The organism is Streptomyces sp. NPDC005648 (assembly GCF_040605395.1).
Taxonomy (GTDB): Bacteria; Actinomycetota; Actinomycetes; order Streptomycetales; family Streptomycetaceae; genus Streptomyces.
Genome location: NZ_JBEXCS010000029.1, coordinates 1 through 55,907, shown reverse-complemented (window position 1 = coordinate 55,907; position 55,907 = coordinate 1). Strand labels below are relative to the sequence as shown.

Below are 55,907 nucleotides of genomic sequence, written 5' to 3'. Positions count from 1 at the left end.
GAACTTGTCCTCGACGGTGTCGGGGTCGTAGCCCGCGATCTCGAAGGCCTTCAGCATGATCTCGGGCTCGTGGTTGCGGATCGCGCCCGAGGACAGCTCGACACCGTTGCAGACGATGTCGTACTGCCAGCCCAGGATGTCCAGCGGGTCCTGGGTCTCCAGAGCCTCCAGGCCGCCCTGCGGCATGGAGAACGGGTTGTGCGAGAAGTCGATCGCGCCGGTCTCCTCGTCCTTCTCGTACATCGGGAAGTCGACGATCCAGCAGAAGCGGAAGACGCCCTCCTCGAAGTGCCCGGCACGCTTGGCGGCCTCGACCCGCACCGCGCCCATGACCTTCGAGACCTCGTCGAACTCGCCCGCGCCGAAGAACACGGCGTGACCGGCGGCCAGCTGGAGCCGCTTGGTCAGCTCGGCGACGTTCTCCTCGGTGAGGAACTTGGCGATCGGGCCGGTGAGGGAGCCGTCCTCGGCCACCCGCACCCAGGCCAGGCCCTTGGCGCCCAGCGAGACGGCGAAGTCACCGAGCTGGTCGAAGAACTTGCGGGGCTGGTCCTGGACCGCCGGCACCGGCAGCGCGCGCACGTGCTTGCCCGCGAACGCCTTGAACTCCGAGCCCTCGAAGACGTCGGTGATGTCGACGAGCTCCAGCTGGGCGCGCAGGTCCGGCTTGTCGGAGCCGTACTTGAGCATCGCCTCGCGGAAGGGGATGCGGGGGAACGGCGAGGTGACGTGGCGGCCGCCGCCGAACTCCTCGAACAGCTCGGTCATCAGCTGCTCGATCGGCCGGAAGACGTCCTCCTGCTCGACGAAGCTCATCTCGACGTCGAGCTGGTAGAACTCGCCCGGCGAGCGGTCCGCGCGGGCGTCCTCGTCACGGAAGCAGGGCGCGATCTGGAAGTAACGGTCGAAGCCGGAGATCATCAGCAGCTGCTTGAACTGCTGCGGCGCCTGGGGCAGTGCGTAGAACTTGCCCGGGTTGAGGCGCGAGGGGACCACGAAGTCGCGGGCACCCTCGGGGGAGGTCGCCGACAGGATCGGGGTCGCCATCTCGTTGAAGCCGAGCGCCGTCATCTTGTGACGGATCGCCGAGATGACCGCCGTACGCAGCATGATGTTCCTGTGCATGCGCTCGCGGCGCAGGTCCAGGAAGCGGTACTCCAGGCGCCGCTCCTCGTTGACCCCGTCCTCGGTGTTGATCGTGAAGGGGAGCTGGGCGGCGGCGCCGAGCAGCTCGACCTCGCCGACCTCGACCTCGATCTCGCCGGTCGGCAGGTCGGGGTTCACGTTCTCGGTTCCACGTGAAACAACCTTGCCGTCCACCCGGACCGTCGACTCCTTGGAGACCTTGTCGAGGGCCTCGTAGGCGGGGGTGCCCGGGCGGGCGACCAGCTGGGTGATGCCGTAGTGGTCGCGCAGATCGATGAAGAGGATGCCGCCCAGGTCGCGCCGATTGTGCAGCCAGCCGCTCAGCCGGACGTCGGTGCCGACGTCAGAGGCGCGGAGCTCGCCGCAGGTGTGGGACCTGTACCGATGCATCGTCGTTCATCGTCCTTCGTGGTGGGGTCTTGTCTGCCGGGGTGCCGCCCCGGCACGAACGGGCACACGGCCCGGACCCCCCAAGGGTACCGGCCGACCCGAGATCGCCTCTCCACCATTGAGGCGGCCGGCGGAGGTGGCCACTGAACCAATGACGGTGGCCATTGAACGCAAGTTTGCGCGGTGAGCGTGACCGAGGGCACTCTTCGACCGTTCGGTGGCATTCCTCGATCACCTCTCCATAAAGTGGGGCAATGCGCACTGGCGAGCCCCTCCCGCCCGTGGGGGACGTACTGGCCGCCCTCGCGACCGGTCTGTGGCACTGGGACACCGCCACCGAGCTGGTCACGGTCGACGCCGAGGCGGCCCGGCTGCTCGGCCTGCCCGAGGCGCGGCAGACCACCCTCACCGAGGCACAGGCCCGTTCCCGGCTGCATCCCGTCGACTGGAACGAGATCATCAGCGTGGTCGGTCTCGCCGTCGCCGAGAAGACGCTCGCCGAGGTGCGGATCCGCATCATGGACGAGCACGGCCGGGTGATCCGGGTCGTCCGCTCCCGTTCCAAGCCGACCTTCGACCGCGAGAACCGCTCCTTCCAGCTGATCGGCACCCTCCAGGAGGTCACCGAGCCGACCCCGGGGACCCCCGCCGGGCGCAGCGCCGTCACCGGCGACTGGCGGCGCTCCCGGGAGGCCTTCCTGCTGGACGCGGGCCGCGCGCTGGCCGAGGCCCGGTCGACCGAGGAAGTGCTGCGGGTCGCCTCCGGCCTGTCGATGCCGGGCTTCACCCCGGACGGCCTCGCGGTCTTCGGCGTGGAGGGCGACCGGGTGACGATCACCGGTCTGCACGGCTACCAGCCCGGCGACGGCGACCCCTTCTCCGCCATGCCCCTGGACACGGACTACCCGGCCGCCGAGGTCATCCGCACCGGCCGCGCGGTCTACCTCTCCACCCCGCACGACTACAAGACCCGCTACCCCGTCATGTGGCAGCTGGTCGAGAGCTTCGGCCGCGAGTCCTGGGCGTTCCTCCCGCTCATCGTCGCGGGCCGCACCATGGGCGCCTGGATGGCGTCCTTCGCCTACCCGGTCGCCTTCACCCCGGACGAGCGCTCGGTCCTGACCACCGTCGCCCGTATGCTCGCCCAGGCCCTCACCCGGGCCGGCGCCGCCGAGACCGAGCGCGCCCTCACCGACGGCCTCCAGCGCTCCATGCTGCCGACGCTCGGCCCCGAGATACCGGGTATGAAGGTCGCCGCACGCTATGTCCCGACCGGCGGCGGCCTCCAGGTCGGCGGTGACTGGTACGACATGATCCCGCTGCCCACCGGCCGCATAGCCCTCGTCATCGGCGACGTCCAGGGCCATGACGTGCGCGCCGCCGGTCTCATGGGCCAGCTGCGGATCGCCCTGCGCGCCTACGCCTCCGAGGGCCACCGCCCCGACGCGGTCCTCTCCCGCGCCTCCCGCTTCCTGCACGGCATGACGGAGGCCGACCCCGAATCCCCCGACCTGCGCTTCGCGACCTGTCTGTACGTCGAGGCCGACCCCACCACCGGGGTGCTGGACATCGCCCGCGCCGGTCATCCGGACCCGGCGATCCGCATGGCCGACGGGACCGTGCTGTCCCGCCCCACGGCCGGCGGCCTCCCGCTCGGCATCGACCCGGACGCCGACTACCCGACCACCCGTATCACCCTCGAACCGGGCGAGACGATGCTGATCTGCACCGACGGCCTCATCGAGACCGGCGGGCACGACCTGGACAGCGGCTGGCAGCGGCTGCGTTCGATCCTGGAGGACCACAAGGGCGATCTCGAGGAGCTGGCCGACGCCCTGGTCCAGGGCGTCCACGGCCCGTCCTCCCACCACACCACGGGACCGCTCGCCGACCGCCGCGAGGACGACATAGCGGTCCTCCTCCTGTGCCGCCCGGGAGAGGGCTGCGGCTGCGGCGACATCCTGACCGAGCCGCCCGCGGTCCGCCGCACCATGCTCTCGGTGGCCCAGGCCGAACCGGAACGGGTCGCGGTCGCCCGCCAGCAGCTGCGGGAACTCCTCCACGACTGGCCCTCCCAGGACCAGATCGACTCGGCGGTCCTCCTGCTCTCCGAGACGCTCACGAACGTCCTGGTGCACACGGACGCGGACGCGGTGCTCCTCGCCGAGGTCCGCGGCGAGCCCGGCAGCCGCCGTATGCGCGTCGAGGTCACCGACACCAGCGACGACCTGCCCCACAAACGCCGGCCCGGCGAGCTGGCCTCCTCCGGCCGGGGACTGGTCCTCATCGAACTCCTCGCCCAGGCATGGGGCGTCGACCCACGGGGCGAGGGCAAGAGCATCTGGTTCGAGCTCTACGAGGCCGAGGGCGCCGACGTCTCGTAGCGCACCCGCGGCTCGTGCAGCACACCGAAGGCGCGGTGAGCGGAGAGATGGCCGCGACGACCCCGGCGACCAGGAGGACGACGGGGCACCCAGGCGTCAACACCCGGCGCCCATCGACACCTTCGAGTGACGGCCGGGTGAGTGACGACTTCGCCGACCGCGGCGCCTGCACCATGTGTGCTCTGGCCGGTCCGCACCGCAGGCGAGGAGCACCATGGGCAAGTCCGCACCCCGGGAGAACGGGGCCGAGCAGGCCGCGTTCACCCCGCGCATGATGCGCGAGTACAGCGCGGGACTGGCGGAGTCGGCGCGGCTGCAGGCGCAGGGCGAGGCCGACGCCATGGCCATCCGGGCCGAGGGCGAGGCCAGGGCCCGCCGGACGCGGGCCGACGCCGACGCGGACGCCACCCGCGCGATGCAGGGGGTGCACCGGGCCGCCGCTCCCACGTCGAGTCTCTCCGTCCGCAGCGGCCCCCTCGCGGTCCTGTTCAAGGGGCCCACCGTCGCCCTCGTGGCCGCGGCCGTGCTGGGCGTGACGGGTCTGGTGGCCTACGAGGCCCTGGGGTCGGGGGCGGGGACGCGGGACACGGGCGGCGGCAATCCGTCCTCCGGCCGGGCCGGGTCGGCCGCCTCCGCCGATGTGTCCACCGGGTCCTCCGGGGCGTCCTCCCCGTCGGTCGCGGCGGTCCCGCCGGACCAGGGCGCCACGACGCCGGCCGCCGCCCAGGTGCGGGAGCAGCGCAAGGTCGTGATGTCGATCGGGAGCAACACGGACCTGGACTTCCGGGACAGCCTTCCGGACATCAGCCTCAACGCCCCGGACTCCGGTGACAAGTTCGCCCTGAGGGGATACAGCGGCAGCGAGATCGCCGATGTCACCGGAGAGGCGACCGCCGCGAGCTGCGCGGCGGCCACCGACTACGGATTCGTCATCACGGACCGGAACATCCGCCGAGGGCTGACCGCGTGCGTGCTGACCAACGAGAACCGGGTGGCGGCGATCCGCGTCCTCGGCTGGCAGAAGAACACCTCCGGCCTGTCCTCGGTCACCCTGTCCGTGACGACCTGGGAGAAGACCGAGGACACGGCCTGAGGGCCCGCCGCTTCCACGATCGCGCCGCTCGCGCGGCCCGCTCGGGTCCTACAGCCCGCCCTCGGACATCCCGTGCACCGCGGGGATGGTCCCCAGACGGCCCTTCTGGAAGTCCTCGAACGCCTGCTGCAGTTCCTCGCGGGTGTTCATGACGAAGGGGCCGTAGTGGGCCATGGGCTCACGGATCGGCTGCCCGCCCAGCAGGACGACCTCCAGGTCCGGTGTGCGGGAGTCCTGCTGTTCGTCCGCGCGGACCGTCAGGGAGCCACCGGCGCCGAAGACGGCCGTCTGGCCGACGTGGATCGGGCGGCGGTCCGTGCCGACCGAACCCCGACCTGCCAGGACGTACGCCAGACCGTTGAAGTCCTCCCGCCAGGGGAGGGTGATCTCGGCGCCCGGCGCGAGCGTCGCGTGGATCATCGTGATCGGGGTGTGGGTGATGCCGGGCCCCTGGTGGCCGTCCAGCTCACCGGCGATGACGCGGAGCAGCGCGCCGCCGTCCGGGGTGGTCAGCAGCTGGACGTTGCCGCCGCGGATGTCCTGGTAGCGCGGCGCCATCATCTTGTCCCTGGCCGGGAGGTTCACCCACAGCTGCAGACCGTGGAAGAGACCGCCGGACATGACCAGCGACTCCGGCGGCGCCTCGATGTGCAGCAGGCCCGAGCCGGCGGTCATCCACTGGGTGTCGCCGTTGGTGATCGTGCCGCCGCCACCCTGGCTGTCCTGGTGGTCGAAGATGCCGTCGATGATGTAGGTGACGGTCTCGAAGCCGCGGTGCGGATGCCAGGGAGTGCCCTTCGGCTCGCCCGGCGCGTACTCCACCTCGCCCATCTGATCCATCATGATGAACGGGTCGAGGTGCTTGTAGTTGATCCCGGCGAACGCACGGCGCACCGGGAAGCCCTCGCCCTCGAAACCGCTGGGCGCGGTCGTGACGGCGAGCACGGGACGTGCCACGGCCTCGGCCGACGCGGTCACACGCGGCAGGGTCAGCGGGTTCTCGACTGTCACAGCGGGCATGTCGGTACCTCCTTGTGCGGCCAGTTTAGTTGAGCGTTGAACTTTCTGCTACCCCACAACAGAAGAAGCCCGGAGGGCATTCCCTCCGGGCTCCCGGCGACGACCACGCGTCAGCCGTACATTCTGCGCATGGCGAACTCGACCATCTGTTCGACCGCCTTCGCGTCGAAGACCATCCGGTGCTCGCCCTCCATGTCCAGCACGAATCCGTATCCGGTCGGAAGGAGGTCGATGACCTCCGCGCCCGTGATCACGAAGTACTTGGACTCCTTGCCCGCGTACCGGCGCAGCTCCTTGAGGGAGGTGAACATCGGGATCACGGGCTGCTGGGTGTTGTGGAGGGCGAGGAAGCCCGGGTTGTCGCCGCGCGGGCAGTAGACCTTCGACGTGGCGAAGACCTGCTGGAAGTCCTCCGCCGACATCTGCCCGGTGGTGAAGGCGCGCACCGCGTCCGCGAGGGACGGCGGGGACGGCTCGGGGTACAGCGGCGGCTGCTGGCCGTAGCCGCCGGGCATCTGCTGCTGCGGCGGGACGTTGCCGTACTGCTGCTGGGCGGCGCCCCCGTCCATGGGCTGGCCGTATCCGTACATGCCCCACAGACTACTGACCCCCGGGCGAGGGTTCGGTCACAGATGGGCGGATCGGGGTTGCTTCTTATTACCCACGGGTAGCATCATCGTAGCTACTTGTTGGTATGTGAACTGAAAGCAGCGCGAGGATCCACACCCAGTGCCTCGCCGATCTCTCTCAACGGAGCCGTCGCCATGGGGCACTACAAGTCGAATCTCCGCGACATCGAGTTCAACCTGTTCGAAGTCCTCGGGCGGGACAAGGTGTACGGCGCCGGTCCGTTCGAGGAGATGGACACCGAGACCGCGAAGAGCATCCTCGAGGAGCTGACGCGCCTCGCGGAGAACGAGCTGGCGGAGTCCTTCGCGGACGCCGACCGCAACCCGCCGGTCTTCGACCCGGAGACCAACACCGCCCCGGTGCCCGCGTCCTTCAAGAAGAGCTACAAGGCCTTCATGGACTCCGAGTACTGGCGCCTCGGCCTGCCCGAGGAGATCGGTGGCACCACCTCTCCGCGCTCGCTGATCTGGGCCTACGCGGAACTGCTGCTGGGCGCCAACCCGGCCGTGTGGATGTACGCCTCCGGCCCGGCGTTCGCCGGCATCCTCTACGACGAGGGCAATGACGTACAGAAGCACATCGCGAAGCTCGCCGTGGAGAAGACCTGGGGGTCGACCATGGTGCTCACCGAGCCCGACGCGGGCTCGGACGTCGGCGCCGGCCGGACCAAGGCCGTGCGGCAGGAGGACGGCTCCTGGCACATCGAGGGCGTGAAGCGGTTCATCACGTCCGGTGAGCACGACATGGAGGAGAACATCCTCCACTACGTCCTCGCCCGCCCCGAGGGCGCCGGTCCCGGCACCAAGGGCCTGTCCCTCTTCCTCGTCCCGAAGTACCTCTTCGACTTCGAGACCGGCGAGCTGGGCGAGCGCAACGGCGTGTACGCGACGAACGTCGAGCACAAGATGGGCCTCAAGGCCTCCAACACCTGCGAGATGACCTTCGGCGACCAGCACCCCGCCAAGGGCTGGCTGATCGGCGACAAGCACGACGGCATCCGGCAGATGTTCCGGATCATCGAGTTCGCGCGGATGATGGTCGGCACGAAGGCGATCTCGACGCTCTCGACCGGCTACCTGAACGCGCTGGAGTACGCCAAGGAGCGCGTCCAGGGCACCGACCTGGCGAACTTCATGGACAAGACCGCGCCCAAGGTCACCATCACCCACCACCCGGACGTGCGCCGCTCGCTGATGACGCAGAAGGCGTACGCGGAGGGCATGCGGGCGCTGGTCATGTACACCGCCTCCATCCAGGACGAGATCCAGGTCAAGGAGGCGGCCGGCGAGGACGCCAAGGCCGAGCACGCGCTCAACGACCTGCTCCTGCCGATCGTCAAGGGCTACGGCTCCGAGAAGGGCTACGAGCAGCTCGCCCAGTCGCTGCAGACCTTCGGCGGCTCCGGGTTCCTCCAGGAGTACCCGATCGAGCAGTACATCCGCGACGCCAAGATCGACACCCTCTACGAGGGCACCACCGCGATCCAGGGCCAGGACTTCTTCTTCCGGAAGATCGTCCGCAACCAGGGCGCCGCGCTGAACTCCCTGGCCGAGGACATCAAGAAGTTCCTGGCGCTGGGCACGGGCGGCGAGGAGCTGGCGGGTGCGCGTGAGCACCTCGCGAAGGCGGCCGTCGAGCTGGAGGCGATCGTCGGCCTGATGCTGACCGACCTCGCGGCCACCGAGCAGGACACCAAGAACATCTACAAGGTCGGCCTGAACACCACCCGTCTGCTGCTGGCCTCCGGTGACGTGGTCGTCGGATACCTGCTGCTCAAGGGTGCCGCGATCGCCGCGGAGAAGCTGGAGACCGCGTCCGCCAAGGCTGTGCCCTCCAAAGACGTGGCGTTCTACACCGGCAAGATCGCGGCGGCGAAGTTCTTCGCGGCCAACGTCCTGCCGGGCGTCACGGGCGCCCGCAAGCTGGCCGAGAACGTCGAGCTGGACCTGATGGAGCTGGACGAGGCCGCGTTCTAGTCCGCCCGGATCTGGGTAGCCAAAACTCCACATCGCCCTCACGAGGGCCTGCTCCCTGTACGCGGAGCGGGCCCTCGTACGTCGTTAAGGTGAACCCCATGAGCGAACCCCCCCGCTTCGACCGCGGCCACACCGACGACCTCATGTCCTTCCTGACGGCGAGCCCGTCGCCGTACCACGCGGTGGCGAGTGCCGCCGAGCGGCTGGAGAAGGCAGGGTTCAGGCAGGTCGCGGAGACGGACGCCTGGGACGGGACGGCCGGCGGCAAGTACGTGCTGCGCGGCGGCGCGATCGTGGCCTGGTACGTCCCCGAGGGCGCGGCGCCCCACACGCCGTTCCGTATCGTCGGCGCGCACACCGACTCCCCGAACCTGCGGGTCAAGCCCCTGCCGGACACCGGGGCGCACGGCTGGCGCCAGGTCGCCGTGGAGATCTACGGCGGCCCGCTGCTGAACTCCTGGCTGGACCGGGACCTGGGGCTGGCCGGGCGGCTGACCCTGCGGGACGGCTCGACACGGCTGGTGAACGTGGACCGGCCGCTGCTGCGCGTCCCCCAGCTCGCCATCCACCTGGACCGTTCGGTGTCGGCGGAGGGGCTCAAGCTGGACAAGCAGCGGCATCTGACGCCGGTGTGGGGCCTGGGCAACGACGTGCGGGACGGTGACCTCATCGCCTTCCTGGAGGAGACGGCGGGGCTGGGCGCCGGCGAGGTGACCGGCTGGGACCTGATGACGCACTCGGTGGAGCCGCCGGCCTATCTGGGCCGTGACAAGGAGCTGCTCGCCGGGCCGCGCATGGACAACCTGCTCTCCGTGCACTCCGGAGTGGCCGCGCTGGCCGCGGTCTCCGGTGGCGGCGACCTGCCCTGCATCCCCGTGCTCGCCGCCTTCGACCACGAGGAGAACGGCTCCCAGTCGGACACGGGTGCGGACGGGCCGCTGCTCGGGAGTGTGCTGGAGCGGTCGGTGTTCGCGCGCGGCGGCTCCTTCGAGGACCGGGCGAGAGCCTTCGCGGGCACGGTGTGCCTGTCGTCGGACACGGGTCACGCCGTGCACCCCAACTACGCGGAGCGGCACGACCCCACGCACCACCCGCGGGCCAACGGCGGCCCCATCCTCAAGGTCAACGTCAACAACCGCTACGCCACGGACGGTTCGGGCCGGGCGGTGTTCGCCGCCGCCTGCGAGAAGGCGGACATCCCGTTCCAGAACTTCGTCTCCAACAACTCCATGCCCTGCGGGACCACGATCGGCCCGATCACCGCGGCACGGCACGGCATCAGGACCGTCGACATCGGCGTCGCGATCCTCTCGATGCACAGCGCGCGTGAACTGTGCGGCGCCGACGACCCGCACATGCTGGCGAACGCGCTGGTGGCGTTCCTGGAGGGGTAGGTTCCGCCGAGGGGCAGGTTCCGTCAGCCGCCCTGCGGGTACCCGGAGTTGACCGGCCGGCCGGAGTGGCCGGACGACCGGACCCGACAGGGAGGCGACACGCATGGGCCTCGGCGGATGCATCATCCTCATCGCCGTGGGAGCCATTCTCACGTTCGCGACCGACTGGCACATGAACGGGGTCAACCTCGACCTCGTCGGAATCATCCTCATGATCGTCGGACTGATCGGCGTCAGCACGTTCAGCGGTATCGCCCGCCGGCGGCGCGTGGTGGTGCCGCCGACGACGCCGATCATCGACGAGGAGTCCCGTCACCACCGGCGTGACGGCTACGGCGACGGCTACGGCATCTGATCGTCCAGGCCGACCAGGAGGCCGCGATGCGTCCCCGCAGGTCGGCGAGGGTGTACTGCCGGTCGCCGGTGTGCGGCCGGCCACCCTCGCCGACCAGTCATGGATCAAGAGTGCCAGCCGCCACTGACAACCGCCGCGGCGCCCGCGGCCGGCCTCAGCCCTGGCGGATCACGTCCGTGCCGGGGCCGCCGGAGAGGGTGTCGCGGCCCGGGCCGCCGTACAGCTTGTCGTTCCCGCTGTTGCCGTAGAGCTTGTCGTTGCCGCTGTTGCCGTACAGGATGTCGTTGCCCTTGCCGCCGTACAGGGTGTCGTCGTAGGTCCCGCCGGTGATGGTGTCGTTGCCGTCGTCGCCGGAGAGGTACTGGGCGCCGGAGCCGCCGTGCAGCGTGTCGTTGCCGGTGCCGCCCTGGACGATGTTGTCGCCGCCGCTCGCGGTGATGGTGTCGCTGCCGGCCTCGCCCCAGGCCAGGCCCTCCGCGCCCACAGTGATGGTGTCGTTGCCGGTGCCGCCGGAGACGTAGGCGCCGTCGAGGCGGCCCGAGTCGGTGGACCGGTCGTTGCCGGCGCCCAGGGAGATCTCGGCGTAGGTGTAGATCTGGTCGGTGGCGTTGGTGTAGGCGAGGGTGTCGTTGCCGTCGCCGAGGTCGGTGATCAGACCGGGGTAGGGGTCCTGGGTGTCCACGAAGGTGATCGTGCAGGAGACCTTGGTGTGGTCCGAAGCACTGGGGTAGGCGCAGTCGCGGCCCGCGGTGATCGGGACGACGTCGTCGACCAGGTAGGTGATGCCGGTCTTGTCCGCGGTGAGCGAGGCGGTGACGGTGGCCTTGTTGGTCTGTCCCGCGGCGGCCTTGTAGGTGAGCTGCCAGTCACCGGCGTTGACCGCGGCACTGGCCGAGGGCGTCGCCGCGCCGGCGGCGCCGGCCAGGCCGAACGGGACGGCGAGGGCCGCACCGAGGACGAGCGTCGCCGCCGAGACGGTACGTATGACCCGGCGGCGGACGGGACGAGAGAGCATGGTGGGACCTCCGAGAGGAAAGTGCGGCGCTGTACGCCCTGTGCCTGATCCGACTCGGGGGTCGTCTGTTTGGTTGGTCAACTTCCCCGTACGCGCGGGAAGTTCACTCGCGGGACACCTGTCCGCCGGGCGCAGTGCGGGGTCCGGTCAGGTGAGGGCGCGGCGAGGGGCGGCTGGACGGGGTGGCGGTGAGCAGCGGCCTGGGGAGCGCCGCCGACCCACGCGCGCGCGTGCGGGAGCGCACCGGACTCAGCCCGTCGGCCTACCGGCGGCGTTTCGGACCGGTCGCCGGGGAAGCGGTGTCGGTATGAGATTCCTCGTATGCGACCGGCTCCTCGGCATCGGTGACGACTACTGGATCGAGGACGAGCACGGCTCCAAGGTGTTCCTCGTCGACGGCAAGGCGATGCGCCTGCGGGACACCTTCGAGCTCAAGGACACGCAGGGGCGGGTCCTGATCGACATCCACCAGAAGATGTTCGCCCTGCGCGACACCATGGTGATCGAGCGGGACGGGAACAGCCTGGCCACCATCAGACGCAAACGCCTGTCGCTGCTCCGCAACCACTACCGGGTGTCCCTGGTCGACGGCACCGAACTCGACGTCAGCGGCAAGATCCTCGACCGTGAGTTCGCCGTCGAGTACGACGGTGAGCTGCTGGCCGTCATCTCGCGCCGCTGGCTGCACGTCCGGGAGACGTACGGCGTCGACGTGGTCCGCGAAGACGCGGACCCGGCGCTGCTGATCGCGGTGGCCGTGTGCGTGATCCACCTGGCGGAGAAGGAGCGCGAGGACGACTAGGGCGTGGGGCTCAGGGGTGGCCGCAGTCCCAGGACGCGATCCTTGAGGGCCGGGAACTGCTCGCGTGTCGTCGCCACCTTGGCCGGGTCGAGGTCCACCGTGAGGATCTCCTCGTCCGGCCCGGCCTCCGCCAGCACCTCACCCCACGGATCCACCACGATCGAGTGACCCGCCTGTGGAACTCCCGCATGGGTCCCGGCCGTTCCACAGGCGAGCACATACGCCTGGTTCTCGACCGCCCGCGCCTGGGCCAGCAGCGTCCAGTGCGCCCGGCGGCGCTCCGGCCAGCCCGCCGGGACGACGAGGGTCTCGGCGCCGGCGTCGACGAGACCGCGGAAGAGTTCGGGGAAGCGGAGGTCGTAACAGGTCGCCAGGCCGAGGGTCGTCCGCGGCAGTCGGACCGTCACCAGCTCCTGGCCCGCGGCCATCAGCACGGCCTCGCCCTTGTCGAAGCCGAAGCGGTGGATCTTGCGGTAGGCGGCGGCCAGGTCGCCGGCGGGGGAGAAGACGAGGGAGGTGTTGTAGAGGGGGCCGTCGGGGTCCCGTTCCGGGATCGAGCCCGCGTGCAGCCACACGCCCGCGTCGCTGGCCGCCTTGGCCATCGCCTCGTACGTCGGCCCCTCCAGCGGCTCGGCCTCCTCGGCGAACCCCTCGTAGGCGAACGCACCGGTGGTCCACAGTTCGGGCAGCACCACGAGATCGGCGCCCGCCTGCTCCCTCACCAGAGCGGCGACCCGTTCCCGGCGTGATCCGACCGATTCGCCCTCTTCTACGGCGATCTGGATGAGAGAGGCGCGCACACTACCACCGTCCTGGCATTCGAGCCGTTGATACGGGCCTACGATCGTCACACGAAAGCACTGCCGGGGTGCCTCACAGCAGCGTAACTTAGCGTCTCAAGACACCCGCCGAGTGCAGCCACCTCCCGCTGGCAACGCCGCCACCACCTGCCCGTGTACCGACCGCCGAGGGGTCCCGTTCCGTGAGTCTGCATCCCACCCTCCAGCCCTACGCCGACGCCTGGACCCACTCCATCGAAGCGATAACCGAGCTGGTGGGGCCGCTTGTGGAGGGAGAGTGGAATCGGCGGACGCCGTGCCCGGGCTGGTCGGTCCGGGACGTGGTCTCCCATGTCATCGGTCTGGACTGCGAGATGCTCGGCGACCCACGGCCCATCCACACCCTCCCCCGCGACCTCTTCCACGTCACCAACGACCATCAGCGCTACATGGAGATGCAGGTCGACGTCCGCCGCCACCACACGGCACCGGAGATGACCTCCGAACTCGAGTACGTGATCATCCGTCGCAACCGCCAGCTGCGCAACGAGTCGCGCGACCCGGGCACCAAGGTGCGCGGCCCGCTCGGCAGCGAGCTCACGCTCGAGGAGTCCATGCGCCGGCACGCCTTCGCCGTCTGGGTGCACGAGCAGGATCTGCGCGCCGCCCTCGGCCGCCCCGGCGACCTCGACTCCCCCGGCGCGCACGTGGCCCGGGACGTGCTCCTCGCCGCGCTCCCCGAGGTGGTCGCCGACAAGGCGGACGCGCCCCGGAGTTCGGCGATCGTCTTCGATGTGCACGGCCCGATCGAGTTCCTGCGCACCATCCGCGTCGACATCCAGGGCCGCGGCACCCTGGAGACGGCCCCCGCCCTGGGGCCCGCCGCCACCCTCACCCTCGACTGGGAGACATACGTCCGCCTGGCCTGCGGCCGGGTGACACCGGAGGCGGTGGCGGACCGGGTCAAGGCGGAGGGCGACCCCAAGCTGACGTCGGCGATACTGCGGAACTTCGCGGTGACGCAGTAGCCGGGAGCCGGTGGCCGCGAGCGCCGGGCCCTGAGCCGGGGAGGCTCAGCGGTCCCCGGTGATCGTGGACGGCCGGTCCGGCCCGTTGCCGTAGGCCATGCGGCTCAGGCGGGGACGTGCACCGTCTCCACCCGGCTCGCCACCAGCCGCTCCCGCTCCCGTCGCGCCACCCGGCCCCGCAGCCGCAGGATCTGGCTGACGCCGAGGGCCTGGAGCACGAAGACCGCGGAGAAGGCGACCGAGTAGTTGTCGCCGGTCGCGTCGAGCAGGACGCCGATCAGGAACAGCGTGGTCATGGAGGCGACGAAGCCGCCCATGTTGGTGATGCCGGACGCGGTGCCCTGGCGCTCCGGCGGATTGGCCGGGCGGGCGAAGTCGAAGCCGATCATGGAGGCCGGGCCGCAGGCACCGAGGACCGCGCACAGGACGACCAGCAGCCACATCGGGGCGTGGTCGGCGGGGTAGGCGAGCGTCACCGCCCACATCAGGGCCGTCGCACCGACCGTGCCCAGCGCCAGCGGGAGGCGGGCCGTGTGGTGCCGGGCGACGATCTGGCCGTAGACCAGACCGACCAGCATGTTCGACAGGACGACCAGGGTGAGCAGTTCGCCGGCCGTGGCGCGGGACAGGCCCTGGGCCTGGACCAGGAACGGCAGGCCCCACAGAAGCAGGAAGACCATCGCCGGGAACTGGGTGGTGAAGTGCACCCACAGCCCGAGCCGGGTGCCGGGCTCGCGCCAGGAGGCGGCGATCTGGCGGCGTACGTAGGCGGCGCCCTGGTGCCGCATCGGCTCCGGTTCGTGGCCCTCGGGGTGGTCCTTGAGGAACAGCAGCATCAGGACGAGGACGACGACACCGGCGAACGCGCTGCCCGCGAAGGCGGCGGTCCAGCCGACGCCGTGCAGCAGCCGGGCGATGACCAGGGTCGAGACCAGGTTGCCCGCCATGCCGGCCAGGCCCGCGAGCTGGGCGACCATCGGTCCGCGCCGGGCCGGGAACCAGCGGGTGCCGAGCCGCAGCACGCTGATGAACGTCATCGCGTCGCCGCAGCCCAGCAGGGCGCGGGAGGCGAGGGCGGTGCCGTAGGAGGGGGAGAAGGCGAAGCCCAGCTGACCGGCCGTGAACAGTACGGCGCCGATGGTCAGCACCTTCTTGGTGCCGAGCCGGTCCACCAGCAGCCCGACCGGTATCTGCATACCGGCGTAGACCAGCAGCTGGAGGATCGAGAAGGTCGACAGGGCCGAGGCGTTCACATGGAAGCGGTCGGCCGCGTCAAGACCGGCGACACCGAGGGACGTACGGAAGATGACGGCGACGAAGTAGACCGAGACGCCGACGCCCCAGACCGCCATCGCGCGCCGGCCGCCCGGGGGATCACCCGGAAGGGTGGTGTGGGCGGAGGACGCCCTCATCGGACCTCACCCCGCGCGAGGTTCGAGAACCAGCTGACATGCCGGCCGACCACCGCGACCGCGGCCTCCGCGTCCCCCGAGCGCAGCGCGTCGAGGATCTCCTCGTGCTCGGTGAGGGTCTTGGCGATCCGGTCGGGGTGCGAGTGCAGTACGGCGACGCCCATCCGCAACTGCCGGTCGCGGAGCTGGTCGTAGAGGCGGGAGAGGATCTCGTTTCCCCCGCTGCGGACGATCTCGGCGTGGAAGCAGCGGTCGGTGACCGCGGCGCCGGCCAGGTCACCGGCGGCGGCCTGCGCCTTCTGCTTCGCCAGCAGCTCCTCCAGGCGTGCCACGAGGCCCGCGGGGGCCGGTACGGCCTTGCGTGCCGCGTGCCGTTCGACCAGCAGCCGGGTCTCGACGACGTCCGCGATCTCCTGCGCGGAGACGGGCAGGACCAGGGCGCCCTTCTTCGGGTAGAGCTTGATCAGCCCTTCGACCTCCAGCCGCAACAGCGCCTCGCGCACCGGTGTGCGCGAGACCCCGACGGCCTCGGCGAGCTCGCCCTCCGTCAGCAGGGTCCCGCCCTCGTAGCGGCGCTCCAGGACGCCCTGCTTGACGTGGGAGTAGACGCGGTCGGCGGCGGGTGGTTGCTTGGTCGGCTGCTTGGCGGTCAGGGTCCCCGGGGCGGTCATGAGAACAGCATAGATACAACAGGGACACATGAGGGCGCCCGTCCAGCATGCGGACCTCCGTGTAGCAACGGTGTCACAGAAGGCAGACCCGGCTCGGCAAGCGCACAACCATCTGTGCTAATTACGTGTCACACACGTGCGGCCCCACTTTCTTTCGCCTGCCTCCAACTCGGCCGCATCTCAGGGGCATTCGACGCAATCGGGGTATTTCAGTTGATTACCGCCATCACCGGCATCAAGGGCAGCCGCTTCCGCCGAGCCGCCGCGGTCAGCGTGACCGCGGGCGCCGTGCTCGCGACCGGCGCCCTCGCCGCCGTGCCCGCGCAGGCCGTCACGGCGCCCTCGATCGTGGCCAAGGGCGGCTACGTGATGAACAACGCGAACGGCAAGACGCTGTACACGAAGGCAGCGGACACCAAGCGCTCCACCGGCTCCACCACCAAGATCATGACCGCCAAGGTCGTGCTCGCGCAGTCGAACCTGAATCTGGACAAGAAGGTCACGATCCAGAAGGCGTACAGCGACTACATCGTCTCCAAGGGCGCGTCGTCCGCCCACCTCATCGTCGGTGACAAGGTCACCGTCCGTCAGCTGCTCTACGGGCTGATGCTGCCGTCCGGCTGCGACGCCGCGTACGCCCTCGCCGACACGTACGGCACGGGCACGACGCGGGCCAAGCGCGTGGCCAACTTCATCTCCAAGATGAACACCGCCGCGAAGAACCTGGGCCTGAAGAACACGAGCTTCGACTCGTTCGACGGCATCGGCAGCGGCAAGAACTACTCGACGCCGCGCGACCTCACGAAGATCGCCAGCAGCGCGATGAAGAACGCCACGTTCCGCACGATCGTGAAGACCAAGTCGTACACCGCGAAGACCATCACCAAGACGGGCTCGACCCGCACGATGGGCACGTGGACCAACACGAACACGCTGCTCAGCAGCTACAGCGGCACCATCGGCGTGAAGACCGGCTCGGGCAACGAGGCCGGCTACTGCCTCGTCTTCGCCGCCACCCGCAACGGCAAGACGGTCTACGGCACGGTCCTGTCCTCCACCAGCACCACCCAGCGCGCGACGGACGCGACCAAGCTGCTGAACTACGGCTTCGCGACGATCGGCTGACACCGGCAGCGCCCGACAGCGGTACGGGCCTGAAGAGGCGCGGAGCGGACACCACGCTCCGCGCCTTTCTCATGCACACCGCCCCCGGTCATCCGGCCCTGCCCTCTACAGTCACGGGGTGACCGAGCCCACGTATCTCACCGCGGTCCGCGAGTCGTACGACACCGTCGCCGACGCCTATGTGGAACGGGTCCCCAGACCCACGGCGCTGGACCCGCTGTCCCGCGCCCTGTTGGCGATGTTCGCGGAGACCGTACGGGACGCCGGGCTCGGCCCGGTGGCGGACATCGGCTGCGGTCCCGGCTTCGTGACGGCCCACCTGGCGGCTCTCGGCGTTCCCGCCTTCGGCATCGACCTGTCACCGAGAATGCTCGAACTGACCCGCCGGTCCCACCCCGAACTGACCTTCCGCGAGGGCTCGATGACCGCCCTGGACATCGAGGCCGGGTCACTGGGCGGCATCCTGGCCTACTTCTCCACCCACCACACGCCCCCGGACCACCTCCCGCTCGTCCACGCCGAGTTCGCGCGCACCCTCGCCCCCGGCGCCCACCTGCTCCTGTCCGGCCATGTGGGCCCCGAGGCCCGGCTCCGGCCGACACACGCCTACGGCGGCCACCCGGTGTCGTACGAGACCCATCTGCTGCCCCTGGAACGCCTCGTGGAGCTGCTGGAGGAGGCCGGTCTGGAGGTGACGGCCCGGGTGGCGCAGGAGGCACCGGAAGCAGGCGGGGGGCGGGCATTCGGAACGGTGCTGGCCCGGCGGCGGCCTGCTACACGGGCGCACGCGCGTACACCGGCCGACAGCGCTCTTCGGGGGAATCCCGGATCTCTTCCCTCGTGATCGTGAACTTCCTTGCGTGGGTTGGCATATTCGATTTCCTCCGCCCTAGCGTCCGCAGCGGAGGTGGTTCACATGATCGAACCCAGCAAGCACCAGCCTCATCCCGGGGCGCAGAAGGACGCGATCGACGCCAGCGACTTCGTGTACGCGGCTACGGGAGCGCGTGTACGGCGGCTGACGATGCCGGACGGAGCTCACTGGTTCCCGGCAGTGGATGTATGCAAAGAGTTGGGGCACACCAACTCTCGGCAGGCTCTGGCCGACCATGTCCCGGACGAGCATCGAGAGATTCTCGAGACCGTAACTGGAGCTTACGGTCTCGGCATTCCCGCAGGTAGGGAGTGGCGCCGAGACTTGAATCTGATCTCTTTGCAGGGTCTGATCCTTCTGGTCAACGCCTGCACCAAACCCTCGTGCCTCCCCTTCAAGGAATGGGTCGCAGAAGTGATCGCGACCGTCCAGCGAGAGGGCTCCTACACGCTCCAAGAGGCCGAGGTACAGCCCGCCGACCCCGGCGCCCCGATCGCCTACGCCATGCCCGAGCAGATTGCGGAGGCCATCGTCCGGCTCGAAGAGCGCAATATCCAGGCCGACGAGCGGTTCGCCACCACCCAGGAGAGGATCCTGGCTCTGCAGGAGCAGACGGTGGCTCTGCAGGAACAGACGGTGGCCTTGCAGGGGCAGATGCTGGAGCTGCAACGTGCCACCCTCGCCGCCCAGCAGATGATGGCCCAGGCCATGGAACGCATCGCCGACCGGCTGGACGTCCTGGCCCTCGAACGCCCGGCGCCCATGGCCGAGTTCCCCGCCCGCCCCACCACGGAGACCGTCCTGGCCGACTGGCGACGGCGGTTGGCCGTGACAGCGGATGTGTGGACGGTCGCCGTGGTCATCGCGCCCGTTCTCGTGGAGGAGGGCGAGCTGCGGCAGCCGCTGGAGTCGATCGCCGCTCGGACCGGACTCTCCGTGCACCGGGTCAATGAGTGTCTGCGGCTACTGCGCAAGCACGCCTGCATCCGCTCGCAGGGGGCCACGGAGGACGGGGCTCCGGTGTACGTGCTCAACCAGGGCTGATCAGGCGCCCGAACAACAGAAGGGGCGGCCGCAAGACTAATTTGCGGCCGTCCCTTCAGCTTGCAACCTATCGTGCCCGGACCCTCACGCCCAGCTGATCAGCCTCTTCGGCTGTTCCAGGATCGCCGCCACGTCCGCCAGGACCCTGGAGCCCAGTTCTCCGTCCACCAGGCGGTGGTCGAAGGAGAGGGCCAGGGTCGTGACCTGGCGCGGCTTCACCTTGCCCTTGTGGACCCACGGCTGGAGCTTGATCGCGCCGACCGCGAGGATCGCGGACTCGCCGGGGTTCAGGATGGGTGTGCCGGTGTCGACGCCGAAGACACCGACGTTGGTGATGGTGACGGTCCCGCCCTGCATGGCGGCGGGCGAGGTCTTGCCCTCACGCGCCGTCGACACCAACTCGCCCAGGGATTCGGCCAGTTGTGGCAGCGTCTTGGCGTGCGCGTCCTTGATGTTCGGGACGATCAGACCCCGCGGGGTGGCCGCGGCGATGCCCAGGTTGACGTAGTGCTTGAGCACGATCTCCTGGGCGGCCTCGTCCCAGGACGCGTTGACGTCCGGGTTGCGGCGGATGGCGACCAGCAGCGCCTTGGCGATCAGGAGCAGCGGGTTGACCCGCAGGCCGGCGAACTCCTTGTCCTGCTTGAGCTCCTCGACCAGCTTCAGCGTGCGGGTCACGTCCACCGTCACGAACTCGGTGACATGCGGCGCCGTGAACGCCGAGCCGATCATCGCCGCGGCCGTCGCCTTGCGGACCCCCTTGATGGGGATACGGGTCTCGCGGGCCGTGTCGTAGGAGGAGGGGACGGGCGCCGGAGGCGTGGAGACGGCCGGGGCCGTCGTGACCGGCTCCGGTGCGGCCTCGGGTGCCGGTGCGACCGCCGCGTGGACGTCCTCGCGGGTGATGATGCCGTCCGGGCCGGACGGGGTGATCGTCGCGAGGTCGACGCCGAGGTCCTTCGCCAGCTTGCGCACGGGCGGCTTGGCCAGCGGGCGCTCCTTCGGCGCCTCGACGGGCTCGGCCACCGGGCCGTGGCCGTTCAGCTCGGTCTGGATCGCGGTCGAGGCCTGGGCGACCGCGATCTCGGGGCCCTTGCGGGGGCGGCGCTTGGTGGAGGAGGCGGCGACGCCGTAGCCGACGAGTACCGGCTGGCGGCCGGAGCCCGCGGGCTTCTTCTCCTCGGCGGCGGGCGGCGCGGGAGCCTCGGCCGGGGCCTGGGCGGGAACCGCCGTGCCGCCCGAGACGTCCACCGCGATGATCGGCGTGCCGACGTCCACCGTGGTGCCCTCGGGGAAGTGCAGGTCGCGGACCACGCCGTCGTAGGGGATGGGCAGTTCGACGGCGGCCTTGGCCGTCTCGACCTCGCACACCACCTGGCCGTCGGTGACCGTGTCTCCGGGCTGGACGTACCACTTGAGGATCTCGGCCTCGGTGAGCCCCTCGCCCACGTCCGGCATCTTGAACTCGCGTACGGACGCTTCCGTCATCGTCGTCACGAACCCTCTCCTCAGTACGCCAGGGCGCGGTCGACGGCGTCGAGCACCCTGTCCAGGCCCGGCAGGTACTCCTCCTCCAGGCGGGCCGGCGGGTACGGGGCGTGGTAGCCGCCGACCCTGAGGACCGGTGCCTCCAGGTGGTAGAAGCAGCGCTCGGTGATCCGGGCGGCGATCTCCGCGCCGGAGCCGAAGAACACCGGTGCCTCGTGGACCACCACGAGCCGGCGGGTCTTCTCCACCGAGGCCTGGATCGAGTCGAAGTCCAGCGGGGAGACCGAGCGCAGGTCGAGGACCTCCAGCGACTTGCCTTCCTCGGCCGCCGCGTCGGCGACCTCGCGGCAGAGCTTCACCATCGGGCCGTAGGCGACCAGCGTCAGATCGGTGCCCTCGCGGACCACCTGGGCCTTGTGCAGCGGGCCCGGGATCGCCTCCGGGTTGACCTCGGCCTTGTCCCAGTAGCGCCGCTTGGGCTCGAAGAAGATCACCGGGTCGTCGGACTGGATGGCCTGCTGCATCATCCAGTACGCGTCCGAGGCGTTGGACGGTGACACCACCTTCAGGCCCGCCACATGCGCGAACAGCGACTCCGGGGACTCGGAGTGGTGCTCGACCGCGCCGATGCCGCCGCCGTAGGGGATGCGCACGACGACCGGGAGCTTGACCTTGCCCAGGGAGCGCGCGTGCATCTTCGCGAGCTGGGTGACGATCTGGTCGTAGGCCGGGAAGACGAAGCCGTCGAACTGGATCTCCACGACCGGGCGGTAGCCGCGCAGGGCCAGGCCGATCGCCGTGCCGACGATGCCGGACTCGGCGAGCGGGGTGTCGATGACACGGCTCTCGCCGAAGTCCTTCTGCAGACCGTCCGTCACCCGGAAGACGCCGCCGAGCTTGCCGACGTCCTCACCCATGACGAGGACCTTGGGGTCGGAGTCCAGGGCGCGGCGCAGCGACTCGTTGATCGCCTTGGCGAGAGCCATGCTGGTGGATGTCGCAGCCTTCGAGGTCACACCCTCGGCCATCTCAGTTGCCCCCTTCATCCGCGAACGACGCCTGGTAGGCGGCGAACTCGGCTCGCTCCTCGTCGACGAGCGCGTGCCCGTCCGCGTACGCGTTCTCGAAGATGGCGAAGTGGTCCGGGTCCGGCATGGCGCGGACCGCGTCGCGCACTCGTTTGCCCAACGCCTCGGACTCGGCCTCGAGTTCCGCGAAAAATCCCTCGTCCGCGTGGTTTGAGGCCTCCAGGTACCGGCGAAGGCGCAGGATCGGGTCCTTCGCCTCCCAGGCCAGACGCTCCTCGTCGCCGCGGTAGCGGGACGGGTCGTCGGAGGTGGTGTGGGCGCCCATGCGGTAGGTGTACGCCTCCACCAGCGTGGGTCCCTCGCCGCTGCGGGCGCGCTCCAGCGCCCACTTGGTGACGGCCAGGCAGGCCAGCACGTCGTTGCCGTCGACCCGGACGCCGGGGAAGCCGTAGCCCTGTGCGCGCTGGTAGAGCGGGACGCGGGTCTGCTTCTCGGTCGGCTCGGAGATCGCCCACTGGTTGTTCTGGCAGAAGAACACGACCGGGGCGTTGTAGACCGCGGAGAAGGTGAAGGACTCCGCGACGTCGCCCTGGCTGCTCGCCCCGTCGCCGAAGTAGGCGATCACGGCGCTGTCGGCGCCGTCCTTGGCGACGCCCATGGCGTAGCCGGTGGCGTGCAGGGTCTGGGAGCCGATGACGATCGTGTAGAGCTGGAAGTTGTTGCTGTTGGGGTCCCAGCCGCCGTTGTTCACGCCGCGGAACATGCCCAGCAGGTTGGTCGGGTCGACCCCGCGGCACCAGGCGACACCGTGCTCACGGTAGGTCGGGAAGACGTAGTCGTCCTCGCGGGTGGCCCGGCCGGAGCCGATCTGGGCGGCCTCCTGGCCGAGCAGCGAGGCCCACAGGCCCAGCTCGCCCTGGCGCTGCAGGGAGGTGGCCTCGGCGTCGAAGCGTCGGGTGAGCACCATGTCGCGGTAGAGGCCGCGAAGCTCTTCGGGGGTGATCTCCGCGACGTACTTGTCGTACTCGGCGTCCTTGACGCGCTTGCCCTCTGGCGTCAGCAGCTGAACGAGTTCGGGCTTGGTGCTCGGGGACTTCCTGGTCCCGGCGCTGCGTCGCGGCTTGCGCGCGGCAGTGCTCTCCACGGTCACGTGTGCTCCTACGTCGGTCCGGCCCCCGGGGTTGCCGGGTACCAGTACGGCTCACCTGTTCCGACACCCGTGCACGGGGTGGGTGCCACTCGGCCGGAACAGGCGTGACAAGGTGCCCCGGCGAGCGCCCTGCACAAGGCACGTTACCCAGTGCTCCACATCTCTGTGAAACCCCTCCTGACCTGGGATTTTGCTTGGATTTCCAAGTAAATCCCGAGAGCCCGGAACTTGTCCTGGTCACAGCCTTGCAGGGGGCCGGAACAACGGCACGTTATATCGGTGACCGAGGTCACGGGAAGGGTTTCCGTGTCGGACTTGCGCGGACACGGCACGGAAAAATCCCGATGGTGGCCCTGAACGCCGCTTCGAGCACATGGTGTGACCGAATGCGACTGCCTGTGACAACGCCCAGCTCACAGGCCCGGCTCGGTGCCCTAGCATCTGGCGCGTGCCGCGCTCCCATGTACCACCCCACGTGCCTCACGCGCCCCCGCTGGGCGCCCTGCTGCGCCAGTACGGCGCCGGTTCCGCGCTCGGCTGCGAGCCGGTCGAGCAGGGCCTGCTGAACCGCGGCTACCGCCTGTGCACGACCCGCGGCCGCTACTTCCTCAAGCACCACTTCGACCCCGAGACGGCCGACCCGGACGCCATCGCCCGCCAGCACCGGGCCACCCGCCGCCTCGCCGACCTGGGGGTTCCCGTGGCACCCCCGCTGCCCGCCCGGGACGGCCGCACGGTCGCCGTCGTCGGCGGCCACGCCTACGCCCTGCACCCCTGGGTCGACGGCCGCCACCGCCACGGCGGCCAGCTCAGCGCCGGCCAGTGCGAGCGGCTGGGAGCGCTCCTGGGCGTCGTACACGCGAGCCTGGAACATGTGATGCCGGGGCGGGGCGGAGCGGGGTCCCGGCCGGGCGGGGTGTCCCGTGCGAGGGGGGCGCCCGCACGCGTGCGCACCGAGCCGCCCGGTGCCGCCGACACCCCCGATCCCGCCGACACCTTCACGCTCATCGACGACCTGCTCGGCCATGTCCGCCGGCACCGGCCCGCCGACTGCTTCGACGAACTGGCCCGGCACCGGCTGCTGGAGCGGCGCGCCCTGCTGGAACGGCATGCCGACCGACGGCCGCCGCACGGGGGCTCCGTGGGCTGGGTGCACGGGGACTTCCACCCGTTCAACCTGCTCTACCAGGGCGACGCGCCCGCGGCGATCGTCGACTGGGACCGGCTCGGTCTGCGCCCGCGCGCGGAGGAAGCCGTACGCGCCGCCGCGATCTTCTTCGTACGGCCCGTCGGGGAGCTGGACCTGCCGAAGACGCGGGCGTACGCGCGCGCGTACCGGCGCGCGGCCGGGGCCACGCCCTCCCAGCTGGAGGCGGCCGTGCACCGCGTGTGGTGGGAGCGGCTCAACGACTTCTGGATGCTGCGCTGGCACTACGAACGCGGCGACACCCGCGCCGACTGCCAGTTCCCGGCGGCCTCGGCGCTCGCCGTGTGGTGGACACGCGAGTACGAAGCGGTGTGCGAGGCGTTCGCGGGGTGAGACACAAGGTGAGACACGGACGACCGGCCCGGGTCCCGGAAACGGCACGCGCGCGTGGAGGGGTGCTCAGCCCACGCGCGCGTACTCCGGAAAAGCGGTCAGCCGGTCAGCCCGTCAGCCCGCTGACGGGACCGCCGCTGCCGGTCGGGTCCGTCGGGTCTCCCGTCGGGTCCTCGCTCGTCGGCGCGGCGGTCGTCGGCGCGCTCGTCGTCGGCTCCTTGGTCGGCTCCTTGGTCGGCTGGTTGGTCACGGTCGGGGACTGGGTGTACGACGGCGTCGAGGACGGCGTGTAGTTCCCGGAGCCCGAGCCGGTGGAGTCGTCCGTGGAGGTGTCCGTCGGCTGGTCCGTCGACGTGTCGGTGGGCGACTCGGTGGCCGTGTCGTCCTTGGTGGTCTGGGAGGTCGTCGGCGACTGGGTGGTGCCCGGATCGCCGCCCGAACCGCCCTTGTTCTGCAGGGCCAGCGCGACACCCGCGGCGATGGCGACCACCGCGAGGACGGCCAGGATCCACAGCTTGCCGCGGCCGCTGCCCCGGTTGCCGTGGCCCTCGAAGCCGCCGTCGTCCCCGCCGCCGTAGCCCTGGGGCAGGATCTGCTGCGGGATCTGCGTGGTGCCCGAGGCGGGGTCGGCCGGGTGGGGCATCACGGTCGTGCCGGCGAAGCCCCCGGCCGGAGTGGAGCGGCCGTCGTGCATGTCGACCGGGCCGGTGTTCCAGGTGCCGGTGTGCCCGCCCTGGTCGTAGAGCATCTGCAGGCCGTACTGGACCAGGCCGCGCATCTCCTCGGCGGTCTGGAAGCGGTCGTCCGGCTCCTTGGCGAGGGAGCGCATGACCAGGCCGTCGAGCTCCGGCGGGGCCTCGCCGTGCGAGATCTGCGACGGCGGGACCGGGGTGTCCTGGACGTGCTGGTAGACCACCGACAGCGGGGTCTCGCCGACGAACGGGGGCCTGAGGGCGAGGAGTTCGTAGAGGAGGCAGCCCGTCGCGTACAGGTCGGAGCGGTGGTCGACGGCCTTGCCGAGGGCCTGCTCCGGGGAGAGGTACTGCGGGGTACCCATGACCATGCCGGTCTGCGTCATCGTCGACTGCGCGCCGTGCAGGGCACGCGCGATGCCGAAGTCCATCACCTTCACCGCGCCGGTGTGCGTGATGATGACGTTCGCCGGCTTGATGTCGCGGTGCACGATGCCGTGCTGGTGCGAGTAGGCGAGCGCCTCCAGGACCCCGGAGACGATGATCAGGGCCTGCTCGGGGCCCGGCGCCTCGGCGTTGATCAGGAGGTCGCGGATGGTCCGCCCCTCGACGATCTCCATGACGATGTACGGGACGCTCTGGGCGCCCCCCGCGCCGTAGCCGCCCGGCACCGTGTCCTCGCCGGAGTCGTACACGGCGACGATCGCGTGGTGGTTGAGGCCGGCCACCGACTGGGCCTCGCGCGTGAAGCGTGCCTTGGAGACAGGGTCCTCGGCGAGGTCGGCGCGCAGCAGTTTGACGGCGACGGTGCGCCCGAGGCGCACGTCCTCCGCGGCGAACACCTCCGCCATGCCGCCCCGGCCGAGTCTGTGGGTCAGCCGATATCGGCCGTCGCCGACCAGCCCGCCGTTACCCCACAGCTCCGGCGCGTCTGACATACCGCCGCCAGTCGCCTCGGGGTCGGACGGGCCCTGAGCGCGCTGCTGCTGTGCCATCGGTCCTCGCCGTCGTTTCTGCCCGCGGTGCGCGCGGTGTTGTCACGGTCTCCGTCGGCCACGCTACAGCCTCAACGCATGCCGCCGGTCCGAGAAGGGGGCCGGAACCGGCATGAGACGGACCGGCCATCAAACCGTCACCCGATGCCATCGTGCAAATTCTGTGTACCGCCCGTACAGCCTCTGTAACGCTCGCGCGACGCTTCTTTCGCGTACGGTCACGGAACGGGCACCGCGCTTGACGTGTCAGTGGCCTCGGGCAGACTTGGCCGGGAATGAGCCATTCGATCAACAACACGGCCGGCGCCGGAAGGCCGATGGGGGACGCGGACAGATGAGCCAGGACGGCGCGCAGGGCCAGTACGCCGGGCAGTCGCTCGCCGGCGGCCGCTATCAACTGCGCGACTTGCTCGGCCAGGGCGGCATGGCCTCCGTGCATCTCGCCTACGACTCGGTGCTGGACCGGCAGGTCGCGATCAAGACCCTGCACACCGAGCTCGGCCGGGAGCCGGCCTTCCGCGAGCGCTTCCGCCGCGAGGCGCAGGCCGTGGCCAAGCTCACGCACACCAATATCGTCTCGGTCTTCGACACCGGCGAGGACACCGTCGGCGCGGCGACGACGCCGTACATCGTCATGGAGTACGTCGAGGGCCGCCCGCTCGGCTCCGTGCTCGACTCGGACGTACGGCAGTTCGGCGCGATGCCCGCCGACAAGGCGCTGAAGGTCACCGCGGACGTGCTGGCCGCGCTGGAGATCAGCCATGAGATGGGGCTGGTCCACCGGGACATCAAGCCGGGCAACGTGATGGTGACCAAGCGCGACGTGGTCAAGGTGATGGACTTCGGCATCGCCCGCGCCATGCAGTCGGGTGTCACGTCCATGACGCAGACCGGCATGGTCGTCGGCACCCCGCAGTACCTCTCGCCCGAGCAGGCCCTCGGCCGTGGTGTGGACGCCCGCTCCGACCTTTACTCGGTCGGCGTCATGCTGTTCCAACTGGTCACCGGGCGGCTGCCGTTCGACGCGGACTCGCCGCTCGCGATCGCCTACGCGCATGTGCAGGAGGAGCCGGTCGCGCCCTCCTCGATCAACCGCTCGCTGCCGCCCGGGGTGGACGCGCTGGTCGCCCGCGCGCTGAAGAAGAACCCGAACGAGCGCTTCCCGAACGCGGTGGCCATGCGCGACGAGTGTCTGCGTGTGGCCGCCTCCTTCCAGGCCGCCCCGCCCAGCATCGTGCCGAGCGCACCCGCGCAGAGCGGCGCGGGCGTCGGCGCGGCGGTGTTCCCGCCGGTCAGCCCCGCGACCCCGCCGCCGGCCCCGGTCCACCAGCCGTACCAGCCCGTCCCGACCCCGAACCCGTACGGCACTCCGGCCCCCGGCCCCGCTCCCTCCGCCTCCTACGGCTACCCGCAGCAGGGCGGCTACCAGACCCCGCCGCCCTTCCCCCAGCAGGCGCAGACCCCGCCGCCGTACAACATGGTCCCGCAGCCGGTGACGGCCGTGCCCTCGGGCGGCGACAAGAGCAACAAGCCGGTGATCGTGATCTCCGTCATCGTCGGCATCATCGCCGTCACGGCCCTGCTGGCGGCCCTGCTCTTCAACAGCGGCAACAGCAACAGCCGGGGCAGCAGCGGAAGCGGCGGCAGCAGCAGTGACGTCACGTCCGAGGCGACCACCTCCGGCACGCATGTGGCGGGCTGGCGGGGGCCCGACACGTCGAAGAAGATGGACTCGACGGAGTGCACGGAGCCGAACGAGTCGTACACCGACGAGAACAAGATCCAGGTGCCCGACTTCCGGTTCAAGTACATCGACTCGGTCAAGGACTGCGCCGATGCCGCGGGCTGGACGGTGAAGACCGAGGACTACGACGAGAACACCTACGGCCAGGGCGCGGTGATAGAGCAGAGCCCCGAGGCCGGTTCGGACGCCGCCCCGGACAACGTGGTGATCACACTCCAGGTGTCGACGGGCAACCCTTCCTGAGGGGCCGGAGCGGGCCGAGCGGACCGAGCGGACCGAGTGAAGACAGCCGAAGGGCCCGGCAGCGGAGAGGCTGCGGGGCCCTTTGCCGTGTATGCGGCTTCCCTGTATGTGTGTAAGCGTTTATGCGTTTGTGGGTGTGTGTGCCTTAGAGGTACGGACCGCCCGAACGGCCCGTGGCATGTCCGTCCTCGCCGGGCTCGTGACCGCCGACGCCGGGCGGAAGGGCTCGGCGCATCTGCTCCAGCTGCGCCCGCGCGGCCATCTGCTGCGCGAACAGCGTGGTCTGGATCCCATGGAAGAGACCCTCGAGCCAGCCGACCAACTGGGCCTGCGCGATGCGCAGTTCGGCGTCGCTCGGAGTGCCCTCGTCGGTGAAGGGCAGCGACAGGCGCTCCAGCTCCTCGACCAGCTGCGGCGACAGGCCGTCCTCGAGCTCCTTCACCGAGCTGCGGTGGATCTCCTTGAGGCGGGCGCGGCTGGCCTCGTCCAGAGGAGCGGCGCGCACCTCCTCGAGGAGCTGCTTGATCATGCTGCCGATCCGCATCACCTTCGCCGGCTGCTCGACCTGCTCCGTCACCGGAATCTCGCGGGAGTCCTCGTCGCCGCCTACGCCGCCAATCGCCATGCCGTCCTGGCCCACGACCAGGATCTGGGGATTCTCCGGCGACCGTTCGTTCCTCGGCATCTCCATGCCGCCATTCTCTCGCACCCGTGCATCTCATCACCGTGGTGCCCCCCGTGAAGGGTGATCCACCGTTTGGGGGCAGAAGATTCCGTTCGTGAAGAGCGGAAGTCCGGATGGACGGGGAGGGGGCGGGAACGGGAGCGGAGGCGGGGACGGGGACGGTGGGGAGGCTGTCACTCCGGCCGGGTGATGGTGAGGCGCAGAAGGCGGGCCTCGCAGTGGTCGAGCCAGCGGATCTCCGCCTCGGCGTGGCAGATCAGCTGTTCCAGGACCAGCAGCCGCGCGACCTCGTCCGGATGCCCCGGCGCCTCGGCCAGCGCCTGCGCCCGCCGCCGTACGTGCTCGTGCAGCGCGTCCGCCACGTGCCGGCGCTGGGCTTCGACGACCCTGCGTACGTCGACGCCGGACACCCCGACCGCCAGGGCCAGCTTGATCGCCAGTTCGTCGCGCGGTGGACTGGCCCGCTCCACGGGCCGCGCGAACCAGGCCCGCAGTTCGGCCCGGCCCGCCTCGGTGAGGGAGTACAGCACCCGTCCCGCCTCGTCCTCCCCGTCCTGCACGACCATCCCGTCCCGCTCCAGCCGGCCGAGGGTCGTGTAGACCTGCCCGATGTTCAACGGCCAGGTCCCACCGGTCCGCGCCTCGAACTCGGTACGCAGGCGTGAGCCGTAACGGGGGCCGCGTTCCAGGAGCACCAGCAGGCCGTGGCGTATCGACATAACCGGATTGTGCAGTGCTTCCGGGGCATTCGGCGGAACTCCGGGTGCCGACTCCCCGGAGCGGCGTGACGCTGGGGGCGTGACTGAATGCGTGCGCAGAGCGGGGGCCACGGGCCTGGCGGCGACGGTGTGCCTTGGGCTGGGCGCCCTCGGGCCGCTGTACGGGGCTGTCCCCTCCTACGCGGCGGCGGTGGCACACCAGGCGGGCACGGCGCATACGGAGGCCGCGACAGCCCACCGGGCCGGCACAGCACGCCAAAGTGGCCCGGCGCAGGTGCGGACCTTCGTGTACGGGGTGACCGCAGCACCGGGTTCCCCGCTCCCGCGCGCGGCCGTCGCCTCGCCCTCAGTGGTGCCACTGGTGCCACTGGTGCCAGTGAGGCCAACGGTGGCGACGCGCGGCGCCGGGTCGGCGGCGACGGCCGGTCTGAGTCCCGCGCCCGGCCCCTCCGGCTCCGCCTCCCCCGGTGCGCCCTCGCGGGCCGGGAGCGTGGCCGGGGAGGGGCGGGAGCGCCCCGGGCGGCCGGACGAACCGACGGCCACGGCGACGGACGGGGGCAGTGAACAGGCGGAGGGCGACGAGGACGCTACCTACCCGCAGGACGACGGCGGCGCGGCCGAGAGCCCGGACGCGGTCGACTCGGCCCAGGCCACGCCGGCCGCTCCGACGGACCCGGTCGGGCCTGCGGGCCAGACCGTCGCCCGAGCGGGAACCCCCGCCGAACCCGTTCTGCGGATCCTCCCCCTGGGCAGCGGCCTGGTCCTGATCGGCCTCGGCCTGGGCCTCGCCTTCATCGGACTACGACTGCGGCGAGGCTAGCCCCACCCCCTGCAGGGCGGCCCGTCGGGCCCTACGGCACGAACAGCAGCACCTTGCCCACGTGGCCGCTCTCCTCCACCACCCGGTGCGCGGCAGCCGCCTCGGGCATCGGGAACTCACGGTCGACGACCGGACGGACGTGGCCGCCTGCCAGCAGGGGCCACACATGCTCCCGTACGGCCGCCACGATCGCCGCCTTCTCGCCGAGCGGCCGGGCTCGCAGCGAGGTCGCGCTGATGGCGGCGCGCTTGCCGAGGAGCGTGGCGATGTTCAGCTCGCCCTTGATGCCGCCCTGCAAACCGATGATGGCGAGGCGCCCGTTGACGGCGAGAGTCCGGACGTTGCGGTCGAGGTACTTGGCCCCCATGTTGTCGAGGATGACGTCCGCGCCCGCACCGCCGGTGGCGCGCCCGACCTCCTCGACGAAGTCCTGCTCCTTGTAGTTGATGAGGATGTCGGCGCCAAGTTCGGCGCAGTAGTCCAGCTTCTCCTTGGTGCCCGCGGTCACGGCGACCTTCGCCCCGACGGCCTTGGCCAGCTGGATCGCCATGGTGCCGATCCCGCTGGACCCGCCGTGCACCAGCAGCGTCTCGCCGGGCCGCAGATGGGAGACCATGAAGACGTTCGACCAGACCGTGCAGGCCACCTCGGGCAGCGCGGCCGCCTGCCGCAGGTCGAGGCCCTCGGGCACGGGCAGCAGCTGCCCCCCGGGCACGGCGACCTTCTCGGCGTACCCGCCTCCCGCCAGCAGCGCGCACACCTCGTCGCCGACCGCCCACCCGGAGACCCCGGGCCCAATCTCGGCGATACGCCCGGCGCACTCGAGACCGGGATAGGCGGACGCGCCCGGCGGAGGATCGTAGAAGCCCTGCCGTTGCAGGATGTCGGCCCGGTTGACCGCGCTGGCCACCACCTCGACCAGCACCTCGCCCTCGCCGGCCACGGGATCGGGGACCTCGTCCCACACCAGGGCCTCGGGTCCACCAGGTTCGGGAATCGTGATCGCATGCATGGGCCCGACGCTACTCCTCGGTCCCCGGCCCGCCCCCGTCCGACCTGTTGGCCGGCCGCCCCGGCCCGTTCCGCCGTCAGTCCCGCCGCAGCGGCCGGACTTCGGGCGCGGTCCGCGGCCCCGGCGGCACCAGAACGATGGTGATCAGACGGTCCGTCAACTGAAGGGTGCCGACGGCCGGATCGTCGTATCCGAGCACCCGGTGCCCGCGTACGACGCTCACCACCAGGTCGTCGGTCTCCCTCGGCGGCCGGCCCACCTCGGCCTTCACCACCGGCCGTTCGATGATGTCGAGCCCGCTGCCCTGCTGGATGAGGTCCTCCATCACCAGGCCGGCGGCGGGGCTGAGCACGGACAGCCCGAGCAGCCGTCCCGCCGCGCTGGCGCTGGTGATGACGGCGTCGGCGCCGGACTGCTGGAGCAGCGGCGCGTTCTCCTCCTCGCGGACGGCGGCCACGATCTTCGCGCCGGGGTTGAGCTGGCGGGCCGTCAACGTCACCAGTACCGCGGTGTCGTCGCGCTGGGTCGCGACGATGATCTGCCGCGCCCGCTGCACCTCGGCCCGCTTCAGCACCTCACTGCGGGTGGCGTCGCCCAAGACCCCGGCGTAGCCCTCGGCGGTCGCCGCGTCGACCACCTTGGAGCTGGGGTCGACCACGACGACCTGCTCCTTCTTCAGCCCGGTCGCACAGACCGTCTGGATCGCCGAACGTCCCTTGGTCCCGAACCCGACGACGACGGTGTGATCCCGCAAGGCGGACCTCCAGCGTTTTGTTGCGAGCACCCTACCGAGGGACCCATGTCGGCCTCTCGGGCTGCTCCACCAGTTCGTGTTCTTCCGGCACCATCGTGGCGACGGTCTGGATCACCCCCACAGGGAGCACACCATGCGGAGCGACAGGGAACCACCGCTCAAGGGCGGGAAGTTCTCCATTCTTCGGTCCCTCTGGTACCGCTCGCGTGCCGAGGCACGAGACGACGCCGAAGCCGGTCGCGCGATCACCATGCCGGTGCTGAGCGCCACGCCTCCGCTGCAACAGGTCCTCAGACGCCTGGCCCTGGGCCTGCTGGTGCTCGCCGTGACCACGCTGATCGTCTACGCCGATCACGACGGCTACCGCGACAACGCCGACGGCTCCGTCGATCTCCTCGACGCGGCGTACTACGCCACCGTGACCCTCTCCACCACCGGCTACGGCGACATCACCCCGGTCGGCCACGGCGCCCGGCTCACCAACATCCTCGTCATCACGCCCCTGCGCGTCCTCTTCCTGATCATCCTGGTCGGCACCACGCTCGAAGTCCTCACCGAGCGCACCCGCCAGCAGGTCCGCATCCATCGCTGGCGATCCGGAATCCGGGACCACGTCGTCGTGGTCGGCTACGGGACCAAGGGGCGGCACGCTGTTCGGACACTGCTGGGGCAGGGCACGAGCAAGGACCGCATCGTGGTCGTCGATCCACACCGCAAGGCGGTGGACGCCGCCGGCGACGACGGACTGGTGGCGGTGCACGGGGACGCCACCCGCAGCGACACCCTGCGCAAGGCGGAGGTGCAGAGCGCGGCGCAGGTGATCATCGCGCCTCAGCGCGACGACACCGCCACCCTGGTCACGCTCACCGCCCGCCAGCTGAACAAGCAGGCATCCATCGCGGTCGCGATCCGCGAGGACGAGAACGCCCCGCTCCTGAAGCAGAGCGGGGCGACCACGGTGATCACGAGTTCCAGCTCAGCCGGGCGGCTGCTGGGTGTGTCCATGGCCAGCCCGCACGCGGCCAACACCCTGGAAGACCTCATGACCTACGGCAGCGGCTTCGATCTCATCGAACGCCCCGTGACCAAGGACGAGGTGGGCCGTTCCCCTCGCCTCAGTGCCGACCTGGTCGTGGCCGTCGTACGGGGCAATGACGTCCTGGCCTATGCCGAACCCGAGGCCCGGACCCTCAAGGCCGGAGACCGCCTGATCACCGTCCAGCGCGCCGTACCCGGCCCCTGAGACGGGATCCCCCGGATGTTTCACGTGAAACACACCTCGATCCCCGCGGAGGCCCAGGGCAGATCGAGGAGTTCGAGCTCCTGACCGGCGCGTGCTCCGCCCGGGGGGACGACGGCGAGCGCGTCGGCCGCCGCGATACCGCGCAGCATCGCCGGCCCGTTGTAGTGCAGCGCCACGGCCTGGTCGCCGCGCAGTACGACGGGGATGAGCCGGGTGTCGTACGGGTGCCCGTGCGCCTCGTCCGTCAAGGGCAGCTCGTACGGCTCCGGCGCGGGGTGGGCGGCGAGGGTGCGCAGCAGCGGCTCGGCGAGCGTGAGCAGGCCGGAGACGGCGGCGAGTGGGTTGCCGGGCAGGCCCACGAGGTGCTGGTTCTCCTGGGTGCGGGCCAGCAGCATGGGATGACCGGGGCGCACCTTGACACCGTCGACGAGGAGTTCAGCGCCGATGGCCTTCAGGGTGGGATGGACATGGTCGACGGGTCCGGAGGCGGTACCGCCGGTGGTGACGATCAGGTCGGCGGTGGATGTGGTGATCGCCCTGTGCAGTGCCTTCGCGTCGTCGCCGAGTCTGCGGACGGCGGTGACCTCGGCGCCCAGCGCGCGCAGCCACGGCGGCAGCATCGGGCCGAGCGCGTCCCGGATCAGGCCGTCGCGCGGGCGGCCCTCGGTGAGCAGCTCGTCGCCCAGGACCAGGACTTCGACGCGGGGGCGGGGGACGGCGGCGAGGGTGTCGTAGCCGGCGGCCGCGGCGAGACCCAGGACGGCCGGGGTGACGAGGGTGCCGAGGGGAAGCAGTTGGTCGCCGGAGCGGCACTCCTGTCCTCGGGGGCGGATGTCCTGGCCGTGCTGCATGTCGCGGGTGGCGTGCAGCCGGCCCTGGGCGTCGATCCGGCCGTGTTCGGTGCGCAGGACGGCGGTGGTGTCCGGTGGGATACGGGCGCCGGTGGCGATCCTGACGGCCTCGCCGTCGGTGAGCGGCCGTGGCTCGGCGTGGCCGGCCAGCACTCCCTCGTCCCGTACGTCCCAGGGGCCCGGGCCGGCGACCGCCCAGCCGTCCATCGCCGAGGTGTCGAAGGACGGCAGGTCGGTGAGGGCGGCCAGGGGTGCGGCGAGGGTGAGGCCGAGGGCGGTGTCGAGGGGCATCGAGACGGCGGCGCGGCGGCTGCCCCGGGCGGCTCGGGCGGCGATCGCGCGGGCCTCGGGCCAGGGGGTGGCGCGGTGGTGGGCGTCGGCCTTGTGGGGGGCGGCGGGGTCGCCGTGCGCGGCGGGCGGGGGTACGGAGGCGGAGTCGCCGGGCCGGTCCGCCTGGCCGCGTCCGCTGTGGTCGTTCACGAGGGCGAGCACCTCCTCGACGTCGAGGTCCTCGGCGTCCTCGCCGGTCCGGGCGGAGCGGGCGGTCATCCGGCGTCCGCGTCGGGCTTGGCCTCTTCGGCGTTCTCCCGCTCCCAGCGCAGAGCGAGGGCGACGGCCTTGCGGGCGGCCTCGGCGACGGCTTCGGGGCCGCCGCCGGCGCGTCCGGCCGCATAACCGACGAGGAAGGTGGTCAGCGGCGCCGCGGGCCTGGCCACACCGTGCGCGGCGTCGCGGGCGAGGTCGAGCAGCACCCCGGTGTCGACGTCGAGGTCGATGCCCAGTTCGTCCTTGACTGCGGAAATCCATTCATCCAACACGTGCCCATGCTCCCTGATACGTGCCCTGGCGGTGGCGATGTCGTCCCAGGTGTCGCAGTCGAAGGAGGCGACGGGGTCGGGGACGCGGGTGAGGTGGAGGGCGGCGGTGAGCCGGCGGAGGGGAAGGCCGGTGAGGGTGCCGTGTTCCACGGTGAGGGCGGCCAGCCCACGGCGCACCGCGTCCCTGCGGTACGCGGCCACGAGGGGCTGGTCACGGCCGTCGGCGTCGGTGAGCAGGACGCCGTCCGCCCCGCTCGTGCGCAGGGTCTCGCGCAGGTTCCGTACGGTCGCCGCTTCGAGGAACGGCAGGTCCGCCGAGAGGACGACGACACCCTCCGCCTCGGTGCGGCGCAGCCCGGCGTCGAGCGCTGCCAGCGGACCGCCGCCGGGCGGGTCCTCACGGGCCCACAGCACGGCCCGGGCGGTGGGGCGTTCATCGGCGACGACCACGGTCGTGCGCGCGTCGGCGCAGGCCGCGAGGACCCGGTCGAGCAGGGCCCGCCCGCCGATCCGCACCCCGGGCTTGTCGGCGCCGCCGAGCCGCCGGGCGGCGCCTCCGGCGAGGACGACGGCGTCGTAGGCCGGGTCGCTGCCGAAGGTGCCCGCGGGCTCGTACGAGGTCACCCCACGAGTATGCGGGGCCCCACGATCACAGGGGAACGGGCGGACACCGCGGACGGCGCCGCACGGAGGGCCTGCGCGGCGCGAGGAGGTGCCGTCACAGGGTCCGCAGCAGCACCGCCGGCTGTTCCACGCAGTCCGCCACGTACCGCAGGAAGCCCCCGGCGGTCCCGCCGTCGCACACCCGGTGGTCGAAGGTGAGCGACAGCTGGACGACCTGCCGCACCGCCAGCTCGCCCTCGTGCACCCACGGCTTGGGGACGATGCGGCCGACGCCGAGCATGGCCGCCTCGGGGTGGTTGATGATCGGCGTGGAGCCGTCGACGCCGAACACTCCGTAGTTGTTCAACGTGAAGGTCCCGCCGGTGAGTTCCCCGGGCGTGAGGCTTCCGGCCCGGGCCGCCTCGGTCAGCCGGGCGAACTCCGCGGTCAGCGACTCCGCGTCGCGGGCGTGGGCGTCCTTCACGACCGGTACGACCAGCCCCCGTCCGGTCTGCGCGGCGAAGCCGAGGTGGACGTGGTCGAACTGGACGACCTCCCTGGCCGCCATGTCGACCGTGGAGTTGAGCTCCGGGAAACGGGCGAGGGCGGCGGTGGAGATCCTCGCCAGGAGGGCGAGCAGGGAGATCTTCGGGCCGCCGGCCGCGTTCATGGCCGTCCGCGCGCGCATCAGCTCCGTCGCGTCCGCGTCCACCCAGCAGGTCGCGTCGGGTATCTCGTGCCGACTGCGGGAGAGCTTGTCGGCGACGGCGCCGCGGATGCCCTTGAGGGGCACACGGGTCCCTGCGAGGGCGACGGGGGCGGGTGATGCTGCGGTCTCCGCGACGGCGACCGGTGACGGTGTCGGCGCCGGTGCCGACAGCGATGCCCGCGCGGCGGTGGCGCTCAGCGCGTGCTCGACGTCCGCCCGCAGGATCAGCCCATCGGGTCCGGAACCGGTCAACTGCCGCAGGTCCAGGCCGTTCACACGGGCCAGACGGCGTACGAGGGGGGAGATCACCGGGACGGGTCCGTCGGCCACCCCTTCGGTGAGCGTCGCGGTGGGGGCGCCGTTCCGCTTCGGCGACCCGGTCGGCCCGGTCGGCCGCACGCGCCGCCTGCGGGCCGGAGGCGCTCCCGTGCCGTAGCCCACCAGTACGTTCCCGGAGCCCTCGGGCTCCCCGTCGGAGAGCCGCGGGCCCACCGCGACCGTCAACAGGGGTGCCCCGACGGGCAGTTCCGCGCCCTCCTCGCCGAAACGGGCCGTGACCACACCGCCGTAGGGGCAGGGCACCTCGACCATCGCCTTGGCGGTCTCGACCTCGACGACGGGCTGGTCGATGGCGACCACGTCGCCGACCTGGACCAGCCAGCGCACGATCTCCGCCTCGGTGAGCCCTTCGCCGAGGTCGGGGAGCTTGAACTCCAGCACCTGTGCCATCAGTTCTCGGCCTCCCACTGCAGACGCCCGACGGCGTCCAGGATCCGGTCCACGCCGGGCAGGTGGTGACGCTCCAGCATGGGCGGCGGATACGGGATGTCGAACCCGGCCACCCGCAGCACCGGCGCCTCCAGGTGGTGGAAGCAGCGCTCGGTGACCCGGGCCGCGATCTCCCCGCCCGGTCCGCCGTAGGAGCCCGACTCGTGGACGACGACCGCGCGCCCGGTCCGCCGTACGGAGGCCGTGACCGTCTCGTCGTCGAAGGGCACCAGGGAGCGCAGGTCGACGACTTCGAGGTCCCAGCCCTCGGCCTGTGCCGCCTCGGCGGCCTGGAGGCAGACCGGGAGCGACGGGCCGTAGGTGATGAGGGTGGCGCTGCGGCCGGGGCGCCGCACCACGGCGCGGCCTATCGGTTCCACGTCCGTCGGGTGCTCGGGGTTCCAGGAGTCCTTCGACCAGTACAGGCGCTTGGGTTCGAGGAAGACGACCGGGTCGTCGGAGGCGATCGCGGCGCGCAGCAGGCCGTAGGCGTCGGCGACGGTGGCCGGGGTGACGACATGGAGCCCCGGGGTCGCCATGTAGAACGCCTCGGAGGAGTCGCTGTGGTGCTCGACGCCGCCGATTCCGCCGCCGTAGGGGACGCGGATGGTGATCGGGAGGGGCATCGCCCCGCGGGTGCGGTTGCGCATCCGGGAGACATGGCTGATCAGCTGCTCGAAGGCCGGGTACGCGAACGCGTCGAACTGCATCTCCACGACCGGCCGCAGCCCGTACATCGCCATACCGACCGCCGTGCCGAGGATGCCGGCCTCGGCGAGCGGGGTGTCGGTGCAGCGCTCCTCGCCGAACTCCTCGGCGAGACCGTCGGTGACGCGGAAGACGCCGCCGAGGGTGCCGACGTCCTCGCCCATGACATGGACGGTGGGGTCGGCGGCCATGGCGTCGCGCAGTGCGCGCGTGAGGGCCTGCGCCATGGTGGCCGGCTTGACGGCGACGGTGGTCATCAGTGCGCCCCTTCCTCTTCCGCCGCCAGCTCGGCCTGCAACAGGGCCTGCTGCTCGCGCAGTTGCGGGGTCGGTTCGGCGTAGACATGGGCGAACAGGTCCGCCGGGTCGAGCGCGGGGTCCTGGTTCATGCGCTCGCGCAGGTCGGCGGCCATGGTCTCGGCGGCCTCGCGCGCGTGGCGTACGCCGTTCTCGTCGATGAGGCCGCGATCGGTCAGCTCGTGTTCGAGGAGCGCGATCGGGTCGTGCGCGCGCCAGGCCTCGACCTCGGTGTCACCTCGGTAGCGGGTCGCGTCGTCGGCGTTGGTGTGGGCGTCGATGCGGTAGGTGATCGCCTCGACCAGGGTGGGACCGCCGCCCTCGCGCGCGCACCGTACGGCGGCGGCGAGGACCTCGTGCACGGCGGCCGCGTCGTTGCCGTCGACCAGGCGGCCGGGCATGCCGTAGCCGACGGCCTTGTGGGCCAGCGACGGCGCCGCGGTCTGCTTGGCGAGCGGGACGGAGATGGCGAAGCCGTTGTTCTGGACCAGGAAGACGACCGGGGCCTGCCAGACGGCGGCGAAGTTGAGCGCCTCGTGGAAGTCGCCCTCGCTGGTGCCGCCGTCGCCGACCATGGCGAGGGCGACCACGTCGTCGCCCTTGAGGCGGGCCGCGTGGGCGAGGCCGACGGCGTGCGGGAGCTGGGTGGCGAGCGGGGTGCACAGGGGGGCGACACGGTGCTCGCGCGGGTCGTAGCCGGTGTGCCAGTCGCCGCGCAGGAGCGTGAGCGCCTGGACGGGGTCGAGGCCGCGGGCGACGGCGGCCAGGGTGTCGCGGTAGCTCGGGAAGAGCCAGTCCTGCTCCGCCAGGGCGAGGGCGGCGGCCACCTCACAGGCCTCCTGGCCGGTGCTGGAGGGGTAGACGGCGAGGCGGCCCTGCTTGGTGAGGGCGGTGGCCTGCGTGTTGTAGCGGCGGCCGCGGACCAGCTCGGCGTACAGACGGCGCAGCAGCGCCGGGTCGGCCTTCGCCGCCCGCTCGGTGCCGAGGACGCGGTAGGGCTCCGTGTCGGGCAGCAGCGGCGCGGGGTCCGTGCGGGGCTGCCAGGCGGGCGGCGGCGATGGCCGGTAGGCACCCCGCTGCTCCATGACCGTCATGACGGCACCTCCTCGTGGGAGCGGCTTCAGGGACGCCACGGGTGTGATGCGCCCCACCTACCGATTGTTCGGTCGTCGGCACATTTTGGCTACGGGCACCTCCAGGCTGTGGACAAACGGTTCTCCACAGCCTCAAATGAACGCAGTACGTCCATGGTAGGGAGGCGGGGGGACATGGCACCTGAACAAATGGCCGAGGGGCCGGAGGAAACGACCCCGCTGCCGCCCGCCCGTCCCCTCGACGCCATCGATCTGGACATCCTCCAGATGCTCCAGGCGGACGGCCGTGCCTCGATACGGTCGGTCGCCGAACGGGTGCATGTCTCGCGCGCCAACGCCTACGCGCGCATCAACCGCCTCGTCGAGGACGGCGTCATCCGCGGCTTCGGCGCCCGTGTCAACCACGAGCGCGCGGGCCACGGCACCTCGGCCTACATCACCCTGAAGATCGTCCAGAACTCCTGGCGCACGGTCCGCGAACAGCTCAGGCAGCTGCCCGGCGCCTCGCACATCGCCCTGGTCGGCGGCGATTTCGACGTACTGCTCCTGGTGCACACCCCCGACAACAAGGCGCTGCGCGAACTGGTCCTCACCCGGCTGCAGAACATGCCCGAGGTCCTCAGCACCCGCACGCTGCTGGTGTTCGAGGAGGAGGACCTGGAACCGCAGGGCTGAGTCAGCCCTCCTTGCGCAGGCCTCCGAAGACCAGCTGCACCACCGCGTCGGCGACCTCGCGCTCGTTCATCCCGCGCCCGTCCGGGCGGTACCACTCGACGATCGAGTTGATCATCCCGAAGACCAGCCGGGTCGCGAGCCGGACCTCCACGTCGCCGCGTACGTCCCCCTCGGCGGCTGCCGCCTTCAGCAGCTCGGCCACCCGGTGGTCGAAGTCGCGGCGCCGCTCCAGGGCCCAGCGCTCGGTGTCCGTGTTGCCGCGCACGCGCAGCAGCAGGGTGACGTACGGAAGGTCCCCGATCAGCACCTCCACCATGCGCCGCACGACGTACTCCAGGCGGTCCGAGGCGCGCCCCACGCGTGCGTGCTCCTCGTCGAGGATGCCGAAGAGGCCGTCGAGCGCCCGGCTGACGGCCCGCCGCAGCAGTTCCTCCTTGCCGGCCACATGGTGGTAGATCGACGACTTGGAGATGCCGGCCGCCTTGGAGAGGTGCTCCATGGAGGTGCCGTCGTAGCCGCGCTCGTTGAACACCTGGACGGCGACGGACAGCAGCGTCTCCGGGGTGTAGGTGTCGCGCTTGGCCGTGGTCATGAGGTGCTGCCCTCCCGCTTGTCGGAGGCGTACGCGTGCCGGTACAGGGCCAGGGACGGCGCGTAGCGTCCGGAGGGGTCGCGCAGGTGCAGGTCGTCCAGGAGGGCGTAGGCCCAGTTCCGGCCGAGCTTGCGGCTCCACTCGAAGGGGCCGAGCGGGTAGTTGACGCCCAGGCGCATCGCCGTGTCGATGTCCTCCTCGGTGGCCACGCCCTTGGCGACGGCGTCGTGCGCGAGGTCGACGATGCGGGCGACCGTACGGGCGACGATCATGCCGGGCACGTCACCGATGACGCTGACGTCCTTGCCGAGCGCCTGGAAGAGGCCGATGGCGTCGGAGAGGGTCTGCTGCGAGGTGTCCTGGGAGGCGGACAGGGCGATTCGGGTGGCGCGCCGGTAGTCCAGCGCGAGGTCGAAGTAGACGACGTCCCGGAACTCCACGGAGGTCTGGCCGTCGGCGAGCGCCAGCTGGCCGCCGCCCGGCAGCACCAGCCGGGTGCCGTGGTCCTCTTCCTCCTCACGCACCGGGATGCCCGCCTCGCGGATCAGCGCGAGCAGCTCGGCCGCGGGGCCCAGGTCGCCCTCGGCGACCACGTACGCGGGCCGCTGGGCGGCTTCCGCGGTGTGCGGCTCGGCGCGCTCGGCGTCGTCCGCGTAGTCGTACCAGCCGTGCCCGCTCTTGCGGCCGAGCCGGCCCGACTCGACCAGACGGCGCTGGGCCAGGGACGGCGTGAAGCGCACGTCCTGGAAGAAGCTCTGCCACACCGAACGGGTGACGGACTCGTTGACGTCCTGCCCGATGAGGTCGGTCAGTTCGAAGGCGCCCATCCGGAAGCCGCCCGACTCGCGCAGGATCGCGTCGATGGTGGCGGGGTCGGCGCCCTGGGCCTCGTAGACCGCGAAGGCCTCGGCGTAGAAGGGCCGGGCGATGCGGTTGACGATGAAGCCGGGGGTGTCGGCGCAGGCGACCGGGGTCTTGCCCCAGGCGCGCGCCATCTCGTACGCGCGCGTGGCCGAGGTGACGTCGGTGGCGAACCCGGAGACGACCTCGACCAGCGGCAGCAGCGGCGCGGGGTTGAAGAAGTGCAGGCCGACGAGGCGGCCGGGGTTGCTCAGGGCGCCACCGATGGCGGTCACCGACAGGGACGAGGTGTTGGTGGCGAGCAGACAGTCCTCGTCGACGACGTCCTCCAGGGCCCTGAACAGCTCCTGCTTGGCGTCCAGCCGCTCCAGGACGGCCTCGGCAACCAGCGAGCAGTCGGCCAGCTCGGCGAGCTCCTCGGCGGGCAGCAGACGCTCCCTTGCCGCGTCCCGGTCACCGGCCGTGAGCCGGTCCTTCTCCACGAGCCGGTCGAGGCGGGCGCCGATCGCTTCGGCCGCTTCCCGGGCGCGCCCGGGGACGGCGTCGTACAGCCGTACGCGATGGCCGGCGGCCAGCGCGACCTGGGCGATGCCCTGGCCCATGGTGCCGGTGCCGACGACGGCCACGGGGCTGCTGAGGTCGAGTGCTGTCATGTGCGCGATCCTCCCGCACGGGGTTTTCCACAGATGCGGCGGACCCCCTTGTCCCGACCGATCGTTCGGTTACTCTAACTCTGACCGGCTGTTCCCGCCCCTGTTACGCCCGAGTTCTGTTCAGAGTCCTGCCCAGGTCATGAGCTCGACGAAGAGTTCACAAGACGAGGAGTTGGTCCCGCATGGCCGCCGAACTGACCGCGCACGAGCTGATCGCCACACACCGGCCCACCCTCGACCAGGCGCTGGAAGCGATCCGCACCCGTGCGTACTGGTCCCCGCACCCCGAGCACCCCAAGGCCTACGGTGAGAACGGCAGCCTGGACATGGCGGCGGGCAGGGCCGCCTTCGACGCCGTCCTGAACACCCGTCTCGACCTCGGCCAGCCCGGCACGGACGACTGGGTGGGCGACGAGGTGTCGCCCTACGGCATCGAGTTGGGCGTCGAGTACCCGCACGTGGACGTGGACGTGCTGCTGCCCGCCATGAAGGCGGGCCAGAAGGCCTGGCGGGACGCGGGCGCCGAAGCGCGCGCGGTGGTCTGCCTGGAGATCCTGAAGCGGATCGGCGACCGGACGCACGAGTTCGCGCACGCGGTCATGCACACCTCCGGCCAGGCGTTCATGATGGCGTTCCAGGCGGGCGGCCCGCACGCCCAGGACCGGGGCCTGGAAGCGGTGGCGTACGCGTACGTCGAGCAGGTCCGGACACCGGACACGGCGGAGTGGACCAAGCCGCAGGGCAAGCGCGACCCGCTGGCGCTCACCAAGCGGTTCACACCGGTGCCGCGCGGGATCGCGCTGCTGATCGGCTGCAACACCTTCCCGACGTGGAACGGCTATCCGGGCCTGTTCGCCTCCCTCGCGACGGGCAACGCGGTCCTGGTGAAGCCGCATCCGCGCGCGGTGCTGCCGCTCGCGCTCACCGTGCAGGTCGCGCGCGAGGTCCTGGAGCAGGCCGGCTTCGACCCGAACCTGGTCGCGCTGGCCGCCGAGCGCCCCGGTGAGGGCATCGCCAAGGCGCTGGCCACCCGCCCGGAGATCCGGATCATCGACTACACCGGCTCGACGGCCTTCGGCGACTGGCTGGAGGCCAACGCCCGCCAGGCGCAGGTCTACACGGAGAAGGCCGGCGTCAACACGGTGCTGGTGGAGTCGGCCGGCGACTACAAGGGGATGCTGGCCAACCTGGCCTTCTCGCTCTCCCTGTACAGCGGCCAGATGTGCACCACCCCGCAGAACCTGCTGATCCCCAGGGACGGCATCCGCACCGACGAGGGCCCCAAGACCTTCGACGAGGTGGTGGCGGACCTCGCCCGCTCCGTCGACGGCCTGCTCGGCGACGACGCCCGCGCGAACGGCCTGCTGGGCGCGATCGTCAACCCGGATGTGAAGGCGCGGCTCGAGGCGGCGGCGGGGCTCGGCGAAGTCGCCCTCGCGTCGAGGGAGATCAGCAATCCGGAGTTCCCGAAGGCGGTCGTGCGCACTCCGGTGATCGTGAAGCTCGACGGGGCCAAGCCGGACGACGAGGCCGCCTACATGAGCGAGTGCTTCGGGCCGGTCTCGTTCGCCGTGGCGGTCGACTCGGCGGCGGACGCGGTGGAGCTGCTGCGGCGCACCGTCCGCGAGAAGGGGGCGATGACGGTCGGGGCGTACACCACCGACGAGGAGGTCGAGCGGGCGGTGGAGGAGGTCTGCCTGGAGGAGGCGGCGCAGCTGTCGCTGAACCTGGTGGGCGGGGTGTATGTCAACCAGACCGCCGCGTTCTCGGACTTCCACGGCTCCGGGGGGAATCCGGCGGCGAACTCGGCCCTGTGCGACGGGGCGTTCGTGGCCAACCGGTTCCGGGTCGTCGAGGTGCGCTCGGAGGCCTGAGAGCTCGGACGGACTCAGTACACCCCCCTGAAGGGCGCCTTCGCCCCCAGGCTCCAGTGGTAGAGGGTCATGGCCACGCTCGTCGCCAGGTTGTAGCTGGACACCTGCGGGCGCATCGGCAACGCCACCAGGTGGTCGGTGCGCTCGCGCAGTTCGGGTGACAGACCACTGCGTTCGGAGCCGAAGGCGAGGACGGCGTCGTCCGGGAGGGCGATGTCCCGGATGTCGTCGCCCTCGGGGTCGAGGGCGAACAGCGGGCCCGGGGGGAGTCCGGCCACCTCCAGGTGTTCGACGGCGGTCGCGAAGTGCAGGCCCGCGCCGCCGCGCACGACCGTGGGGTGCCAGGGGTCGAGGGTGCCGGTGGTGACCACGCCGGTCGCGCCGAAGCCGGCGGCCAGACGGATCACGGCGCCCGCGTTGCCGAGGTTGCGCGGGTTGTCGAGGACCACGACCGGGGTGGTGCGGGGGGTGTGCGCCAGCTTCTGGAGATTGGCCGCGCGGGGCGGTCGTACGGCCAGAGCGGCCACGGCGGTGGGGTGCGGGCGCGCCACCAGGGTGCGGTACGTCGGCTCCGGGACCTCCGTCAGGAGCGCGGCGAGCGGCTCCCGTACGTCGGGCGCGAGCTCTTCGGCGAGGGCCAGCGCAGCCCGTCGGTCGACGGTGACCGCGACCGGGATCTCGGCCCCGAAGCGCACGGCGTGCTTGAGGGCGTGGAAGCCGTCGAGGAGCACGGTGGTGTCGGCGAGGCGCCGCCAGGTGCTGAGCGGGTCGGGGGCGGGGTCGGTCATGGCGTGCAGCCTATGTGCGCGTGGGTTCGGCGCTGACCGGGTCGGTGCCCGGCTCGGGGTCCTCCGCGGGCCGCGGTTCGGGCAGGCCCGAGCGCCCGGCGCGGGCGAGCGCGCGGGCCCGCGCGCGTGCCGCCCAGCCGCCCAGGCGGCGCAGGAACGTCGTCGGGAGGAAGACCGCGTCCGTCGCGATCATCGCCAGGGAGAAGAACGGCAGCCCCAGGACCACGGCGATCACCGCGTGCTCGGTCATCATGACCGCCAGCAGGACGTTCTTGACCCGCCGGTTGAACAGCGTGAACGGGAAGGCGACCTGCACGATCACGGTCCCGTAGGTCACCAGCATCACCATGGTGCCGCTGGAGGACAGCAGGTCGGCGAGGGCGGGCCAGGGCGAGAAGTAGTCCAGGTGGAGCGGGTAGTAGACCGCGGTGCCGTCCTGCCAGCGGGAGCCCTGGATCTTGTACCAGCCGGCCGTCGCGTAGATCAGACAGGCCTCGGTCATGATCACGAGCAGGGCGCCGTTGTGGACGACGTTGGCGACGACGTCCAGCAGGATCCGCGGCTCGGCGCTCCTCGCCCGGTGCCGCACCACCCAGCACACGCCCTGCGCCACCCACATCAGCCAGAGGATCGCCGGCACGGCCGGGTCGGTCCCGTCGAAGCGGCCCCCGGCCGTCACGGCGACCAGCGCGAACCCGAGCACGCCCCACAGGGCGGGTCCCACCCGGTCCACCACGCGTTCGCCACGCGCGTGTGCCTCGCTCGTGCCCCGGGCTCGTCGCGCGTCCAGCGACCAGACCTGACCGCACCGGGTGAACACCAGGTAGATGGACATGAGATGCAGGACGTTGTCGCCGCCGTCCCCCATGAAGACGCTGCGGTTCTGCAGGGAGAGCACGCCGACCATGAAGAGCACGGACATGGCGCGGGTGCGCCAGCCCAGCAGCAGCAGGACGCTCGTCAGGGCGGCGAGGGCGTAGACGAGCTCGAACCAGAACCGGCCGTCGGTCCACATCAGGGCGGTGAAGGCGCCGTTGTCCGCGATCAGCTGCCGGGCCAGACCCCAGCTCCACGGGGCGTCGGGGCCGTACATCTCCTGGCGGTGCGGGAACTCGCGCAGCAGGAACAGCAGCCAGGTCGCGCTGAAGCCGATGCGGACCACGGCGCTCTGGTACGGGCCGAGCGCGGACTCGGTGACACGGGCGATACCGGCCGAGACCGCCAGGGCGAAGCGGTTCACTCGGCGCCTCCGTCGGTGTCGGCGGCCGTGAGGGGCCACCAGGGCAGCACTCGGTACATGGGCTGGTCCGAGAGCTTCTCCCCGCTCCACTTCGGCGGGGGCACGTTGGTGGTCCGGGAACGGACCTGGACCCCCGAGATCGAGCCGCCCTCGCCGGCCGCGTCGTCGCGGTCCAGGCGCAGCACGACGATGCGCCGCAGATACGACTCGGACAGGGAGCCGCGCAGGCCGCTCGGCCGGTTGTCGCTGTCGTGGGTGGAGACGAAGAAGTCGAAGGCCCGGCGCAGTTCGTTCTGCTGGGTGTGGCTCGGCAGCAGATTGCCGTCGATGGCCCGGCCGTCTTCGGCGGACAGGTCGTACCAGCCGGTGGTGCGCGTCCCGCCGTCCCGGGTGCGCACCTGGGCCCGCACCTGGACGGCGATGTTTTGCTGGAGCGGGTTCGGCGCGAACAGCTTCCAGTTCTGTTCGAACTCCGGGTAGATCCAGTCGTCGATCGCCCCGCCGTGCTGCCTGGTGACCGTGTTCACCGGCGCGACATGCAGAAAGACCATGCCGACGTGCACACAGACGACGGCGCCGACGACCGCGATGGCCAGCGCCGCCCCTATCCGGTAGCGCAGGGAGAGGGCGGCGACACCGGTGCGGGGCTCGGGGTCGGCGCCGGCGTCCTCCGGGCCTGTGTCGTGCGCGTCCATTCCGCCCCGTCTCCCGATCCGGTCCCACTTCGCTGAACGCGAACGGTACTCAGACCCGCTCACGAGGCAAGCCCCTGTCCGCGTTGTCCACAGGCAATGCCCGCAGGTTGTCCACAGCGGTTGACACCTTACGGCGCCCGACCCACCATGGATATCGACGAACCGAACGATCGGTCGGGAGCCAGCTCCGGCAGAACACAGGTCGAGGGGGCCTCATGGCGACAGCAGCCGCACACCAGACGTACGGCACCGAGGACGTGGACGACACCGCGGTGTACGAGCGTGCCTTCGACGCCGCCGTGGCCGCCGACGAGCGCATCGAGCCACGGGACTGGATGCCGGACGCCTACCGCGCGACGCTGGTCCGCCAGATGGCGCAGCACGCCCACTCCGAGATCATCGGCATGCAGCCGGAGGCCAACTGGATCACCCGCGCGCCCTCCCTGCGCCGCAAGGCGATCCTGATGGCCAAGGTCCAGGACGAGGCCGGACACGGCCTGTACCTGTACAGCGCGGCCGAGACCCTCGGCACCGGCCGCGAGGAGCTGCTCGACAAGCTCCACTCCGGCCGCCAGAAGTACTCCTCGATCTTCAACTACCCGACCCTGACCTGGGCGGACGTCGGCGCGATCGGCTGGCTGGTGGACGGCGCCGCGATCACCAACCAGGTCCCGCTGTGCCGCTGCTCCTACGGCCCGTACGCGCGCGCGATGGTCCGCATCTGCAAGGAGGAGTCCTTCCACCAGCGCCAGGGCTACGAACTGTTGCTGGCCCTGAGCCGGGGCACCCCGGAACAGCACGCGATGGCCCAGGACGCGGTGGACCGCTGGTGGTGGCCGTCCCTGATGATGTTCGGCCCGCCCGACGACGAGTCGGCGCACTCCGCGCAGTCGATGACCTGGAAGATCAAACGACACTCGAACGACGAGCTGCGCCAGCGCTTCGTCGACATCTGCGTCCCCCAGGCCGAGTCCCTCGGCCTCACCCTCCCCGACCCGGACCTGCGGTGGAACGAGGAGCGGGGGCACCACGACTTCGGCCCGATCGACTGGACGGAGTTCAAGGAGGTCCTCCGGGGCAACGGACCGTGCAACGAGCAGCGGCTCACCCAGCGCAGGCAGGCCCACGAGGAGGGCGCCTGGGTGCGGGAGGCGGCCGCGGCCTACGCGGCGAAGCACACGGACACAACCGGGAAACACACGACCGGGAAGCACACGGACAGGACCGGCGAGACAGGAGCGGCGCGAGCATGACGAACACCGACTGGCCCCTGTGGGAGGTCTTCGTGCGCTCGCGCCGGGGCCTGTCCCACACCCACGCCGGCAGCCTGCACGCACCGGACGCGGAGTTCGCCCTGCGCAACGCCCGCGACCTGTACACCCGCCGCGGCGAGGGCGTCTCGATCTGGGTCGTCCCGTCCTCGGCGATCACCGCGTCCTCGCCGGACGAGAAGGACCCGTTCTTCGAGCCGGCCGCCGACAAGCCGTACCGGCACCCGACCTTCTACGAGATCCCGGAAGGGGTGAAGCACCTGTGACCGTCGACCTGACCACGAACGCCGCCGCCCTCGCCCTCGGCGACGACGCCCTGGTGCTCTCCCACCGCCTGGGGGAGTGGGCGGGCCACGCCCCGGTGCTGGAGGAGGAGGTCGCCCTCGCCAACATCGCGCTGGACCTGCTCGGTCAGGCACGTGTCCTGCTGTCCATGGCCGGCGACGAGGACGAGCTGGCGTATCTGCGCGAGGAGCGCGCCTTCCGCAACCTCCAGCTGGTGGAACAGCCGAACGACGACTTCGCCCACACCATCGCCCGCCAGCTGTACTTCTCCACCCACCAGCACCTGCTGTACGCGCGGCTGGCCGCCGGCGACGGGCCGTTCGCGGGGCTTGCCGCGAAGGCGGTCAAGGAGGTCGCCTACCACCGCGACCACGCCGAGCAGTGGACTCTGCGGCTGGGCGACGGCACCGAGATCAGCCACCGGAGGACGCAGACGGCGGTGGACGCTCTGTGGCGGTTCACCGGCGAGATGTTCCAGCCGGTGGACGGGCTGGACGTCGACCCGGCCGAGCTGGAGACGGCCTGGACGGAGTCCGTCACCGATGTGCTGCGCCGGGCCACCCTGACGGTCCCCGAGGGACCGCGGACCGGCGCGTGGAGGGCCGGCGCGGGCCGCCAGGGCCTGCACACCGAGTCCTTCGGGCGGATGCTCGCCGAGATGCAGCATCTGCACCGCAGCCACCCGGGGGCGTCATGGTGACGGCCACCGCGCTGGAGGCGGAGCTCCTCGACATCGCCGGTTCGGTCCCCGACCCCGAACTGCCGGTGCTGACCCTGCGGGAACTCGGCGTCGTGCGGGCGGTGCGGGTGCGCGAGGGCGACTCGGCCGAGGTGGAGCTGACCCCGACGTACACCGGCTGCCCCGCGATAGAGGCGATGTCCCTGGACATAGAGCGGGCGCTGCACGCACACGGCGTGCGCGAGGTCGCGGTCCGCACGGTGCTGAGTCCGGCCTGGTCGACGGACGACATCACGGCCGAAGGGCGGCGCAAGCTGCGGGAGTTCGGGATCGCACCGCCACGGGTGCGGCGGGACCCCGGGCCGGTGGGGCTGCGGCTGGGCCCGACCCGGACGGTCGGCACAGAGGCGGACCCGGCCACGGATGCCGTGGCAGAGGCGGACCCGGCCACGGATGCCGTGGCAGAGGCGGACCCGGCCGCGGATGCCGTGGCGGAGGCGGGCGCCGGCCAGGAAGTGGGCGCCGACCGGGGGACGAGCTTCGTCTCCGACCCCGTCCACTGCCCCCACTGCGGCTCCCCCGACACCGAGTTGCTCAGCCGCTTCTCCTCCACCGCGTGCAAGGCGCTGCGCCGCTGTCTTGACTGCCGTGAACCCTTCGACCACTTCAAGGAGCTGTAGATGGCCCGCTTCCACACGCTCCGGGTGGCGGCGGTCGACCGGCTCACCGACGACTCCGTCGCCCTCACCCTCACCGTCCCGCCGGAACTCCGCGAGGCGTACCGGCACACCCCCGGCCAGCACCTCGCGCTGCGGCGGACGGTCGACGGCACGGAGATCCGGCGCACGTACTCGATCTGCTCCCCGGCGCCCGGAGCGGACGGCCCGCGCACCCTGCGGGTCGGGGTGCGGCTGGTCGACGGCGGGGCCTTCTCGACGTACGCGCTCAAGGAGATCGACGTCGGCGACGGACTGGAGGTCATGACCCCGGCCGGCCGCTTCACGCTCGACCCGGCGCCCGGCCTGTTCGCGGCGGTCGTCGGCGGCAGCGGCATCACCCCGGTCCTGTCGATCGTCTCGACGCTGCTCGCGCGGGAACCGCAGGCGCGTTTCTGTCTGATCCGCAGCGACCGTACGGCCGCCTCGACGATGTTCCTGGAGGAGGTCGCCGACCTCAAGGACCGCTACCCCGGCCGACTGCAACTGGTGACGGTCCTGTCCCGGGAGGAGCAGCAGGCGGGACTGCCGTCCGGGCGGCTCGACCAGGAGCGGCTGACGGAGCTGCTGCCGGCGCTGCTGCCGGTGGGACAGGTGGCGGGATGGTTCCTGTGCGGACCGCTCGGGCTGGTGCAGGGGGCGGAACGGAGCCTGCGCGGACTCGGGGTGCCGCGCGCCCTCATCCACGAGGAGATCTTCCACGTGGATGCCGCACCGCCACCGGCCGCCGCTGCCGCCCCCGCGCACAGCGCGGTCACCGCCCGCCTCGACGGCCGCGGCGGCACCTGGCCGGTGCGGGACGGCGAGTCCCTGCTGGAGACGGTCCTGCGCAACCGCCCCGACGCCCCCTACGCCTGCAAGGGCGGGGTGTGCGGGACGTGCCGGGCGTTCCTGGTCGCGGGCGAGGTGCGCATGGACCGCAACTTCGCGCTGGAGCGGGAGGAGACGGAGGCCGGTTATGTGCTGGCGTGCCAGTCGCATCCGGTGACGGAGAAGGTGGAGCTGGACTTCGACAGGTGACTGGATCTCAACAGGTGACCGGACTTCGACAGGTGAACGGCACCGCCCCGTGAACACGACCGGCCCGCTCGGGTGCCGGTGCCCCGTTCCCTTCTTCTAGAACCTGTTCTATCTTGACGGTCCGTCAGATCAGCGGACCGCCGGAGGGACAGGACCGTGGACTTCACCTTCACCGAGGAGCAGCAGGCGGCGGCCGAGGCGGCCCGCGGGGTGTTCGCCGGGGTCGCGCCGGACACGGTGCCCTCGCCCTCGCTCCTGCCGGGCGCCGTCGCCGAGGACTTCGACCGAGCGCTGTGGGCGAAGCTCGCCGAGGCCGACCTGCTGAGCCTGCTGCTGGACCCGGAACACGGCGGGGCCGGCCTGGACGTCATCGCGCTGTGCCTGGTGCTGCGGGAGTCGGCGAAGGGGCTGGCGCGGGTGCCGTTGCTGGAGAGCAGCGCGGCGGTGGCCGCCGTACAGGCGTATGGCGGTGCGGAGTTGAGGTCGGAGCTGCTGGAGCGGGCGGGGCGCGGGGAGCTGGTGCTGACCGTCGCGGCGAACGGCCGCAGCGGTCACGACGGGGCCGAACTCGCGGTGACCGCGCGACAGGACGGGGCGGACTGGCTGCTGGACGGAGTCCAGACCGCGGTGCCGTGGGCGCACAACGCCGACTTCGTCGTCGTACCCGCCCGATCGGCGTCGGAGCGGACGCTCCTCGCCGTGGTTCCCCGCGTCCACGAGGGAGTCGTGCTCGCCGAGCAGATCTCCACCACCGGCGAGCGGCTCGGCGAGCTGCGGTTGGAGTCGGCGCGGATCACGGCCGGCCGGGTCATCGAGGCGGAGGGGGCGTGGGAATGGCTGCGGGGGCTGCTGACCACCGGGGCGTGCGCGCTGGCCCTCGGGCTCGGTGAGCGGGTCCTCGGCATGACGAGTGAGTACGCGGGCAAGCGGGAGCAGTTCGGGTATCCGATCGCCACGTTCCAGGCGGTGGCCGTGCAGGCCGCCGACCGCTACATCGACCTGCGGGCGATGGAGGCGACGCTCTGGCAGGCCGCATGGCGGATCGCCTCCGGTGCGCCCGGGGCGTTGCCCACCTCCGGGGACGTCGCGGTCGCCAAGATCTGGGCGTCGGAGGGCGTACGGCGGATCGTGCAGACCGCACAGCATCTGCACGGCGGGTTCGGGGCGGACGTGGAGTACCCGCTGCACCGCTACCACGCCTGGGCCAAGCACCTGGAGCTGTCGCTCGGCCCGGCGGCGGCGCACGAGGAGGCCCTGGGCGACCTGCTGGCGGCCCATCCCCTGGGCTGACCGCGCGCTCCGGCCGACCCGAGGAGCCCGGAGGACGAAGCCGGCCCCGGATCCTAGAGAACGAACCCGGGCTGTCCGTCCTCCGTCACGACGGGTCGGCCCGCGGCCGCCCACACCTGCATCCCGCCGTCGACGTTCACGGCGTCGATGCCCTGCTGGACGAGGTACATCGTGACCTGGGCCGAGCGGCCGCCGGAACGGCAGATCACGTTGACGCGGCCGTCCTGCGGGGCGGCCTCGGTCAGCTCGCCGTAGCGGGCCACGAAATCACTGATGGGGATGTGCAGCGCCCCTTCGGCATGACCCGCCTGCCACTCGTCGTCCTCGCGGACGTCCAGCAGGAAGTCGCCGTCCTCGAGGTCCGAGACCTCGACCGTGGGCACACCAGCTCCGAAACTCATGCCCCGACGCTACCGGACGCCCACGCCGACGGAACCGGGGGCCGAACAGCGGCGCCGCTACCGCGACAGCAGCTCCGCCAGTTCCTGTTCGCGTTGGGAGACGTCCGCCAGGAGCTGTTCGGCGATCTCCTCGAGGAGACGGTCGGGGTCGTTCGGTGCGAGCCGCAGCATCGAGCCGATCGCACCCTCCTCCAGCTCCTTGGCGACCAGCGTGAGCAGTTCCTTGCGCTGGGCGAGCCATTCGAGGCGGGCGTAGAGCTCCTCGCTGCGGCTCGGGCCGCGCTCCGCCGGTGCCGGACCCCTGGCCCACTCCTCGGCCAGCTCCCGCAGCAGCGCCTCGTCGCCTCGGGCGTAGGCGGCGTTGACCCGGGTGATGAACTCCTCGCGCCGGGCCCGCTCGGTGTCGTCCGGGGCCAGGTCGGGGTGGGCCTTGCGGGCCAGTTCACGGTAGAGCTTGCGGGCCTCGTCGCTCGGACGTACCCGCTGCGGGGGCCGCACCGGCTGTTCGGTGAGCATCGCCGCGGCCTCGGGGAACAGCCCGTCGCCGTCCATCCAGCCGTGGAACAGCTCCTCGACGCCGGGCATCGGCAGCACCCGGGCCCGGGCCTCCTCGGCCTTGCGCAGGTCCTCCGGGTCACCGGTCCGCGCGGCCCTGGCCTCGGCTATCTGCGCGTCCAGCTCGTCGAGGCGGGCGTACATCGGGCCGAGCTTCTGGTGGTGCAGCCGGGAGAAGTTCTCGACCTCGACCCGGAAGGTCTCCACCGCGATCTCGTACTCGATCAACGCCTGTTCGGCGGCCCGCACGGCCCGCTCCAGCCGCTCCTCGGGTCGCGGCGCACCACCTTCGGGCATCGCCTGCGGCTCGCCGGCGACCCCACCCTGCTCAGCTTCCGGGCTCGTCACCCGACCAGCGTAGGCCACGACCGGGCAAGTTCTCCGGGCCGGGCGACGGGAAGAGCGCCCCGACACTCACAGCCCCCCACGGGGCCGCCCTACCGGACCGGCCGAACCGTCCGTCTCTCCGGCTGATCCGCCGGCCGGGCCGGCGCTCCGGTGGCGGACGCCCCTACGCGCCGGCCCCCGGACAGTCCGCCTCCACCCACTCCACCGCCAGGTCCCGGCATGCCACCACCAGCGTTCCCGGTCTGCAGGCGATCTCGTGTGTGCAGCCGTCGGCGTGCGGGAGCACCTCGTCCAGGACCACGTCTCCGAGAGCGCTCACGTCGCAGATGTCCAGGACGTCCACCTGGAAGCGGGAGACACCGGTGTAGCGGACGAGGAGGTCCTCGTCGTGCTTGAAGCAGTGGTGCCCGAGGCGGAGCTCGATCTCGTCGTCGCCGGTCCGGCGGACCCCCTGCGGCCTGAGATCCTTCACACACCGCTTGCCGTGGAAGTCGTAGTGGGCCGGATCCGTCGCGAACGCCCGTGCCCCCGGCGGCAGTTGGTCCGCCAGCACCGGCAGCCGCGCCAGATAGGGCCGCGGGTCGACGACCCCGGTCAGCTCCCCGTCCCGCCCGTCGAGGTCGACGTACTTCACCAGACGCTCCTCACCGATCCAGACGCTCCGCATCGATGCAGACGCTCCGCACCGATCCGACACCGCTGCAACCCTGTCCCCCCTGTCCCCCTTGTCTCCAGGGTCACACCCCCGCCTCCAGGGTCACACCCCGGTCTCCGCCGCGACCCTCCCCGCCCGTACAGCCGCCACCAGGTCCGCGTGGTCCGCCTCGGTGCGGTCGGCGTACGCCACCGCGAAGTCGGCGATCGACTCGTCCAGTTCCTCGTTCTTGCCGCAGTACCCGGCGACCAGCCGCGGGTCGGCGCTGTGGGAGTGGGCGCGGGCCAGCAGCGCACCGGTCATGCGGCCGTAGTCGTCGATCTGGTCGGCGGCCAGGGCCGCCGGATCCACGCTGCCCTTGCGGTTGCGGAACTGCCGTACCTGGAAGGGCCGTCCGTCCACCGAGGTCCAGCCCAGCAGGATGTCGCTGACGACCTGCATCCGCTTCTGGCCGAGAACGACCCGGCGCCCCTCGTGCTCGACGACCGGCGCCTCGAAGCCGGCCGTCACCAGGTGCGGCACCAGCGCCGAGGGCCGGGCCTCCTTCACCTGCAGGACCAGTGGTTCGCCCCGGTGGTCCAGCAGCAGAACGACGTACGAGCGCGTCCCCACACTCCCCGTGCCCACGATCCGGAACGCCACGTCGTGCACCGCGTACCGGGCCAGCAGCGGGAGCCGGTCCTCGGAGAGGGTCTCCACGTACTGCTCCAGGGACGCGGTCACCGCCGCCGCCTCCTCGTCGCCCACCCGCCGCAGCACCGGGGCCGCGTCGACGAAGCGGCGTCCGCCCTCCTCGGTCGCCTCCGTCGACTTCGCCGCGAAGCGCCCGCTGGTGTTGGCCCGGGCCTTCTCCGAGACCCGCTCCAGCGTGCCGAGCAGATCATGGGCGTCGGCGTGGGAGACGAGCTCCTCGTCCGCGATCGCGTTCCACGCGTCCAGCACCGGGAGCCTGGCCAGCAGCCGCATGGTGCGGCGGTAGGCGCCGGTCGCGTCGTAGGCGGCCTTGCGGCACTGGTCCTCGTCCGCGCCGGCCTCCCGGCCCGCGAGCACCAGCGAGGCGGCGAGCCGCTTGAGATCCCACTCCCAGGGCCCGCTGACCGTCTCGTCGAAGTCGTTCAGATCGATGACCAGGTCGCCGCGCGCGTCCCCGTACAGACCGAAGTTCGCGGCATGCGCGTCCCCGCAGATCTGCGCGCGGATCCTCGTCATCGGCGTCCGCGCGAGGTCGTACGCCATCAGACCCGCCGAGCCTCGCAGGAAGGCGAAGGGCGTGGCCGCCATCCGGCCCGCCCTTATCGGGGTGAGCTCGGGGATACGGCCCCGGTGGGACTCCTCGATCGCGGCGACCGCGTCGGGCCGCGCGCCGTCGAGGTCGAGCGCCGCGTGCGCACGGCGGGGGACCGCCTCGCGCAGCGCCTTGCCCTCTTCCTTGGGCGACCCCTCCACGGGCCACTCGGCGAATCCCCTCACCCGTGGCACCCGACGTCCGTCCGCCCCCGCGACACCCTCAGTCACACCGACCGCCTCCCCCGCACATCCGTACGCACGCACCCAGGAACACCGACGCGCGCATCGACACGAACATCAACTCGTGCAGACCGTACAGCCGCTGGCCGAAACCCGTCACACCCTGCGGTCCGCACAGTCGGCGGGCACGTCCTCACCAAGGACCAGTGGGTGCGGGCGAGTCACCCGAAGACCGACCGGACCACCCGCTACGGCTTCCTGCTGGTCCTCGGTGTCGCCCCGCTCTACACCGGCCTCTCCGTGGCCGACACCATGGTGATGGCGACCTCCGACCGGGTCCGCGATCTGGCCGTGCTGCGGCTGGCCGGGGCCACCCGACGGCAGGTGCTGCGTCTGGTCGGCGCCGAGGCGCTGACGGTGGTCGCGGTCGGCGCGGTGCTCGGGCTGCTGGTCACCGCGCTCGATCCGCTCGGCTGCGGTACGCCCTCGGGCTGCTGTCGGTGAGCGGCCCGCTCATGGTCCCGTGGACCGGGCTCGGCGCCGCCGTGGGCGTGCGCGGTGCTCGCCGTGCTGTTCTCGGTGACCCCGGCCGCCCTCGCCCGGGGCGCCGGCCAGGGAGCTCACCGGCCGCCGGTGACAGGGCTCACGTGAGAAAGACCTCACACCCGACGGACCCGGCCCCGCACCGGACAAAGCGGAAGCCCCCAGGTCTGGGCACTGATCCCGTTCCACCGCACCCGCAGC

Annotated in this window: 50 protein-coding genes and 3 pseudogenes (1 of these 53 running past the window's edge); 24 read left to right on the top strand and 29 right to left on the bottom strand. The window is 71.3% G+C overall.

Going from position 1 to position 55,907, the window contains the following annotated elements; genetic code table 11:
- On the bottom strand, positions 1-1,536 hold the 5' portion of the coding sequence (aspS, locus tag ABZT17_RS18885) for an aspartate--tRNA ligase (RefSeq protein WP_356350258.1). Its footprint begins 228 nt before the window's first position; only the first 1,536 of its 1,764 coding nucleotides appear in the window; the start codon lies at positions 1,534-1,536; its stop codon lies off the left edge, out of view.
- Positions 1,537-1,790: 254 nt separating this feature from the next.
- Here aspS and ABZT17_RS18880 point away from each other — a divergent pair, with 254 nt between their 5' ends.
- Positions 1,791-3,920 (top strand): SpoIIE family protein phosphatase, encoded by a 2,130-nt coding sequence (locus ABZT17_RS18880; protein ID WP_356350256.1) that lies wholly within the window; start codon positions 1,791-1,793, stop codon positions 3,918-3,920.
- 214 nt (positions 3,921-4,134) lie between these two features.
- Positions 4,135-5,013, top strand: coding sequence for a hypothetical protein (locus ABZT17_RS18875; protein ID WP_356350253.1), 879 nt, complete (start codon positions 4,135-4,137; stop codon positions 5,011-5,013).
- Positions 5,014-5,061: 48 nt separating this feature from the next.
- Here the strand turns inward: ABZT17_RS18875 and ABZT17_RS18870 are convergent, their stop codons facing one another.
- Both ABZT17_RS18870 and ABZT17_RS18865 read right to left on the bottom strand, forming a co-directional pair.
- Entirely contained in the window at positions 5,062-6,033 is a 972-nt protein-coding gene (locus tag ABZT17_RS18870) for a pirin family protein (RefSeq protein WP_356350251.1), read from the bottom strand.
- Positions 6,034-6,143: 110 nt separating this feature from the next.
- Positions 6,144-6,623: an SseB family protein gene (locus tag ABZT17_RS18865; protein WP_356350249.1), complete on the bottom strand. Its 480-nt coding sequence runs from the start codon at positions 6,621-6,623 to the stop codon at positions 6,144-6,146.
- Positions 6,624-6,797: 174 nt separating this feature from the next.
- Between ABZT17_RS18865 and ABZT17_RS18860 the strand changes: the two genes are divergently transcribed.
- From ABZT17_RS18860 to ABZT17_RS18850, 3 genes are all read left to right on the top strand, one after another.
- A complete protein-coding gene (locus ABZT17_RS18860; protein WP_356350247.1) occupies positions 6,798-8,639 on the top strand; it encodes an acyl-CoA dehydrogenase in 1,842 nt (613 codons plus the stop codon).
- 98 nt (positions 8,640-8,737) lie between these two features.
- Entirely contained in the window at positions 8,738-10,033 is a 1,296-nt protein-coding gene (locus tag ABZT17_RS18855; RefSeq protein ID WP_356350245.1) for a M18 family aminopeptidase, read from the top strand.
- Between the two features lie 103 nt (positions 10,034-10,136).
- Positions 10,137-10,388: a DUF6458 family protein gene (locus tag ABZT17_RS18850; RefSeq protein WP_356350242.1), complete on the top strand. Its 252-nt coding sequence runs from the start codon at positions 10,137-10,139 to the stop codon at positions 10,386-10,388.
- Positions 10,389-10,542: 154 nt separating this feature from the next.
- Here the strand turns inward: ABZT17_RS18850 and ABZT17_RS18845 are convergent, their stop codons facing one another.
- Positions 10,543-11,403 (bottom strand): calcium-binding protein, encoded by an 861-nt coding sequence (locus tag ABZT17_RS18845; RefSeq protein ID WP_356350240.1) that lies wholly within the window; start codon positions 11,401-11,403, stop codon positions 10,543-10,545.
- A 158-nt stretch (positions 11,404-11,561) separates the two neighbouring features.
- On the opposite strand from ABZT17_RS18845, the pseudogene ABZT17_RS18840 reads away from it, so the two are divergent.
- Positions 11,562-11,714: pseudogene (locus ABZT17_RS18840) on the top strand (AraC family transcriptional regulator); the annotation flags it as partial.
- Positions 11,711-12,205, top strand: a complete 495-nt coding sequence (locus ABZT17_RS18835) for an LURP-one-related family protein (protein ID WP_356350237.1) — start codon at positions 11,711-11,713, stop codon at positions 12,203-12,205. The pseudogene ABZT17_RS18840 and the gene ABZT17_RS18835, both read left to right, overlap by 4 nt.
- Here ABZT17_RS18835 and ABZT17_RS18830 read toward each other — a convergent pair.
- Positions 12,202-13,005 carry a carbon-nitrogen family hydrolase gene (locus ABZT17_RS18830; RefSeq protein WP_356350235.1) on the bottom strand — a complete coding sequence of 268 codons (804 nt, stop codon included), beginning with the start codon at positions 13,003-13,005 and terminating at the stop codon, positions 12,202-12,204. The two genes, ABZT17_RS18835 and ABZT17_RS18830, sit on opposite strands and share 4 nt — an antisense overlap.
- A 182-nt stretch (positions 13,006-13,187) precedes the next feature.
- Between ABZT17_RS18830 and ABZT17_RS18825 the strand changes: the two genes are divergently transcribed.
- On the top strand, positions 13,188-14,012 hold the full coding sequence (locus ABZT17_RS18825; RefSeq protein WP_356350232.1) for a maleylpyruvate isomerase family mycothiol-dependent enzyme: 825 nt from the start codon (positions 13,188-13,190) through the stop codon (positions 14,010-14,012).
- A 104-nt stretch (positions 14,013-14,116) separates the two neighbouring features.
- Here the strand turns inward: ABZT17_RS18825 and ABZT17_RS18820 are convergent, their stop codons facing one another.
- Both ABZT17_RS18820 and ABZT17_RS18815 read right to left on the bottom strand, forming a co-directional pair.
- Positions 14,117-15,424 (bottom strand): MFS transporter, encoded by a 1,308-nt coding sequence (locus ABZT17_RS18820; RefSeq protein ID WP_356350229.1) that lies wholly within the window; start codon positions 15,422-15,424, stop codon positions 14,117-14,119.
- Entirely contained in the window at positions 15,421-16,095 is a 675-nt protein-coding gene (locus ABZT17_RS18815) for a GntR family transcriptional regulator (protein WP_356350227.1), read from the bottom strand. Before ABZT17_RS18815 ends, ABZT17_RS18820 begins: the two co-directional genes overlap by 4 nt.
- A gap of 213 nt (positions 16,096-16,308) precedes the next feature.
- Here ABZT17_RS18815 and ABZT17_RS18810 point away from each other — a divergent pair, with 213 nt between their 5' ends.
- From ABZT17_RS18810 to ABZT17_RS18800, 3 genes are all read left to right on the top strand, one after another.
- Positions 16,309-17,220 carry a D-alanyl-D-alanine carboxypeptidase gene (locus tag ABZT17_RS18810; protein ID WP_356350224.1) on the top strand — a complete coding sequence of 304 codons (912 nt, stop codon included), beginning with the start codon at positions 16,309-16,311 and terminating at the stop codon, positions 17,218-17,220.
- 118 nt (positions 17,221-17,338) lie between these two features.
- Positions 17,339-18,064: a class I SAM-dependent methyltransferase gene (locus ABZT17_RS18805; RefSeq protein WP_356350221.1), complete on the top strand. Its 726-nt coding sequence runs from the start codon at positions 17,339-17,341 to the stop codon at positions 18,062-18,064.
- Positions 18,065-18,136: 72 nt separating this feature from the next.
- On the top strand, positions 18,137-19,138 hold the full coding sequence (locus tag ABZT17_RS18800) for a Bro-N domain-containing protein (protein WP_356350219.1): 1,002 nt from the start codon (positions 18,137-18,139) through the stop codon (positions 19,136-19,138).
- 84 nt (positions 19,139-19,222) lie between these two features.
- On the opposite strand, the gene ABZT17_RS18795 is transcribed toward ABZT17_RS18800, so the two are convergent.
- The 3 genes from ABZT17_RS18795 to pdhA (ABZT17_RS18785) are packed head-to-tail and all read right to left on the bottom strand — an operon-like array spanning position 19,223 to position 22,804.
- A complete protein-coding gene (locus ABZT17_RS18795) occupies positions 19,223-20,635 on the bottom strand; it encodes a dihydrolipoamide acetyltransferase family protein (protein ID WP_356350217.1) in 1,413 nt (470 codons plus the stop codon).
- A gap of 11 nt (positions 20,636-20,646) precedes the next feature.
- The gene (locus tag ABZT17_RS18790; protein ID WP_356350214.1) at positions 20,647-21,654 is read right to left on the bottom strand and encodes an alpha-ketoacid dehydrogenase subunit beta; all 1,008 of its coding nucleotides are present in this window, start codon (positions 21,652-21,654) and stop codon (positions 20,647-20,649) included.
- Position 21,655: 1 nt separating this feature from the next.
- Positions 21,656-22,804 carry a pyruvate dehydrogenase (acetyl-transferring) E1 component subunit alpha gene (gene pdhA / locus ABZT17_RS18785; RefSeq protein WP_356350212.1) on the bottom strand — a complete coding sequence of 383 codons (1,149 nt, stop codon included), beginning with the start codon at positions 22,802-22,804 and terminating at the stop codon, positions 21,656-21,658.
- A gap of 475 nt (positions 22,805-23,279) precedes the next feature.
- Here pdhA (ABZT17_RS18785) and ABZT17_RS18780 point away from each other — a divergent pair, with 475 nt between their 5' ends.
- Complete coding sequence (locus tag ABZT17_RS18780) at positions 23,280-24,344, top strand: phosphotransferase (RefSeq protein WP_356350209.1); 1,065 nt, start codon at positions 23,280-23,282, stop codon at positions 24,342-24,344.
- A 106-nt stretch (positions 24,345-24,450) separates the two neighbouring features.
- Here ABZT17_RS18780 and ABZT17_RS18775 read toward each other — a convergent pair whose 3' ends face one another.
- Positions 24,451-26,031, bottom strand: a complete 1,581-nt coding sequence (locus ABZT17_RS18775) for a protein kinase (RefSeq protein ID WP_356350207.1) — start codon at positions 26,029-26,031, stop codon at positions 24,451-24,453.
- Between the two features lie 334 nt (positions 26,032-26,365).
- Between ABZT17_RS18775 and ABZT17_RS18770 the strand changes: the two genes are divergently transcribed.
- Positions 26,366-28,018 (top strand): protein kinase, encoded by a 1,653-nt coding sequence (locus ABZT17_RS18770; protein WP_356350204.1) that lies wholly within the window; start codon positions 26,366-26,368, stop codon positions 28,016-28,018.
- 145 nt (positions 28,019-28,163) lie between these two features.
- On the opposite strand, the gene ABZT17_RS18765 is transcribed toward ABZT17_RS18770, so the two are convergent.
- Positions 28,164-28,709: a bacterial proteasome activator family protein gene (locus ABZT17_RS18765; protein ID WP_356350201.1), complete on the bottom strand. Its 546-nt coding sequence runs from the start codon at positions 28,707-28,709 to the stop codon at positions 28,164-28,166.
- A gap of 167 nt (positions 28,710-28,876) precedes the next feature.
- Complete coding sequence (locus ABZT17_RS18760) at positions 28,877-29,422, bottom strand: PadR family transcriptional regulator (protein ID WP_356350198.1); 546 nt, start codon at positions 29,420-29,422, stop codon at positions 28,877-28,879.
- Positions 29,423-29,810: 388 nt separating this feature from the next.
- Here ABZT17_RS18760 and ABZT17_RS18755 point away from each other — a divergent pair, with 388 nt between their 5' ends.
- The gene (locus tag ABZT17_RS18755) at positions 29,811-30,242 is read left to right on the top strand and encodes a hypothetical protein (RefSeq protein WP_356350195.1); all 432 of its coding nucleotides are present in this window, start codon (positions 29,811-29,813) and stop codon (positions 30,240-30,242) included.
- 31 nt (positions 30,243-30,273) lie between these two features.
- On the opposite strand, the gene ABZT17_RS18750 is transcribed toward ABZT17_RS18755, so the two are convergent.
- Positions 30,274-31,254 (bottom strand): NAD(P)H-quinone oxidoreductase, encoded by a 981-nt coding sequence (locus tag ABZT17_RS18750; protein WP_356350193.1) that lies wholly within the window; start codon positions 31,252-31,254, stop codon positions 30,274-30,276.
- A 76-nt stretch (positions 31,255-31,330) separates the two neighbouring features.
- Positions 31,331-32,023 (bottom strand): annotated as a pseudogene (locus tag ABZT17_RS18745) (NAD(P)-binding protein); the annotation flags it as partial.
- 118 nt (positions 32,024-32,141) lie between these two features.
- Here ABZT17_RS18745 and ABZT17_RS18740 point away from each other — a divergent pair.
- Positions 32,142-33,251, top strand: coding sequence for a potassium channel family protein (locus ABZT17_RS18740; protein WP_356350191.1), 1,110 nt, complete (start codon positions 32,142-32,144; stop codon positions 33,249-33,251).
- 20 nt (positions 33,252-33,271) lie between these two features.
- On the opposite strand, the gene ABZT17_RS18735 is transcribed toward ABZT17_RS18740, so the two are convergent.
- The 5 genes from ABZT17_RS18735 to pdhA (ABZT17_RS18715) all read right to left on the bottom strand — a co-directional run bounded on the left by ABZT17_RS18735 (position 33,272) and on the right by pdhA (ABZT17_RS18715) (position 39,098).
- On the bottom strand, positions 33,272-34,651 hold the full coding sequence (locus ABZT17_RS18735; RefSeq protein WP_356350188.1) for a molybdopterin molybdotransferase MoeA: 1,380 nt from the start codon (positions 34,649-34,651) through the stop codon (positions 33,272-33,274).
- Complete coding sequence (locus ABZT17_RS18730) at positions 34,648-35,544, bottom strand: NTP transferase domain-containing protein (RefSeq protein ID WP_356350186.1); 897 nt, start codon at positions 35,542-35,544, stop codon at positions 34,648-34,650. Before ABZT17_RS18730 ends, ABZT17_RS18735 begins: the two co-directional genes overlap by 4 nt.
- A 94-nt stretch (positions 35,545-35,638) precedes the next feature.
- Positions 35,639-36,961, bottom strand: a complete 1,323-nt coding sequence (locus ABZT17_RS18725) for a dihydrolipoamide acetyltransferase family protein (RefSeq protein WP_356350184.1) — start codon at positions 36,959-36,961, stop codon at positions 35,639-35,641.
- Positions 36,961-37,965 (bottom strand): alpha-ketoacid dehydrogenase subunit beta, encoded by a 1,005-nt coding sequence (locus ABZT17_RS18720; protein ID WP_356350182.1) that lies wholly within the window; start codon positions 37,963-37,965, stop codon positions 36,961-36,963. Before ABZT17_RS18720 ends, ABZT17_RS18725 begins: the two co-directional genes overlap by 1 nt.
- Positions 37,965-39,098, bottom strand: coding sequence for a pyruvate dehydrogenase (acetyl-transferring) E1 component subunit alpha (pdhA, locus tag ABZT17_RS18715; protein ID WP_356350180.1), 1,134 nt, complete (start codon positions 39,096-39,098; stop codon positions 37,965-37,967). Before pdhA (ABZT17_RS18715) ends, ABZT17_RS18720 begins: the two co-directional genes overlap by 1 nt.
- Before the next feature lie 189 nt (positions 39,099-39,287).
- Between pdhA (ABZT17_RS18715) and ABZT17_RS18710 the strand changes: the two genes are divergently transcribed.
- Positions 39,288-39,773: an Lrp/AsnC family transcriptional regulator gene (locus ABZT17_RS18710; protein ID WP_356350334.1), complete on the top strand. Its 486-nt coding sequence runs from the start codon at positions 39,288-39,290 to the stop codon at positions 39,771-39,773.
- Position 39,774: 1 nt separating this feature from the next.
- Here ABZT17_RS18710 and ABZT17_RS18705 read toward each other — a convergent pair whose 3' ends face one another.
- Positions 39,775-40,365, bottom strand: coding sequence for a TetR/AcrR family transcriptional regulator (locus ABZT17_RS18705; RefSeq protein WP_356350177.1), 591 nt, complete (start codon positions 40,363-40,365; stop codon positions 39,775-39,777).
- Entirely contained in the window at positions 40,362-41,879 is a 1,518-nt protein-coding gene (locus ABZT17_RS18700) for a 3-hydroxyacyl-CoA dehydrogenase (protein ID WP_356350174.1), read from the bottom strand. Before ABZT17_RS18700 ends, ABZT17_RS18705 begins: the two co-directional genes overlap by 4 nt.
- A gap of 182 nt (positions 41,880-42,061) precedes the next feature.
- Here ABZT17_RS18700 and paaN point away from each other — a divergent pair, with 182 nt between their 5' ends.
- Positions 42,062-43,753 (top strand): phenylacetic acid degradation protein PaaN, encoded by a 1,692-nt coding sequence (paaN, locus tag ABZT17_RS18695; RefSeq protein WP_356350172.1) that lies wholly within the window; start codon positions 42,062-42,064, stop codon positions 43,751-43,753.
- Between the two features lie 14 nt (positions 43,754-43,767).
- On the opposite strand, the gene ABZT17_RS18690 is transcribed toward paaN, so the two are convergent.
- From ABZT17_RS18690 to ABZT17_RS18680, 3 genes are read right to left on the bottom strand one after another with little or no spacing between them, the layout of a single operon-like run.
- Positions 43,768-44,541 (bottom strand): TrmH family RNA methyltransferase, encoded by a 774-nt coding sequence (locus ABZT17_RS18690; RefSeq protein ID WP_356350169.1) that lies wholly within the window; start codon positions 44,539-44,541, stop codon positions 43,768-43,770.
- A 10-nt stretch (positions 44,542-44,551) separates the two neighbouring features.
- On the bottom strand, positions 44,552-45,781 hold the full coding sequence (locus tag ABZT17_RS18685; protein ID WP_356350165.1) for an HTTM domain-containing protein: 1,230 nt from the start codon (positions 45,779-45,781) through the stop codon (positions 44,552-44,554).
- A complete protein-coding gene (locus ABZT17_RS18680) occupies positions 45,778-46,476 on the bottom strand; it encodes a DUF5819 family protein (protein ID WP_356350163.1) in 699 nt (232 codons plus the stop codon). Before ABZT17_RS18680 ends, ABZT17_RS18685 begins: the two co-directional genes overlap by 4 nt.
- A 215-nt stretch (positions 46,477-46,691) precedes the next feature.
- On the opposite strand from ABZT17_RS18680, the gene paaA reads away from it, so the two are divergent.
- The 6 genes from paaA to ABZT17_RS18650 all read left to right on the top strand — a co-directional run bounded on the left by paaA (position 46,692) and on the right by ABZT17_RS18650 (position 51,737).
- On the top strand, positions 46,692-47,729 hold the full coding sequence (gene paaA / locus ABZT17_RS18675; protein WP_356350160.1) for a 1,2-phenylacetyl-CoA epoxidase subunit PaaA: 1,038 nt from the start codon (positions 46,692-46,694) through the stop codon (positions 47,727-47,729).
- The gene (gene paaB, locus ABZT17_RS18670) at positions 47,726-48,013 is read left to right on the top strand and encodes a 1,2-phenylacetyl-CoA epoxidase subunit PaaB (protein ID WP_057606276.1); all 288 of its coding nucleotides are present in this window, start codon (positions 47,726-47,728) and stop codon (positions 48,011-48,013) included. Before paaA ends, paaB begins: the two co-directional genes overlap by 4 nt.
- Positions 48,010-48,732 carry a 1,2-phenylacetyl-CoA epoxidase subunit PaaC gene (paaC, locus tag ABZT17_RS18665; protein ID WP_356350156.1) on the top strand — a complete coding sequence of 241 codons (723 nt, stop codon included), beginning with the start codon at positions 48,010-48,012 and terminating at the stop codon, positions 48,730-48,732. The genes paaB and paaC overlap by 4 nt, the downstream gene beginning before the upstream one ends.
- Positions 48,726-49,391 (top strand): 1,2-phenylacetyl-CoA epoxidase subunit PaaD, encoded by a 666-nt coding sequence (gene paaD / locus ABZT17_RS18660; protein WP_356350153.1) that lies wholly within the window; start codon positions 48,726-48,728, stop codon positions 49,389-49,391. The genes paaC and paaD overlap by 7 nt, the downstream gene beginning before the upstream one ends.
- A complete protein-coding gene (locus ABZT17_RS18655; protein WP_356350151.1) occupies positions 49,392-50,447 on the top strand; it encodes a 2Fe-2S iron-sulfur cluster-binding protein in 1,056 nt (351 codons plus the stop codon).
- Between the two features lie 156 nt (positions 50,448-50,603).
- Positions 50,604-51,737, top strand: a complete 1,134-nt coding sequence (locus ABZT17_RS18650) for an acyl-CoA dehydrogenase family protein (RefSeq protein ID WP_356350149.1) — start codon at positions 50,604-50,606, stop codon at positions 51,735-51,737.
- Between the two features lie 53 nt (positions 51,738-51,790).
- Here ABZT17_RS18650 and ABZT17_RS18645 read toward each other — a convergent pair whose 3' ends face one another.
- From ABZT17_RS18645 to ABZT17_RS18630, 4 genes are all read right to left on the bottom strand, one after another.
- Positions 51,791-52,120: a rhodanese-like domain-containing protein gene (locus ABZT17_RS18645; RefSeq protein ID WP_356350332.1), complete on the bottom strand. Its 330-nt coding sequence runs from the start codon at positions 52,118-52,120 to the stop codon at positions 51,791-51,793.
- A gap of 75 nt (positions 52,121-52,195) precedes the next feature.
- Positions 52,196-52,990 carry a J domain-containing protein gene (locus tag ABZT17_RS18640; protein WP_356350330.1) on the bottom strand — a complete coding sequence of 265 codons (795 nt, stop codon included), beginning with the start codon at positions 52,988-52,990 and terminating at the stop codon, positions 52,196-52,198.
- 214 nt (positions 52,991-53,204) lie between these two features.
- Positions 53,205-53,708: a hypothetical protein gene (locus tag ABZT17_RS18635; protein WP_356350147.1), complete on the bottom strand. Its 504-nt coding sequence runs from the start codon at positions 53,706-53,708 to the stop codon at positions 53,205-53,207.
- 90 nt (positions 53,709-53,798) lie between these two features.
- Entirely contained in the window at positions 53,799-55,211 is a 1,413-nt protein-coding gene (locus tag ABZT17_RS18630; RefSeq protein WP_356350145.1) for a DUF2252 domain-containing protein, read from the bottom strand.
- Between the two features lie 132 nt (positions 55,212-55,343).
- Here ABZT17_RS18630 and ABZT17_RS18625 point away from each other — a divergent pair.
- A pseudogene (locus ABZT17_RS18625) lies at positions 55,344-55,814 on the top strand (ABC transporter permease); the annotation flags it as partial.
- Positions 55,815-55,907 lie beyond the last annotated feature (93 nt).

Bases quoted from the DNA above. Each gene is read 5' to 3' on its own strand.
- ABZT17_RS18865 (WP_356350249.1), bottom strand. From the start codon at position 6,623: ATGTACGGATACGGCCAGCCCATGGACGGGGGCGCCGCCCAGCAGCAG.
- ABZT17_RS18820 (WP_356350229.1), bottom strand. From the start codon at position 15,424: ATGAGGGCGTCCTCCGCCCACACCACCCTTCCGGGTGATCCCCCGGGC.
- ABZT17_RS18720 (WP_356350182.1), bottom strand. From the start codon at position 37,965: ATGACCACCGTCGCCGTCAAGCCGGCCACCATGGCGCAGGCCCTCACG.
- ABZT17_RS18760 (WP_356350198.1), bottom strand. From the start codon at position 29,422: ATGTCGATACGCCACGGCCTGCTGGTGCTCCTGGAACGCGGCCCCCGT.
- ABZT17_RS18735 (WP_356350188.1), bottom strand. From the start codon at position 34,651: ATGACCGCCCGCTCCGCCCGGACCGGCGAGGACGCCGAGGACCTCGAC.
- ABZT17_RS18790 (WP_356350214.1), bottom strand. From the start codon at position 21,654: ATGGCCGAGGGTGTGACCTCGAAGGCTGCGACATCCACCAGCATGGCT.
- ABZT17_RS18845 (WP_356350240.1), bottom strand. From the start codon at position 11,403: ATGCTCTCTCGTCCCGTCCGCCGCCGGGTCATACGTACCGTCTCGGCG.
- paaN (WP_356350172.1), top strand. From the start codon at position 42,062: ATGGCCGCCGAACTGACCGCGCACGAGCTGATCGCCACACACCGGCCC.
- paaB (WP_057606276.1), top strand. From the start codon at position 47,726: ATGACGAACACCGACTGGCCCCTGTGGGAGGTCTTCGTGCGCTCGCGC.
- ABZT17_RS18725 (WP_356350184.1), bottom strand. From the start codon at position 36,961: ATGGCACAGGTGCTGGAGTTCAAGCTCCCCGACCTCGGCGAAGGGCTC.
- ABZT17_RS18875 (WP_356350253.1), top strand. From the start codon at position 4,135: ATGGGCAAGTCCGCACCCCGGGAGAACGGGGCCGAGCAGGCCGCGTTC.
- ABZT17_RS18750 (WP_356350193.1), bottom strand. From the start codon at position 31,254: ATGCATGCGATCACGATTCCCGAACCTGGTGGACCCGAGGCCCTGGTG.
- ABZT17_RS18855 (WP_356350245.1), top strand. From the start codon at position 8,738: ATGAGCGAACCCCCCCGCTTCGACCGCGGCCACACCGACGACCTCATG.
- ABZT17_RS18635 (WP_356350147.1), bottom strand. From the start codon at position 53,708: ATGCGGAGCGTCTGGATCGGTGAGGAGCGTCTGGTGAAGTACGTCGAC.
- ABZT17_RS18850 (WP_356350242.1), top strand. From the start codon at position 10,137: ATGGGCCTCGGCGGATGCATCATCCTCATCGCCGTGGGAGCCATTCTC.
- ABZT17_RS18765 (WP_356350201.1), bottom strand. From the start codon at position 28,709: ATGGAGATGCCGAGGAACGAACGGTCGCCGGAGAATCCCCAGATCCTG.
- ABZT17_RS18705 (WP_356350177.1), bottom strand. From the start codon at position 40,365: ATGACCACGGCCAAGCGCGACACCTACACCCCGGAGACGCTGCTGTCC.
- paaD (WP_356350153.1), top strand. From the start codon at position 48,726: ATGGTGACGGCCACCGCGCTGGAGGCGGAGCTCCTCGACATCGCCGGT.
- ABZT17_RS18870 (WP_356350251.1), bottom strand. From the start codon at position 6,033: ATGCCCGCTGTGACAGTCGAGAACCCGCTGACCCTGCCGCGTGTGACC.
- ABZT17_RS18690 (WP_356350169.1), bottom strand. From the start codon at position 44,541: ATGACCGACCCCGCCCCCGACCCGCTCAGCACCTGGCGGCGCCTCGCC.
- ABZT17_RS18770 (WP_356350204.1), top strand. From the start codon at position 26,366: ATGAGCCAGGACGGCGCGCAGGGCCAGTACGCCGGGCAGTCGCTCGCC.
- ABZT17_RS18740 (WP_356350191.1), top strand. From the start codon at position 32,142: ATGCGGAGCGACAGGGAACCACCGCTCAAGGGCGGGAAGTTCTCCATT.
- ABZT17_RS18700 (WP_356350174.1), bottom strand. From the start codon at position 41,879: ATGACAGCACTCGACCTCAGCAGCCCCGTGGCCGTCGTCGGCACCGGC.
- ABZT17_RS18800 (WP_356350219.1), top strand. From the start codon at position 18,137: ATGATCGAACCCAGCAAGCACCAGCCTCATCCCGGGGCGCAGAAGGAC.
- paaA (WP_356350160.1), top strand. From the start codon at position 46,692: ATGGCGACAGCAGCCGCACACCAGACGTACGGCACCGAGGACGTGGAC.
- ABZT17_RS18860 (WP_356350247.1), top strand. From the start codon at position 6,798: ATGGGGCACTACAAGTCGAATCTCCGCGACATCGAGTTCAACCTGTTC.
- ABZT17_RS18775 (WP_356350207.1), bottom strand. From the start codon at position 26,031: ATGGCACAGCAGCAGCGCGCTCAGGGCCCGTCCGACCCCGAGGCGACT.
- ABZT17_RS18835 (WP_356350237.1), top strand. From the start codon at position 11,711: ATGAGATTCCTCGTATGCGACCGGCTCCTCGGCATCGGTGACGACTAC.
- ABZT17_RS18655 (WP_356350151.1), top strand. From the start codon at position 49,392: ATGGCCCGCTTCCACACGCTCCGGGTGGCGGCGGTCGACCGGCTCACC.
- ABZT17_RS18710 (WP_356350334.1), top strand. From the start codon at position 39,288: ATGGCCGAGGGGCCGGAGGAAACGACCCCGCTGCCGCCCGCCCGTCCC.
- ABZT17_RS18815 (WP_356350227.1), bottom strand. From the start codon at position 16,095: ATGACCGCCCCGGGGACCCTGACCGCCAAGCAGCCGACCAAGCAACCA.
- pdhA (WP_356350180.1), bottom strand. From the start codon at position 39,098: ATGACGGTCATGGAGCAGCGGGGTGCCTACCGGCCATCGCCGCCGCCC.
- ABZT17_RS18880 (WP_356350256.1), top strand. From the start codon at position 1,791: ATGCGCACTGGCGAGCCCCTCCCGCCCGTGGGGGACGTACTGGCCGCC.
- ABZT17_RS18680 (WP_356350163.1), bottom strand. From the start codon at position 46,476: ATGGACGCGCACGACACAGGCCCGGAGGACGCCGGCGCCGACCCCGAG.
- ABZT17_RS18640 (WP_356350330.1), bottom strand. From the start codon at position 52,990: ATGCCCGAAGGTGGTGCGCCGCGACCCGAGGAGCGGCTGGAGCGGGCC.